General features: G+C 71.7%; 54 protein-coding genes and 1 tRNA gene (2 of these 55 cut by a window edge). 29 read left to right on the top strand and 26 right to left on the bottom strand.

The window, feature by feature from the left end:
* From ACFWJO_RS13145 to ACFWJO_RS13135, 3 genes are all read left to right on the top strand, one after another.
* Positions 1-228, top strand: partial view of an aspartate aminotransferase family protein gene (locus ACFWJO_RS13145; RefSeq protein ID WP_386864784.1) — the 3' end only. 1,149 nt of this gene lie to the left of the window's left edge; only the last 228 of its 1,377 coding nucleotides appear in the window; the start codon falls outside the window, past its left edge; the stop codon is at positions 226-228.
* Positions 229-378: 150 nt separating this feature from the next.
* Complete coding sequence (locus ACFWJO_RS13140) at positions 379-1,101, top strand: GntR family transcriptional regulator (RefSeq protein ID WP_386864783.1); 723 nt, start codon at positions 379-381, stop codon at positions 1,099-1,101.
* Positions 1,102-1,219: 118 nt separating this feature from the next.
* Positions 1,220-1,873, top strand: coding sequence for a hypothetical protein (locus ACFWJO_RS13135; protein WP_386864782.1), 654 nt, complete (start codon positions 1,220-1,222; stop codon positions 1,871-1,873).
* Positions 1,874-1,949: 76 nt separating this feature from the next.
* On the opposite strand, the gene ACFWJO_RS13130 is transcribed toward ACFWJO_RS13135, so the two are convergent.
* Positions 1,950-2,678 carry an SLATT domain-containing protein gene (locus tag ACFWJO_RS13130; RefSeq protein ID WP_384422324.1) on the bottom strand — a complete coding sequence of 243 codons (729 nt, stop codon included), beginning with the start codon at positions 2,676-2,678 and terminating at the stop codon, positions 1,950-1,952.
* A 334-nt stretch (positions 2,679-3,012) separates the two neighbouring features.
* Here ACFWJO_RS13130 and ACFWJO_RS13125 point away from each other — a divergent pair, with 334 nt between their 5' ends.
* From ACFWJO_RS13125 to ACFWJO_RS13095, 7 genes are all read left to right on the top strand, one after another.
* A complete protein-coding gene (locus ACFWJO_RS13125; protein ID WP_384422277.1) occupies positions 3,013-3,348 on the top strand; it encodes a YbaB/EbfC family nucleoid-associated protein in 336 nt (111 codons plus the stop codon).
* A gap of 71 nt (positions 3,349-3,419) precedes the next feature.
* Entirely contained in the window at positions 3,420-4,019 is a 600-nt protein-coding gene (recR, locus tag ACFWJO_RS13120; RefSeq protein WP_384422275.1) for a recombination mediator RecR, read from the top strand.
* A 47-nt stretch (positions 4,020-4,066) separates the two neighbouring features.
* Complete coding sequence (locus ACFWJO_RS13115; protein ID WP_386864781.1) at positions 4,067-4,732, top strand: DUF5063 domain-containing protein; 666 nt, start codon at positions 4,067-4,069, stop codon at positions 4,730-4,732.
* Positions 4,733-5,001: 269 nt separating this feature from the next.
* The gene (locus tag ACFWJO_RS13110) at positions 5,002-6,273 is read left to right on the top strand and encodes an aspartate kinase (RefSeq protein WP_384408867.1); all 1,272 of its coding nucleotides are present in this window, start codon (positions 5,002-5,004) and stop codon (positions 6,271-6,273) included.
* Positions 6,274-6,317: 44 nt separating this feature from the next.
* Complete coding sequence (locus ACFWJO_RS13105; protein ID WP_386864780.1) at positions 6,318-7,454, top strand: Asd/ArgC dimerization domain-containing protein; 1,137 nt, start codon at positions 6,318-6,320, stop codon at positions 7,452-7,454.
* A gap of 417 nt (positions 7,455-7,871) precedes the next feature.
* Positions 7,872-8,462: a SigE family RNA polymerase sigma factor gene (locus ACFWJO_RS13100; RefSeq protein ID WP_384408897.1), complete on the top strand. Its 591-nt coding sequence runs from the start codon at positions 7,872-7,874 to the stop codon at positions 8,460-8,462.
* Complete coding sequence (locus ACFWJO_RS13095; RefSeq protein ID WP_386864779.1) at positions 8,459-9,727, top strand: hypothetical protein; 1,269 nt, start codon at positions 8,459-8,461, stop codon at positions 9,725-9,727. Before ACFWJO_RS13100 ends, ACFWJO_RS13095 begins: the two co-directional genes overlap by 4 nt.
* A gap of 125 nt (positions 9,728-9,852) precedes the next feature.
* Here ACFWJO_RS13095 and ACFWJO_RS13090 read toward each other — a convergent pair whose 3' ends face one another.
* Positions 9,853-10,593: an SURF1 family protein gene (locus ACFWJO_RS13090; protein WP_384408861.1), complete on the bottom strand. Its 741-nt coding sequence runs from the start codon at positions 10,591-10,593 to the stop codon at positions 9,853-9,855.
* A 23-nt stretch (positions 10,594-10,616) separates the two neighbouring features.
* On the bottom strand, positions 10,617-12,500 hold the full coding sequence (locus ACFWJO_RS13085) for a prolyl oligopeptidase family serine peptidase (protein WP_386864778.1): 1,884 nt from the start codon (positions 12,498-12,500) through the stop codon (positions 10,617-10,619).
* Between the two features lie 70 nt (positions 12,501-12,570).
* On the opposite strand from ACFWJO_RS13085, the gene ACFWJO_RS13080 reads away from it, so the two are divergent.
* Positions 12,571-13,398 (top strand): class I SAM-dependent methyltransferase, encoded by an 828-nt coding sequence (locus ACFWJO_RS13080; protein WP_386864777.1) that lies wholly within the window; start codon positions 12,571-12,573, stop codon positions 13,396-13,398.
* An 8-nt stretch (positions 13,399-13,406) separates the two neighbouring features.
* Here ACFWJO_RS13080 and ACFWJO_RS13075 read toward each other — a convergent pair whose 3' ends face one another.
* Entirely contained in the window at positions 13,407-13,703 is a 297-nt protein-coding gene (locus tag ACFWJO_RS13075; RefSeq protein ID WP_386864776.1) for a DUF6191 domain-containing protein, read from the bottom strand.
* Positions 13,704-13,875: 172 nt separating this feature from the next.
* Between ACFWJO_RS13075 and ACFWJO_RS13070 the strand changes: the two genes are divergently transcribed.
* Positions 13,876-14,892 carry a YdcF family protein gene (locus ACFWJO_RS13070; protein ID WP_386864775.1) on the top strand — a complete coding sequence of 339 codons (1,017 nt, stop codon included), beginning with the start codon at positions 13,876-13,878 and terminating at the stop codon, positions 14,890-14,892.
* A 67-nt stretch (positions 14,893-14,959) separates the two neighbouring features.
* Entirely contained in the window at positions 14,960-15,241 is a 282-nt protein-coding gene (locus tag ACFWJO_RS13065; RefSeq protein WP_386864774.1) for a hypothetical protein, read from the top strand.
* A gap of 116 nt (positions 15,242-15,357) precedes the next feature.
* On the opposite strand, the gene ACFWJO_RS13060 is transcribed toward ACFWJO_RS13065, so the two are convergent.
* Both ACFWJO_RS13060 and ACFWJO_RS13055 read right to left on the bottom strand, forming a co-directional pair.
* A complete protein-coding gene (locus ACFWJO_RS13060) occupies positions 15,358-16,557 on the bottom strand; it encodes a serine/threonine-protein kinase (protein ID WP_386864806.1) in 1,200 nt (399 codons plus the stop codon).
* Positions 16,558-16,646: 89 nt separating this feature from the next.
* Positions 16,647-17,273 (bottom strand): LysE/ArgO family amino acid transporter, encoded by a 627-nt coding sequence (locus ACFWJO_RS13055; protein ID WP_386864773.1) that lies wholly within the window; start codon positions 17,271-17,273, stop codon positions 16,647-16,649.
* 70 nt (positions 17,274-17,343) lie between these two features.
* On the opposite strand from ACFWJO_RS13055, the gene ACFWJO_RS13050 reads away from it, so the two are divergent.
* Positions 17,344-18,249 (top strand): LysR family transcriptional regulator ArgP, encoded by a 906-nt coding sequence (locus tag ACFWJO_RS13050; RefSeq protein WP_386864772.1) that lies wholly within the window; start codon positions 17,344-17,346, stop codon positions 18,247-18,249.
* 25 nt (positions 18,250-18,274) lie between these two features.
* On the opposite strand, the gene ACFWJO_RS13045 is transcribed toward ACFWJO_RS13050, so the two are convergent.
* Positions 18,275-18,844: a hypothetical protein gene (locus tag ACFWJO_RS13045; RefSeq protein WP_386864771.1), complete on the bottom strand. Its 570-nt coding sequence runs from the start codon at positions 18,842-18,844 to the stop codon at positions 18,275-18,277.
* Between the two features lie 450 nt (positions 18,845-19,294).
* Here ACFWJO_RS13045 and ACFWJO_RS13040 point away from each other — a divergent pair, with 450 nt between their 5' ends.
* Positions 19,295-19,675 carry a hypothetical protein gene (locus ACFWJO_RS13040; protein ID WP_386864770.1) on the top strand — a complete coding sequence of 127 codons (381 nt, stop codon included), beginning with the start codon at positions 19,295-19,297 and terminating at the stop codon, positions 19,673-19,675.
* 16 nt (positions 19,676-19,691) lie between these two features.
* On the opposite strand, the gene ACFWJO_RS13035 is transcribed toward ACFWJO_RS13040, so the two are convergent.
* The gene (locus ACFWJO_RS13035) at positions 19,692-20,141 is read right to left on the bottom strand and encodes a DoxX family membrane protein (RefSeq protein WP_386864769.1); all 450 of its coding nucleotides are present in this window, start codon (positions 20,139-20,141) and stop codon (positions 19,692-19,694) included.
* Positions 20,142-20,346: 205 nt separating this feature from the next.
* On the opposite strand from ACFWJO_RS13035, the gene ACFWJO_RS13030 reads away from it, so the two are divergent.
* Positions 20,347-21,537 (top strand): amidohydrolase family protein, encoded by a 1,191-nt coding sequence (locus tag ACFWJO_RS13030; protein WP_386864805.1) that lies wholly within the window; start codon positions 20,347-20,349, stop codon positions 21,535-21,537.
* A gap of 115 nt (positions 21,538-21,652) precedes the next feature.
* Here ACFWJO_RS13030 and ACFWJO_RS13025 read toward each other — a convergent pair whose 3' ends face one another.
* A complete protein-coding gene (locus tag ACFWJO_RS13025; RefSeq protein ID WP_386864768.1) occupies positions 21,653-22,048 on the bottom strand; it encodes a hypothetical protein in 396 nt (131 codons plus the stop codon).
* A gap of 248 nt (positions 22,049-22,296) precedes the next feature.
* Here ACFWJO_RS13025 and ACFWJO_RS13020 point away from each other — a divergent pair, with 248 nt between their 5' ends.
* Both ACFWJO_RS13020 and ACFWJO_RS13015 read left to right on the top strand, forming a co-directional pair.
* A complete protein-coding gene (locus ACFWJO_RS13020; RefSeq protein WP_386864767.1) occupies positions 22,297-23,220 on the top strand; it encodes an FkbM family methyltransferase in 924 nt (307 codons plus the stop codon).
* Positions 23,221-23,464: 244 nt separating this feature from the next.
* Entirely contained in the window at positions 23,465-23,893 is a 429-nt protein-coding gene (locus ACFWJO_RS13015) for a DUF2690 domain-containing protein (RefSeq protein WP_386864766.1), read from the top strand.
* Between the two features lie 161 nt (positions 23,894-24,054).
* On the opposite strand, the gene ACFWJO_RS13010 is transcribed toward ACFWJO_RS13015, so the two are convergent.
* From ACFWJO_RS13010 to ACFWJO_RS12985, 6 genes are all read right to left on the bottom strand, one after another.
* Positions 24,055-24,810 carry a glycosyltransferase family 2 protein gene (locus tag ACFWJO_RS13010; protein ID WP_386864765.1) on the bottom strand — a complete coding sequence of 252 codons (756 nt, stop codon included), beginning with the start codon at positions 24,808-24,810 and terminating at the stop codon, positions 24,055-24,057.
* 8 nt (positions 24,811-24,818) lie between these two features.
* Positions 24,819-25,607, bottom strand: coding sequence for a GntR family transcriptional regulator (locus tag ACFWJO_RS13005; RefSeq protein ID WP_386864764.1), 789 nt, complete (start codon positions 25,605-25,607; stop codon positions 24,819-24,821).
* A gap of 341 nt (positions 25,608-25,948) precedes the next feature.
* Positions 25,949-29,959, bottom strand: coding sequence for an AAA family ATPase (locus tag ACFWJO_RS13000; protein WP_386864763.1), 4,011 nt, complete (start codon positions 29,957-29,959; stop codon positions 25,949-25,951).
* Positions 29,960-30,529: 570 nt separating this feature from the next.
* A tRNA-Pro gene (locus tag ACFWJO_RS12995) sits at positions 30,530-30,603 on the bottom strand.
* A gap of 38 nt (positions 30,604-30,641) precedes the next feature.
* A complete protein-coding gene (locus tag ACFWJO_RS12990) occupies positions 30,642-31,322 on the bottom strand; it encodes a Pr6Pr family membrane protein (RefSeq protein WP_386864762.1) in 681 nt (226 codons plus the stop codon).
* Positions 31,323-31,414: 92 nt separating this feature from the next.
* On the bottom strand, positions 31,415-32,353 hold the full coding sequence (locus tag ACFWJO_RS12985; protein ID WP_386864761.1) for a metallophosphoesterase: 939 nt from the start codon (positions 32,351-32,353) through the stop codon (positions 31,415-31,417).
* A 95-nt stretch (positions 32,354-32,448) separates the two neighbouring features.
* Between ACFWJO_RS12985 and ACFWJO_RS12980 the strand changes: the two genes are divergently transcribed.
* Positions 32,449-32,913: a GatB/YqeY domain-containing protein gene (locus ACFWJO_RS12980; RefSeq protein WP_386864760.1), complete on the top strand. Its 465-nt coding sequence runs from the start codon at positions 32,449-32,451 to the stop codon at positions 32,911-32,913.
* 196 nt (positions 32,914-33,109) lie between these two features.
* On the opposite strand, the gene ACFWJO_RS12975 is transcribed toward ACFWJO_RS12980, so the two are convergent.
* Complete coding sequence (locus ACFWJO_RS12975; protein WP_386864759.1) at positions 33,110-35,350, bottom strand: transglycosylase domain-containing protein; 2,241 nt, start codon at positions 35,348-35,350, stop codon at positions 33,110-33,112.
* 361 nt (positions 35,351-35,711) lie between these two features.
* Between ACFWJO_RS12975 and ACFWJO_RS12970 the strand changes: the two genes are divergently transcribed.
* On the top strand, positions 35,712-36,056 hold the full coding sequence (locus ACFWJO_RS12970) for a WhiB family transcriptional regulator (protein WP_046910200.1): 345 nt from the start codon (positions 35,712-35,714) through the stop codon (positions 36,054-36,056).
* 121 nt (positions 36,057-36,177) lie between these two features.
* Here the strand turns inward: ACFWJO_RS12970 and ACFWJO_RS12965 are convergent, their stop codons facing one another.
* The gene (locus ACFWJO_RS12965) at positions 36,178-37,635 is read right to left on the bottom strand and encodes an ArsA family ATPase (protein ID WP_386864804.1); all 1,458 of its coding nucleotides are present in this window, start codon (positions 37,633-37,635) and stop codon (positions 36,178-36,180) included.
* Between the two features lie 71 nt (positions 37,636-37,706).
* Positions 37,707-38,669, bottom strand: coding sequence for an ArsA family ATPase (locus tag ACFWJO_RS12960; protein WP_386864758.1), 963 nt, complete (start codon positions 38,667-38,669; stop codon positions 37,707-37,709).
* 115 nt (positions 38,670-38,784) lie between these two features.
* Between ACFWJO_RS12960 and ACFWJO_RS12955 the strand changes: the two genes are divergently transcribed.
* From ACFWJO_RS12955 to ACFWJO_RS12935, 5 genes are all read left to right on the top strand, one after another.
* Positions 38,785-38,946, top strand: a complete 162-nt coding sequence (locus tag ACFWJO_RS12955) for a DUF4177 domain-containing protein (protein ID WP_386864757.1) — start codon at positions 38,785-38,787, stop codon at positions 38,944-38,946.
* Positions 38,943-39,419, top strand: coding sequence for a RidA family protein (locus ACFWJO_RS12950; RefSeq protein WP_265865233.1), 477 nt, complete (start codon positions 38,943-38,945; stop codon positions 39,417-39,419). Before ACFWJO_RS12955 ends, ACFWJO_RS12950 begins: the two co-directional genes overlap by 4 nt.
* 211 nt (positions 39,420-39,630) lie before the next feature.
* Positions 39,631-40,521: an NUDIX hydrolase gene (locus tag ACFWJO_RS12945; protein ID WP_386864756.1), complete on the top strand. Its 891-nt coding sequence runs from the start codon at positions 39,631-39,633 to the stop codon at positions 40,519-40,521.
* The gene (locus ACFWJO_RS12940) at positions 40,518-41,348 is read left to right on the top strand and encodes an MBL fold metallo-hydrolase (protein ID WP_386864755.1); all 831 of its coding nucleotides are present in this window, start codon (positions 40,518-40,520) and stop codon (positions 41,346-41,348) included. Before ACFWJO_RS12945 ends, ACFWJO_RS12940 begins: the two co-directional genes overlap by 4 nt.
* 81 nt (positions 41,349-41,429) lie before the next feature.
* Entirely contained in the window at positions 41,430-42,314 is an 885-nt protein-coding gene (locus ACFWJO_RS12935) for a prohibitin family protein (RefSeq protein ID WP_386864754.1), read from the top strand.
* A 141-nt stretch (positions 42,315-42,455) separates the two neighbouring features.
* Here ACFWJO_RS12935 and ACFWJO_RS12930 read toward each other — a convergent pair whose 3' ends face one another.
* A complete protein-coding gene (locus ACFWJO_RS12930; protein WP_046910193.1) occupies positions 42,456-43,130 on the bottom strand; it encodes a Crp/Fnr family transcriptional regulator in 675 nt (224 codons plus the stop codon).
* A gap of 228 nt (positions 43,131-43,358) precedes the next feature.
* Between ACFWJO_RS12930 and nth the strand changes: the two genes are divergently transcribed.
* Genes nth through ACFWJO_RS12915 form a run of 3 tightly spaced genes read left to right on the top strand, consistent with a single transcriptional unit; the run spans position 43,359 to position 46,445 of the window.
* On the top strand, positions 43,359-44,438 hold the full coding sequence (gene nth, locus ACFWJO_RS12925) for an endonuclease III (RefSeq protein WP_386864753.1): 1,080 nt from the start codon (positions 43,359-43,361) through the stop codon (positions 44,436-44,438).
* A 60-nt stretch (positions 44,439-44,498) separates the two neighbouring features.
* Positions 44,499-45,197, top strand: a complete 699-nt coding sequence (locus ACFWJO_RS12920; RefSeq protein ID WP_386864752.1) for an NUDIX hydrolase — start codon at positions 44,499-44,501, stop codon at positions 45,195-45,197.
* Positions 45,198-45,245: 48 nt separating this feature from the next.
* Positions 45,246-46,445: a MarP family serine protease gene (locus tag ACFWJO_RS12915; protein WP_386864751.1), complete on the top strand. Its 1,200-nt coding sequence runs from the start codon at positions 45,246-45,248 to the stop codon at positions 46,443-46,445.
* Positions 46,446-46,522: 77 nt separating this feature from the next.
* Here the strand turns inward: ACFWJO_RS12915 and ACFWJO_RS12910 are convergent, their stop codons facing one another.
* The 6 genes from ACFWJO_RS12910 to ACFWJO_RS12885 all read right to left on the bottom strand — a co-directional run bounded on the left by ACFWJO_RS12910 (position 46,523) and on the right by ACFWJO_RS12885 (position 54,551).
* Positions 46,523-46,711: a hypothetical protein gene (locus ACFWJO_RS12910; RefSeq protein ID WP_384408810.1), complete on the bottom strand. Its 189-nt coding sequence runs from the start codon at positions 46,709-46,711 to the stop codon at positions 46,523-46,525.
* 130 nt (positions 46,712-46,841) lie between these two features.
* Complete coding sequence (locus tag ACFWJO_RS12905; RefSeq protein ID WP_384408808.1) at positions 46,842-47,789, bottom strand: alpha/beta fold hydrolase; 948 nt, start codon at positions 47,787-47,789, stop codon at positions 46,842-46,844.
* Entirely contained in the window at positions 47,786-48,280 is a 495-nt protein-coding gene (locus ACFWJO_RS12900) for a phage holin family protein (RefSeq protein ID WP_386864750.1), read from the bottom strand. Before ACFWJO_RS12900 ends, ACFWJO_RS12905 begins: the two co-directional genes overlap by 4 nt.
* Positions 48,281-48,317: 37 nt before the next feature.
* Positions 48,318-49,715: a Na+/H+ antiporter NhaA gene (nhaA, locus tag ACFWJO_RS12895; protein WP_386864749.1), complete on the bottom strand. Its 1,398-nt coding sequence runs from the start codon at positions 49,713-49,715 to the stop codon at positions 48,318-48,320.
* A gap of 261 nt (positions 49,716-49,976) precedes the next feature.
* Positions 49,977-51,932 (bottom strand): acetate--CoA ligase, encoded by a 1,956-nt coding sequence (gene acs / locus ACFWJO_RS12890; RefSeq protein ID WP_386864748.1) that lies wholly within the window; start codon positions 51,930-51,932, stop codon positions 49,977-49,979.
* A gap of 195 nt (positions 51,933-52,127) precedes the next feature.
* Entirely contained in the window at positions 52,128-54,551 is a 2,424-nt protein-coding gene (locus ACFWJO_RS12885; protein WP_386864747.1) for a bifunctional SulP family inorganic anion transporter/carbonic anhydrase, read from the bottom strand.
* Positions 54,552-54,921: 370 nt separating this feature from the next.
* Here ACFWJO_RS12885 and ACFWJO_RS12880 point away from each other — a divergent pair, with 370 nt between their 5' ends.
* On the top strand, positions 54,922-56,229 hold the full coding sequence (locus ACFWJO_RS12880) for a hypothetical protein (protein ID WP_386864746.1): 1,308 nt from the start codon (positions 54,922-54,924) through the stop codon (positions 56,227-56,229).
* Positions 56,230-56,245: 16 nt separating this feature from the next.
* Here the strand turns inward: ACFWJO_RS12880 and ACFWJO_RS12875 are convergent, their stop codons facing one another.
* Positions 56,246-56,319, bottom strand: the end of a protein-coding gene (locus tag ACFWJO_RS12875; protein ID WP_384408794.1) for an ATP-binding protein. It continues 913 nt past the right edge of the window; the window shows 74 of its 987 coding nt (coding positions 914-987); its start codon lies off the right edge, out of view; it ends in the stop codon at positions 56,246-56,248.

Genomic DNA, 56,319 nt, shown 5'->3' with positions numbered 1-56,319 from the left:
AGGAACAAGGAGACCCGCGAGCCGCTGGTGCCGTACAACGCGGCGGGCGAGGCCAACGCGCCCATGGCCGCCTTCGCCGCCGCGGCGAAGAAGAACGGCCTGTGGCCCTTCGTGAACATGAACCGCACCCACGCGGTCCCCGCCTGCAACATCACCGAGGCGGAGGCGAAGGAGGGCCTGGCGGCCCTGGACGCGGCCCTGTCGGTCGCCGACGAGCACACGGTCTGACGGCAGGCCCACCGCCCGACGGCAAGCGCACCGTCCGGCGGCGGGCGCGCGGTCCGAGAAGGGCCGTGCGCCTCACGCCGCGTGACGTGACCGGCCCCCTCCGTGGCCTGGACTAGGGTGTCCGGAAGTCATAGGAGGGGGCCGAGGATCATGCCCGCCAGTGGAGCAGTCACCCGCAACACCCTTCGTCGGCAGATCGCGGACGCGCTGCGTGACGAAGTCCTCGCGGGGCGTCTCCAGCCGGGCGAGGAGTTCACGGTCAAGCAGATCGCCGAGCAGTACGGCGTGTCCGCGACGCCCGTCCGCGAGGCCCTGGTCGACCTCTGCGCCCAGGGGCTCCTCGACTCCGACCAGCACCGCGGCTTCCGGGTGCACCAGTTCTCCGTCGACGACTACCGGGGCATGGTCGAGGCCCGGATGCTCGTCGTGGACGGCATCTTCCGACGCCACGCCCCGCAGACCACGCCCGCCGACCCCGAGGTCTCCGTCGGGGTCGCGCTCGTCTCGATACGGCGCCGCGGCGAGGCCGCCGCCCGCGCCGCCCGGGCCGGTGACCTGGACGTCCTCATCGGCTACGACATCCGCTACTGGCGCGAGCTGGGCCGTCTCGTCGCCGCCAACGACTACATCGCCGACTTCCTGCACCGGCTCCGCGTGCAGGCCTGGGTCTTCTCCGTGCCCTATCTGCGCTCCGACCGCGATCTGCTGGGCTGGCTGTGGAGCGGGCACGTCGACCTGGTCGACGCGATCACCCGAGGTGACGCGGAGGGCGCGGTCGCGGTCGTACGGGCTTACAACGCGCGGTCGCTGGAGTGGGCCGACCGGCTGGACGCGCGCGCCGGCGGCGCGGGCCGCCCGGACGCCACGGGTTGAGGCGGGTCTTCCGGGGGCAGGCACCCCCACAGGTGGCCGGCAGGTAGTCGTGGTCCGAGGCCCCGACTACCCTGGCGGTCCCTGAAATTGACGGCGACTGACGGAGAGCGAGCCTGTCTTGGCCTGTGACCTGTGGCTGGTCCCCCTCGTCGACGTGCTGTGCCACAGCGCCGACAACCCCTTCGCGGAAGAGATCGCGGCCTACGACCATGCCCTGACCGCGGCCGGCCTGCCGACCGTGCCCGTCTACGCGTACATGCCGGGCCTTTCCGGTGACGTCGCCCCCATCGCCGGGTTCGACTACGAGGCCCTGCACTTCCTGCGCCGCGCCTATCTGCTCCAGATGTGCGGGCTGCCCGTCGAACCGGTCGGCGAGCTGGGCGGGGACTACGAGCAGCTCCTGGAGATGTTCGAGGCGACGGCCCAGCAGTCCCACCTGGTGTGGCACTACGACCACGCCGGCGCGTACGTGCCGGTCGACTTCCCCGTGCCGCTGTCGAACGACGAGCTGCTGGCGGGCGGCGGACCGCTCGGCTCCTCGCAGGGGCTGCTGCGGGAGCTGGAGTTCGTGGCGCCCGCGATCGGCATCGACCCCGCCAACCCGCCGGCCGCACCGCGGCCCCCGGACCGGCCCACCGCCCTGGAGGAGCCCGCCGCCCCCGTCCCGTACCAGGACGACAGCCCCTTCGCCCGCGAGCGGCACGTGTGGCTGGGACTCCACGCGGCGGCGACCCGGAGCCTGGGCCAGGGCTCGATGATCATCCTGAGCTAGGGCGTCAGCCCCTTCCTGCACGGGTACGAGTACGGCCAGGGGGCCACCGCCCCCCTACGGGCCTCCCCCTACGGCTTCAGCGCGGCTCCGGCGGCCGCTGGCGCGGCATGTTCGGGCGGGTGCCCGGCGGCAGCGGGAAGCGGCCGGACGGGTGGCCGCTCTCGGGGCGGGCCGGGGTGGTGCCGACGGACTGCAGGGCCAGCGGCGCCGGGCCCGAGCGGAACTCGACCATCCAGTCGGCGGTCTCCGCCCGTACGAGTTCGGTGATGTCCTCCGAGAAGCGGCGCAGGATGCCCAGACAGCGCTCGGCGGCCTCGCTGGCGGTGCCCTCGGTGGGGCCGAGGACCTCGCGCACGCTCTCCGAGGCCCAGTCGAACTGGAGCGCCTGGAGGCGGCGCTGCACGGCCTGGGCCGTGGCCACGTTCCTTATCCAGCCCGAGGTCAGGCCGAAGTAGCGGTCGCAGGCCAGGCAGGCGGCGGCGAGCAGCAGCGACAGATAGCCCCAGCCGGCCGTTCCCTCGGCCACCCCGGTCAGGTCGAGCAGCGGCAGCGCGGCTCCCGCGATCACGCCGAGGGCCGTGCCGACGCGCAGCGCGCGGGCGCAGCGGCGCTTCCAGACGCGGTCGGAGAGGTACCACTCGGCGGTGCGCAGCGCGTTGGACTCGACCCAGCGGTAGAGCTCGTCGAGGCGTTCGGCGGGCTCGCCCCAGTCGCCCAGCGGGAAGGGCGATCCGGTCAGATCTCGGTCCGCGGCCGGACGTCCGGGCTTGCCCGGGCCTTCGGGGTTCCCCGGCTGTGGCTGCATGTCCGGCTGCTGGCTCACCGGGGAACTCCTCTGTTCAGCTCAGCGCTCGTGTCCTTCTGTGACGTGCGGTGCACGTGGTGCCTGCCCTTCCTACCGCCGAATGGTGGGCTGTGGGCCCGGAATCCCGGGATTTCCGCCCGCAAGAGGGTGTTGATCAGGTAGAGGAGCCCGCAGTTTCTCACTCGAAAGAGTTGCTTCGGCGTGGGGGTCGGAGACCACGTAGGCTCGGTTCACCGGGCTCGCAGAGCCCGCAGAGCTCACCGAGCTCGCAAGCTCGCAGAGCTCACCGAGCTCGCCAGTTCGGTTTACCGCGTTCCAGACCTGAGGAGTGACCGTGATCCCCGGTGGTGGCCAGCCCAATATGCAGCAGCTCCTCCAGCAGGCCCAGAAGATGCAGCAGGACCTCGCCCGCGCCCAGGCCGAGCTCGCCGCGACCGAGGTCGACGGCCAGGCCGGCGGCGGCCTCGTCAAGGCGACCGTGACCGGCTCCGGTGAGCTGCGCGGCCTGGTCATCGACCCCAAGGCGGTCGACCCGGAGGACACCGAGACCCTGGCCGACCTGATCGTGGCCGCGGTGCAGGCCGCCAACGAGAACGCGCAGCAGCTCCAGCAGACCAAGCTGGGCCCGCTGGCGCAGGGCCTGGGCGGGATGCCGGGCCTGGGCTTCTGAGCCGTACACCTTCTGTGGCCGGTTTCCAGCCACTACCGTAAGAATCAAGCACTCCCAAGAAGGGCGCTGAGTTGTACGAAGGCGTGGTTCAGGACCTCATCGACGAACTGGGCAGACTGCCCGGCGTCGGTCCCAAGAGCGCCCAGCGGATCGCCTTCCACATCCTCCAGGCCGAGCCGACCGACGTGCGGCGGCTCGCGCAGGCGCTCATGGAGGTCAAGGAGAAGGTCAGGTTCTGCGCGGTCTGCGGCAACGTGGCGCAGCAGGAGCAGTGCAACATCTGCCGTGACCCGCGCCGGGACCAGACCGTCATCTGTGTGGTCGAGGAGCCGAAGGACGTCGTCGCCATCGAGCGCACCCGCGAGTTCCGCGGGCGCTACCACGTGCTCGGCGGCGCGATCAGCCCCATCGAGGGCGTCGGACCGGACGACCTGCGGATCCGCGAGCTGCTGGCCCGCCTCGCGGACGGCACGGTCACCGAGCTGATCCTGGCCACCGACCCCAATCTGGAGGGCGAGGCCACCGCGACGTACCTGGCGCGGATGATCAAGCCCATGGGCCTCAAGGTGACCCGGCTGGCCAGCGGCCTGCCGGTCGGCGGCGACCTGGAGTACGCCGACGAGGTCACCCTGGGGCGTGCCTTCGAGGGGCGGCGGCTGCTAGATGTATGACGACAGGCCCGGTGCGCTCTCAGGGACCCGAGCAGGAAGGCTCCTCGATGTCTGACGCCACGCTGCACTCCGTCACGCAGGACCCGGACGACTTCGCCGTCCAGATCGCGGACTCGATCGAGAGCTTCATCGTCGCGACGACCGAGGTCGCGAAGGGCGACGAGCCGGACAGCGCCGTGCCCTTCCTGCTCCTGGAGGTCTCGCAGCTGCTGCTGGCCGGCGGCCGGCTCGGCGCGCACGAGGACATCGTTCCCGACGAGCGTTACGAGCCCGACGCGGGCCCGGACATGGACGTGGACGACCTGCGCGAGCGGTTCGCGACGATGCTCGACCCGGTGGACGTGTTCTCCGAGGTCTTCGATCCGTACGAGCCGCGCAAGGCGCCGGTCCCGGCCCGGATCTCCGACAACCTCGCCGACATCGTCACCGACCTGCGGCACGGCCTCGCCCACTACCGGGCCGGACGGACCAGCGAGGCGCTGTGGTGGTGGCAGTTCTCGTACTTCTCCAACTGGGGACCGACCGCCTCCGCGACCCTGCGCGCCCTGCAGTCCCTGGTCGCCCACGTGCGCCTCGACCAGCCGCTCGCCGAGCTGGACGGGCTCGACACGGACGAGGACATGACCGAGGACGACCTGGCGGAGGAGGCGGGCCGCGTGATGATCCAGGAGATCGCGGCCCCGCTGGGCCTCCGCGGCCGCCGCAAGGTCTGACGCAAGGCCCGACCAAGGCATGACGGGCAGGCGGCTCTGCCGCCCGGCCCCCGGCCCGCCGCCCCCGCTCCCGGTGAGACATCCGGAGGGGAAGCGGCGGGCCGTTCGCGTGTGGGCACGCGGGAGGCACCGCCCCCCATTCGTGGCGCGTGATCACTCTTCGAGCGCCGTATCTCACCATTCGGTATACCGGTGGCGTTTCGGCCTCGCTCGTTAGACTGAACCGACCGCAGTGCCAAGCTGTGGCAAGGACTGAGCGAGGAGCGCACGTGGGCCTTGTCGTGCAGAAGTACGGAGGCTCCTCCGTTGCCGATGCCGAAGGCATCAAGCGCGTCGCCAAGCGGATCGTGGAAGCCAAGAAGAACGGCCACCAGGTGGTCGTCGTGGTTTCCGCGATGGGCGACACGACGGACGAGTTGATCGATCTCGCCGAGCAGGTATCCCCGATGCCGGCCGGCCGTGAGTTCGACATGCTGCTGACCGCCGGAGAGCGGATCTCCATGGCCCTGCTGGCCATGGCGATCAAAAACCTGGGCCACGAGGCCCAGTCGTTCACGGGCAGCCAGGCCGGTGTCATCACCGACTCGGTCCACAACAAAGCGCGCATCATCGATGTCACGCCGGGCCGGATCCGCACGGCGCTCGACGAGGGCAACATCGCCATCGTGGCCGGCTTCCAGGGTGTGTCCGCCGACAAGAAGGACATCACCACGCTGGGCCGCGGCGGCTCGGACACGACCGCCGTCGCCCTGGCCGCCGCGCTCGACGCCGAGGTCTGCGAGATCTACACGGACGTCGACGGCGTCTTCACCGCCGATCCGCGCGTGGTGAAGAAGGCGAAGAAGATCGACTGGATCTCCTTCGAGGACATGCTGGAGCTCGCCGCCTCCGGCTCCAAGGTGCTGCTGCACCGGTGCGTCGAGTACGCACGTCGTTACAACATCCCGATCCACGTCCGCTCCTCCTTCTCGGGGCTGCAGGGCACGTGGGTCAGCAACGAACCGACAGGGGACTCCACGGTGGAGCAGGCCATCATCTCCGGTGTCGCCCACGACACCTCCGAGGCGAAGATCACCGTCGTCGGCGTGCCGGACAAGCCGGGCGAGGCCGCGGCCATCTTCCGGGCCGTCGCGGACGCCGAGATCAACATCGACATGATCGTCCAGAACGTGTCGGCGGCCTCCACCGGCCTGACGGACATCTCCTTCACCCTCCCCAAGGCCGAGGGCCGCAAGGCCATCGACGCCCTGGAGCGGACGAAGAGCGCGATCGGCTTCGACTCGCTGCGCTACGACGACCAGATCGGCAAGATCTCCCTGGTCGGCGCCGGCATGAAGACCAACCCGGGCGTCACCGCGGACTTCTTCCGGGCGCTGTCCGACGCGGGCGTCAACATCGAGCTGATCTCCACCTCCGAGATCCGCATCTCGGTCGTCACCCGCGCCGACGACGTCAACGAGGCGGTCCGCGCCGTCCACACCGCCTTCGGTCTGGACAGCGACTCCGACGAGGCCGTCGTCTACGGCGGCACGGGCCGCTGACCGCGGACCTCCGTCGACGAGCGGCGCACTTCGGTGAGTGACGCATGAGCGGCAAACCGGCGCTCGCGGTCGTGGGAGCGACCGGGGCCGTGGGCGCGGTGCTGCTCCAGGCGCTCTCGCACCACGAGGACGTCTGGGGCGAGATACGGCTGCTCGCCTCCCCCCGCTCCGCCGGCCGCAAGCTGGCGGTACGGGGGGTGGAGTGCGAGGTCCTCGCACTGAGCGAGGAGAACCTGACGGGCGTCGATCTCGCCCTCTTCCTCGTGCCCGACGCCATCGCGGCGCGCTGGGCGCCGATCGCCGTCGCCAAGGGCGCGGTGGTGGTCGACACCTCCGCGGCCTTCCGGGCCGACCCGGACGTGCCGCTCGTGGTCCCCGAGATCAATCCGTACGCCGTACGGGTACGGCCGCGCGGCATCGTCGCGAGCCCCGGCTGCTCGACCCTGGCGCTGATCGTCGCCGTGGGCGCGCTGCACGCCGAGTACGGCCTCGGTGAGCTGGTCGTCACGGTCCAGCAGGCCGCCAGCGCCGCCGGACGCGCGGGCACGGCGGCGCTGCGGCACCAGCTGGCCCTGGTCACCGGCAGCGAGCTCGGCGTCCATCCCGGCGACGTGCGGAGGGCCGTCGGCGACCACACCGGCCCCTTCCCCGGGCCGCTCGCGCTCAACGTGCTGCCCTGGTCGGGCGAACCCGTCACGGACGAACCCGTCACGGGCGAGTCCGCCCCGGGCGAGTCCGTCCCTGGCGTGCCGGAGGCGGACGGCCGGCCGGCGACGGACGGCTGGTCCACGGAAGAGCTGGCGGTCCGCGAGGAGACCCGGAAGATCCTGGGCCTGCCGGGGCTGCGGGTCTCGGCCACCTGCGTCCGGGTGCCCGTCGTGGCCGGGCACTCCGCTTCCGTGCACGCCCGCTTCGAGCGGCCGGTCACCGTGGCGCGCGCCCACGAGATCCTGGCGACCTCGCCGGGTGTGGTGCTGTACGACGACCCGGCGGCGGGCGACTACCCGACGCCGGCGGACGTGGTGGGCACCGACCCGACGTGGGTGGGGCGGGTGCGGCGGTCGCTGGACGACGAGCGGGCGCTGGAGTTCTTCGTGTGCGGGGACAACCTGCGCAAGGGGGCCGCGCTCAACGCCGTACAGATCGCTGAGCGGATCGCGGCCGACATCACTCCTCCGTAGCCCCCTCGGTTCTCCGGTTTGCGCGGGTGTCCGGAAATCGGCACCACCTCACCGTTCAACTTTGTAGGATCTGTGAACGCCTTGTGAGCAAATCGGCTTCAGATGCCTCTTGATCAGGTCAGATGTCCTGGACGACGATGCTGTTCCCTCCCTCTGCAACCAGTGGTCGGGCGGGAGCGTCTTCGCGTGCACCCGGAAGCATGTGACGCGGAGCACGCCGCACCAGCGGGGCATCGGGGGAGAACGGGTACGCATGAGGGCAAATGACGCACCGCCAAAAACGGTGGCGTACGCGTACAACCCTGACGGGGGGAAGCGTGTCCAACAGGCGTGGCAGAGGTACTCGACATCGCGGCGGTCATCCCGCTGCGCAGCACCGCGGTGCGCCCGCTCAGGCGGCCGCGCGCGGTCGGCGGCATGCCGGTGATCGCGCCCATGCCCATCAGGACCAGCCGTCCGGCCCCCGTCAGCGGCATTCCGGCGCCCCGCGAGGGCGCTGACGACACGATGGCAGCCGGCACCACCGTCGACCACCTCACCGAGACCTACCGGGCCCACTACCGCTCGCTGCTGGGTCTCGCCGCGCTGCTCCTCGACGACACCGCCTCGTGCGAGGACGTCGTCCAGGAGGCCTTCATCCGGGTCCACTCGGCGCGCGGGCGGGTGCGCGACCCCGAGAAGACCCTGGCCTATCTGCGGCAGACGGTCGTCAACCTCTCGCGCTCCGCGCTGCGTCGGCGCATCCTCGGCCTCAAGCTCCTCTCCAAGCCCATGCCCGACATGGCCAGCGCGGAGGAGGGGGCCTACGACCAGCTGGAGCGCGACGCGCTCATCAAGGCCATGCGCGGGCTCCAGCGGCGGCAGCGCGAGGTCCTCGTGCTGAGATACTTCGCGGACATGACGGAGGCACAGGTCGCCGAGACCCTCGGGATCTCCCTCGGCTCCGTCAAGGCCTACGGCTCCCGCGGCATCGCGGCGCTGCGGGTCGCCATGGAGGCCACGTCATGAGCGGGCCGCTGGACGGCGCCGGTGACGGCACCCGGGAGGGTGCCCGTGACGGCGTCGCGCAGAGCCGCGCCACGAGCCACGCGGCGAGCCGCGGGGCGAGTCCCGGGGCGAGCGGGGGGACGGGCCCTGGGGCGAGCCGCGGTGCGAACCGGGAAGCGAGCCGCGGCGCGGCGTGGAACGAGCAGCACGACCAGCACGGTGACCGGGACGACCTGAGTGGACGCGGGATGGTGAACGAAGCGCCGGAGAACGGCACGCCCGACGAACTGGCGCTGCGGCGCCTCCTCCAGGGCGCGGTGGCCGGTCTCGAACCCTCCGAGGGCGCGCTCGACCACCTGCGCCGCGCCGTGCCCGCCCGCCGGGTGCGCAAGCGGCAGGCGCTCGTCGGCGTCGCCGCCGCGGTGGTCCTCGTCGGTACGGCCGTTCCGGCACTCGTGCACGTCGCCTCCTCGGGCGGCGTCACCGCCGACAAGGCCGTCAACGCCGGGCACGGCGAGCAGGCCCAGGGCGGCACGGGCACCGAGACCGGCATCGAGGGCGGCCAGCAGAGCGACGCCCCGGCCCCCGGCACCGCGGCGCCCAGCCAGGGCGAGGCCGAGGGCGCCGGCGGCAAGCCCACCGCGTCGGCCGAGGGCCCCGGCGGAAGCTCCGGCGGCGAGACCGCGCCGTCCGGCGCCCCGGAGGCCAAGCCGGTCTGCGAGGCCGGCCAGCTGGGCATCAGCTCCGTGCAGACCGGTGCGCCGGACGCCTCCGGGAAGGTCTACGGGACCTTCCGCATCGCCAACGTCTCCACCCGCGACTGCGTGGTCGGCGGTTCCGGGCAGGTCGGCTTCGAGGCGCGCGGCGCCGCCGACGGCTCGCGGATCACCGTCGTCGAGCACACCTCGGGCGACGCGGCGAGCGCCCTGCCCGACCCCTCGCAGGAGGCGCCCAAGCTGCTGCTGACCCCGGACAACGCGTACGAGGTGCGGTTCGCCTGGGTGCCCAGCGAGACCTGCCCCACCACCGGCCCGGAGCCCACGCCGACCCCGAGCCCGTCGACGGCCGGAGGCTCGACCTCGGCCGGCACCGGAACCACCGGCTCCACCGGTTCGGACAGCACGGACAACGCCGCCACCACCCAGCTCGCCACCGACGGCGGCCCGGCGGACGGCAGCGTCGAGGTCACCCACACCGCGGACCCGGGCGGCCCCGTCGCCGCGGCCACCATCCCCAACGCCTGCGCGGGCACGATCTACCGGACCGGAGTCCTGGACGCTTCCTGAGCGACCCGGCTCGGCCTCCGGCGCCACCCAGCCGCGGGGAAGCCCGCCCGACCCAGCGCCTGGTCGGCCACAGGCCCGGCCCGGCGCCTGGTCGGCCCACAGGCCCGGCCCCGCGCCGGGTGCGGCTACAGGCCCAGCGCGGCGTCGCGGGAGGCCTCGGCCTCTCGGCGCAGCAGGCGGAACCACATGAAGAGCACGAAGCCGGCGAAGACGAACCACTCGGCCGTGTAGCCCAGGTTCTGGAAGGCCTTCATGTCCAGGGAGGTGCCCGCGGCGGCCGTCGCCGGCACCGGCGTCAGTCCGGCCGGGGAGTCGGTCAGGGTGATCCAGGCGTCGTAGACGTCGTCCGACACCACGTTCACCAGCGACGCGGCGCTGATCATGCCGAGCTGCCCCTCGGGCAGCCCGCCGGCCGCGCGGACGCCCTTGGTGCCCGGGTTCTCCGAGGCCTGGAGCGCGCCCGTCACCGTCACCTCGCCGGCCGGCGGCGCCGGCGCCTTCGCGCCGGGGGGCAGCCAGCCGCGGACCACCGGCAGCGCCTTGCCGCCGTCGGTCTTCAGGAGCGTGAGCACGTACGCGCCGGTGCGGCCGTCCAGCTCCCGGTCGGGCACCAGGAACTGCTCGCCGAACCGCCCGCTGGCGCGGGCGACCCGCCCGGAGGTCTCCTTGTCCACCGGCAGCAGCGTCTCCAGTGCCTCGGCGGACTGCGCCGCCGGGTCCGGCCGCCGCTCGTCCTCCTGGTGGGCCGCGACGCGGTCCTCGAACTTGCCCATCTGCCACGTGCCCATGAACAGGCAGAACGGGATCGCGAGGAGAACGAAGGCGTTGATCCCCCACCAGCGGGGCGTTCTCAGGAACCGGTACACACCCCCACGGTACGCAAGGCCCCTCAGTCCACCTCCTTCCGGGTCCCCAGGTGGCGGGCCGCGAAGGCGAGGTCCAGCGCGACCTGCTTGATCCGCTCGTCCACCACCAGCGAGCCGTGCCCCGCGTCGTACCGGTACACCTCGTGCACCGCGCCCCTGGCGGCCAGCCGGTCCACGTAGTTCTCGATCTGGCGGATCGGGCAGCGCGGGTCGTTGACCCCGGCCGAGATGTGCACCGGCGCCTTGACCGCGTCCACGTACGTCAGCGGCGAGGAGGCCGTGAACCGCTCGGGCACCTCCTCCGGCGACCCTCCGAGCAGCGTGCGGTCGAGCGCCTTCAGGGCCTCCATCTCGTCCTCGTACGCCGTCACGTAGTCGGCGACGGGCACCGCGGCGAGACCGACCGCCCAGGCGTCCGGCTGGGTGCCGAGGCCCAGCAGGGTGAGATAGCCGCCCCAGGAGCCGCCCGCGAGCACCAGCTTCTCCGGGTCGGCGAGGCCGCTCGCCACCGCCCACTCACGGACCGCCGCGATGTCCTCCAGCTCGATCAGACCGACCCGGTGCTTCAGCGCGTCCGTCCACTCCCGCCCGTAGCCGGTGGAGCCGCGGTAGTTCACCCGCACCACCGCGTAGCCGTGGTCGATCCAGGCGGCGGGGCCCGCGGCGAAGGAGTCGCTGTCGTGCCAGGTGGGACCGCCGTGCACCTCGAACACGGTCGGGAACGGGCCCTCGCCCTCGGCGGGGCGCTGCACCAGGGCGTGGATGCGACCACCCGGGCCCTCCACCCACACGTCCTCCACCGGCACCGACGGCGGCGCCTTCGGGCCCGGAGGGTCGAGGACGACCGAGCCGTCCGTGGACCGCACCACCGAGGGGTGGGCCGCCGAGGACCACAGGTACTCCACGGTGCCGTCCGGCCGGGCCGTCGCGCTCGACACCGTTCCCGCCGGGGTGTCCACCCGCACCAGGGCGCCGGTCGCGATCTCGTACCGCCACAGCTCGCTGCGTGCCTCGAAGCCGTGCACGATCAGCAGGCCCGAGCCGTCCGGATACCACTCGGCCGACACGTCGCCCGGCAGGTCGAGCCGCAGATCGGTCTCCGTGCCCGTGGCCACGTCCCACAGCATCGGCTCCCAGCGGCCGCGCCGCTGGTGACCGACGAGCAGCCGGGTGTCCCCGGCCAGCGGCGCGAAGCCGAGGACGGTCAGGCCCAGCTCCTCCGTACCGCCCTTGGTGTCGTCGAGCTCGGCCACCGCCGAGGCGTCGGCGGCGCGCAGCACCCGGATCGCCGAGTGCATCGCGTCGCCGTGCTCGGTGTGCTCGATCGCGATCAGGCTCCCGTCGTGGGACAGGTCGCCGACGCCGGCCGACTCGCGGTGCCGGTAGATCTCCACCGGCCCCTCGGCGCCCGGCCGCAGCAGATGGACGGTCGAGCCGTCCTCGTCCGTGGACCGGCCGACCACGACCGTGCCCTCCCGACCGATGGCGAGGCCCGCCGGATAGGAGGCGGCGAGCCCCGGCACGGCCGGCTCGTCCACGCCGCCGCCGAACGGCTGGCGCATCCACACGCCGAACTCGTCGCCGTCGGTGTCCGAGAACCACCAGATCCACCGGCCGTCCGGGCTGAGCGTGCCGTCCGTCGTCCCGTTCGGCCGGTCGGTCACCTGCCGCTGCACACCGGTCGCCCGGTCCCACGCGTACAGCTCGTACGTCCCCGTCGCGTTCGACACGAACAGCGAGCGGTCCGGGGCCTCCTCGGCCCACTCCGGCAGCGACACCCGCGGTGCGCGGAACCGCTGCTCCCAGGCGGGGGCCGCCGCGAAGTCCCCGCCGTCCGCGCCCGTGTCCGTGCCTTCGTTCACGTCCGCGCCCGCGCCCGCGTCTTCGTCCTTGATCTCCTCAGTCATGCAGCCATGATGCTCCGTCGGCCCGACAAATGGTTCGCCCCGTCCGCAGCCTGTGGATAACCTCCCGGACATGTACGCACCCACCCCCGAGGACTGGCACGCGGCCAACCGCGCCCGCTGGGACGAACGCGTCCCGCTCCACGTAGCCAGCGAGTTCTACGACCTCGACGCCTTCCGCGCCGGCAAGGACGCCCTGCGCGACTTCGAGCTCGAGGAGGTCGGGGACGTCACCGGACGCTCGCTGCTGCACCTCCAGTGCCACATCGGCCTGGACACCCTGTCCTGGGCCCGGCACGGCGCCGCCCGGGTCGTCGGCCTGGACTTCTCCGAGCCGGCCGTGGACGTCGCCCGCTCCCTCGCCTCCGACCTCGGCCTCACGCAGGACCGCGCCGCGTTCGTCGCGGCCGACGCGTACGACGCGGCCGAGGCGGTGCCGGACTCCTCGTACGACATCGTCTACACCGGCGGCGGGGCCCTGTGCTGGCTTCCCGACATCGACCGCTGGGCGGAGACGGCCGCCTCGCTGGTCGCGCCCGGTGGTTTCCTCTACGTCGCCGAGTTCCACCCGATCACCGACTCGTTCGACGACGAGACGGCGACCCGGATCGTGAACGACTACTTCGTGCGCGAGCCGTGGGTCGACACCTCGTCCGGCACGTACGCGGACCTCGACGCCGTCACCGTCCACAACCGCAGCGTGGAGTGGGTGCACCCGGTCGGCGAGGTCGTCACGGCGATCGCGAAGGCGGGGCTGCGGATCGAGTTCCTGCACGAGCACGACGTGACGCTGTTCCCCCGCTTCGAGGCGCTGGCGCGGCACGAGGACGGCTACTACCGCTTCTCGGCCGACCGGCCCCGCTTCCCGCTGATGTACTCGATCAGGGCCTCGAAGGCGTAGGCCGTGTCCTAGCGGGCGGGCGGAGTGAGCCTGATGACGGCGCGCCCGCCCGCCAGGTCCACCGTGGAGCGGTGGGGCGGGGCGCCGTCCTCCTCGTCGTCGCGCATCACGAGCGAACTCTGCCGCTCCTTCAGCTCGTTCTGCTTGCCCTGCGAGAAGGTCGCGTGGAGCTGCTCGAAACCGGTCGACGAGACCTGACCGCCGCGCCGGCCCCGCCCGGTGGGGCGCAGGATCTGGTCGCCGAAGGCGATCAGGGTCAGCAGGATGACCAGACCGGGCAGCGTCACGAACACGGCGAACTCCATGCCCGCCATTGTGTCCCGGCCGGGCGGACGGGGGAACGGGGGAACGGGCGGACGTGGGAACGGGGGAGCGGGGGAACGGCCGAAGCGCGCGGGTCGGTCGGCGAGTTCGGGCCGTCGTACGGGTCGCCGACGACGAAGGCCCGTTGTCGGAGGCGGGGCCTACGATGACGGCATGTTCGCCTACGCCGTGGCAGCCGTCTTCCTCGGGCTCTTCGGCGCCGGTGTGCTCCGCGACCGGCGCCGCTTCAGCAACGCCGTGTACCTGGGCCTCGCCGTGACCTTCCTCGGCCTCGGCCTGCTCGCCGGGATCGACGACGCGCCGCCCGGCGTCGCCGTCACGGTGATGGTCGTCGTGCTGCTCGTGCTGGCGCTCGGCCCGCTGGCGCTCGCCGGGATGCTGTGTGCCAACGGGGTCAAGATGGTCCGCAAGGAGGGCAGAAGGCCGGCCAATCTGCTCTCGCTGCTGGCCGGGCTCGGCATGTTCGGCGTCATGGGCCTGATGGCCGCCGCCGTCCTCACCCACTCCCCGACCCTCGGCATCGTCGTCGGCACCCTCCTGATGGTCCTCGGCTACGTCTCCTTCCTGTTCCTCAGCTTCATCGGCTACGCGTTCCTCTACGGCCGGATGCGCATCCGGCGCGACGCCGACTACGTCGTCGTCCTCGGCTCCGGCCTGGTCGGCGGCCGCCGCGTACCGCCGCTGCTCGCGAGCCGGCTGGAGCGGGGCCGCCAGGTGTACGAGACGCTGGCCGAGCGCCGCGAGGTGGACCGGACGCCGGTCCTGATCACCTCGGGCGGGCAGGGCCCCGACGAGGAGGTGCCGGAGTCGCACGCGATGGCCGACTACCTCGTGGAGCGCGGCTTCCCGGCGGACCGGATCGTGCGCGAGGACCGGTCGCGTACGACCGAGGAGAACATGCTGTTCAGCCACGCCCTGATGGAGGCGGAGCGCCCCGGTTCCGAGTGCGTGATCGTGACGAACAACTTCCACGCCTTCAGGGCCGCCCTGATGGCCCGGAAGGCGGGCGTCAACGGGCAGGTGGTCGGCTCGCCGACGGCCGCGTACTTCTGGCCCAGCGCGACCATCCGGGAGTTCGCGGCGGTCTTCCTCGAGTACAAGGCGGTGAACCTGGGCATCTGCTCGGTCCTGGTCCTGGCGGGCGCCGCCGCCCTCGCCGTCATACCGTGACGATGTCGGACGAACCGGGATGGCTCTACGCTGGAGGGAAGGCGGCCCGGCGCGCGGAGGCGACGTCATGAGAGCACGGCACCACTTCCACATCGACTACCGCGGCCACTCGGTCAGCGCCACCGTGCAGACCGGTCACCGTCCGGTGGTCGAGGTCCTCGTGGACGGCAAGGAGACGGGTTACGCCACCAGTCACGACGACCGCCCGGTCCTCATCCACGTGGAGCTGCCGACGGACCCGCCGACCCCGGTGACCGTCCGCGCGACGCCGGGCCCCGGGGTGCCGCGCTGCCTGCTGCTCGGACCGGAGGAGCAGGAGGGCCATGTGATGGCCCCGCGCATCTACTGACCGGCTCGCCCCCGGCTCGCCCCCGGCTCGCCCCCGGCGACCGGCCCCCGGCGACCGGCCCGCGGCGCCGAACGGGTCACGGCCACCGACCCGGCCCGCGCCCTCCGTTGACCGGCTCAGCTGAGCCAGGCCATTCCGATGAGCAGGAAGACGATGAACGCGACCGCGCCGGCGACGGCGGCGGTACGGCGCGGTCTGCGCCGGGATATCGCGGCCAGCGGGTTCTCGGCCGGCGGCTGGGCCCGCCGGGACCGCGGCTGAGGCGCGTGCGGGACCGGGGCGGGAGCGGGCCGTCCGGGAGCGGGCCGTACGGGTGCCTGTCGTACGGGTGCCTGCCGGCCGGGCGCGGGCCGGCCGGGGGCGGGGGCGCCGGCGGCGGCCGGATGCGGCGCCATCGGACGTACGGATCGCGGCCCGGCCTGCGGCGGCACGGCCTGAGGAGCGGGCCGGGGCGGCACGGCGTGCGGAGCGGGCTGCGGTACGGCCTGGGGCAGCGGCATCGGCTGGTCGCGCCACGATCCCGAGGTGAACCAGTCGGCGATGGCCTGCGCCGTGGGCCGCTGCTCAGGCTGCTTGGCGAGCAGCGACAGCAGATACGCCTCGAACGCGGCGGGCATCGGCACGCCGAGCTGCCGCGGCGGCGTCGGCGGCGTGTCGATGTGCTGGTACAGCAGCGCGGTCGCCGTGTCGGCGCGGAACGGCGTCTGCCCGGTGAGCAGTTGGTACAGCACGCAGCCCAGCGAGTAGACGTCCGAGGCGGGCGAGGCGGGCTGCCCGAGGGCCCGCTCGGGCGCGAGGTAGAGCCCGGTGCCCACGATCTGCCCCGTGGTGGTGAGACCGGCGGAGGGGTCGTCGACGAAGCGCGCGATGCCGAAGTCCGCGAGTTTCACCGTGCCGTCGGCGTCCATCAGCAGGTTCCCCGGCTTGATGTCCCGGTGCACCACGCCCTGCCGGTGCGCCGCGGCGAGCCCCGCGGCGGCGTGCGCGGCGACCGTGGCGACCTGCTCGGCACCGAGCACGACGGGCCGTGCCCGGTCACCGGCGAGGCTGTCGCCCGCCACCAGTTCCATGACGAGGTACAGCTTCCCGTCCCAGGTGCCGAAGTCGAACACCCCGACCACGTGCGGATGGCTCAGCCGTGCCGCGGTCTGCGCCTCCATGCGGAACCGGTCGGCCGCCGACGGGTCGTGCTCGTGACCCAGCATCAGTTTCACGGCCACGTCCCGCCCGAGCACCTCGTCGGTCGCCCGCCACACCTCGCCCATGCCGCCACGTCCGACACACACTTGGAGCCGATATCGGTCCGCGACCAGCACCTGAGAACCCACCCTTCTTCTGGACGCCTCATCGTAGAGCGGGTATTGAAGGGTGATTGCCCCGCGTCCACGTACGCCGCCCGCTCCCGCTAGGCGCCGGCCACCAGCATCCCTCCCATCGCGAGCATGGTGGCCGCGACCAGCCCGTCCAGGACCCGCCAGGCCCTCGGCCGGGACAGGACGCCGCTCAGCAGCCGGGCGCCGAACCCCAGGGCGGCGAACCAGCTCAGGCTGGCCAGGGCCGCGCCCGCGCCGAAGGCCCAGCGCAGGTCGCCGCGGTCGGAGGCGAGCGAGCCCAGCAGGAGCACGGTGTCGAGGTAGACGTGCGGGTTCAGCCAGGTCATCGCCAGGCAGGTCAGGACCGCCCGCCGCGCGGACCGCGCCCCGGGTCCGTCGCCGGCCGCGAGGGAGGCCTCCGGGTCGGGGCGCAGGACCCGCCGGGCCGCCAGGAAGCCGTAGCAGAGGAGGAACGCCCCGCCCGCCAGACCGACCGCGGTCAGCGCCGCCGGCCAGGCCGTGACGACCGCGCCGACGCCCGCCACCCCGAGCGCGATGAGCACCGCGTCCGAGACGGCGCAGATCGCGACGACCGCGAGGACGGCGTGCCCGCGGGCGCCCTGGCGCAGGACGAAGGCGTTCTGGGCCCCGATGGCCACGATGAGGGAGAGGCCGGTTCCGAAACCGGCGATTACGGCGGCGATGGTGCTGCTGGTCATGGGACCGACCGTACGAAGCACAGCCTCCCTGCGTACAGCTAAAGATTCTTAAGTATCCTTAGCCGTACTTATGAAAGAGCTTCCCCTGGACCAGGTCCGGACCCTGCTCGCGGTGGTCGACGAAGGCACCTTCGACGCCGCGGCCGCCGCCCTGCACGTGACTCCCTCCGCCGTCAGCCAGCGCGTCAAGGCGCTGGAGCAGCGCACCGGGCGGGTCCTGCTGCAGCGGACCAAGCCGGTACGGCTCACGGAGTCCGGCGAGGTGGTGGTCCGCTTCGCCCGCCAGCTCGCCCGGCTGGAACGGGACGCCCGCGCCGAGCTCGGCCTGGCGGCCGAGCAGGGCCCGGCGAGGGTTCCGATAGCGGTCAACGCCGATTCCCTCGCCACCTGGTTCCTGCCCGCGCTCACCCGGGTGCCGCAGGACCCGCCGATCTGCTTCGAGCTCTACCGGGAGGACGAGTCCCACACCACCGCCCTGCTGCGCGAGGGCCAGGTGATGGCGGCCGTCACCTCCTCGCCGGAGCCGGTGGCGGGCTGCACCGTACGGCAGCTCGGGTCGGCGCGCTATCTGGCCGCGGCCACGCCGGAGTTCGCGGCCCGCCATGTCACGGGTGACCTGGCCGCGGACCTGAGTGCGGCGCCCACGGTGGTCTTCGACCTGCGCGACGACCTCCAGGACGCGTTCGTCCGGTCCCTCACGGGGGGCCGCTCGGGCGCGGGACGGATCCGGCACATGGTGCCCGCCTCGGACGGCTTCCGGGACGCGGTGGTCGCGGGCCTCGGCTGGGGCCTCGTACCCGAACCGCAGGCCGTGCCGCTGCTGCGTGCCGGCCGCCTGGTGGAACTGGCACCGGGCCGGCCCCTGGACGTCCCGCTGTACTGGCAGCAGTGGAAGCTGGACTCACCTGCCCTGTCCACGGTCGCCGAGGTCGTGGCGGCAGCCGCCGCCGAGGCCCTGCTGCCCCACCACCCGTAGGACGGCGCCGCCCCGGCAGAACCGGTCACGCGTCGGCGGTGTCACCCTCGCGCCGCGTGGCGGGGAGCAGCAGGTCCCGCTCGGGGTGCTTCTCGCCGGAGACGCTGCCGTCCACGCCGAGGTCGACGCGGGCCGACTCGTGGAAGGCGTTGATCGCCCGGAACACGGCACGGTTCCGCTCCCGCCAGTCCTCGAGAGTGCCGCCGATCTTGCCGTTGGCCTGCCAGTCGACCTGGGCCGCGGCCACGTTGAGCTCGTGGGCGGCCTCCACGACGTCGTCCCCGGCGAGAAGCATGATCCGCTCGAAGGCCCGGCCGCGGGTCCGGCCGGCTTCCGACATCTCGGCCAGGAGCTCCTGGTCGGACTTGTCGCGCTCACGCAGCCCTTCACGGCATTCGTAGAGGTGCACCGCCAGGAATATGCAGGCGCGGACGCAGTCGATGTAGCCCTCGTACGCTTCGAGCTTCTTGCTGTCCCAGCGCGTCACCAACTCGTGCTTCTTGCGCAGCCGTTCCATGAAATACGTCGTGAGATGGGTGGTCAGCGCACCCAGCAACACGGCGGCGATCGTGACCCACTGCTCGGCACTTCCCATGCGTCCCCCTGACACGGCGTCATCTGGATGTCCAGAGGATCTTAGGAGTCGTCGCGGCATCTCACGGACCAGGGCCACCACATGCCCGAAAGGCCGTCGCTGCGGTGCGCCGCGACCACGCCGCCTCCCTCACCTCTTGTGCCCCCCTCACCTCCCTCACCTCCTCCGCCTCAGCACGTCCCGGCCGGCCCCATCAGCTGTCGCCTGAGTGGCTGCTCCTGGTTCGCGGGGCTTCTCCCGACTTCCTAGCGTGGCGATATCCGACACGGAGGAGGAGACATGCCGGCGAGTGAGTCACCTCAGGACGGGCCTCGATGGGGAACTCCGGGAGGCGGCCAGCCCCCTCCCGGGCAGTGGTCGTCCCCGCCCGGTCCGCCGCAGAAGCAGAAGCGGGGCCGTGGCTGCCTGTGGGGGTGCGCCGGCGCCGCGGCCGCGGTGATCGCCATTGGCGTGATCGTGGCAGTGATCGCCGCGGGAGACGGCGATGAGGGCACCACGCCCGCGCCGAGCAGGACGGCCGGCGAGGGGACCCAGCAGCCCGGGGGCGAGCGGGCGGACCTCGTCAGCTTCCAGCTGGACGACCGTTCGGCGGCCGGCATCACCAACATCTGGGTCGTCTGGACGATCAGGAACAGCAGCAGCAAGAAGTCCGACTACTCATGGGACTGGGAGGCCGTGGACGCCGGCGGCACCCGGCTCACGAGCGGGACCCAGCTGGAGACGAACGTGCTGCCCGGCCAGACGGCCCGGGGCGAGTACCCGACGACGCTCAAGACCGCGAAGGGCGTCAGACTCAACATCACCGACTTCGACCGGACCGCCAGCCCCTGAGCGCCTACGCCGAGCCCTACAGGAAGAACCCGAAGGCGCCGTCCAGCGACCACGTCTGCCAGCTCATGGCGAAGAACGCGACCGCCGATATCAGCGCCATCATCAGGTTCTGCCCCTGCTCGCCCCAGTCGTGGATCATCAGCACCAGGTAGATCAGGTTGAGGACCAGGCCCGCGATCAGCGCGATCGGCGTCAGGAAGCCGAAGACGAGTCCGAGGCCGAGGGCCAGTTCGGCGTATGCGACGAGGTAGGCCATGAGGCGGGGGCGGGGCCGTACGACGAGGTCGAAGCCCTGGCGGACGAAGGGCCAGCGGTGCCCTTCCGCCACGCCCGCCGCCCAGCGGATGCCGCCGCCGGCGAACCAGTCCTTCTTGTCCTTGTGGCGCCAGCTCTCCAGCCACCACAGGCCGAGGCCGATCCGGAGAACCGCCATCCACTCGGCTCCGTCGAGCCAGATCGTCCGCATCGGAGCGCTCCTTCCATCCAGCAGACCTGACGGATCGTCAGTTCAGCGGATCGCGGAGCGGCTGGCAAGAGGGGTGCGTCGCCGCGTCAGCCTTGCCGCTCACCGGCCCAGCCCATAACCTCGAACTGACGGTTCGTCAGATTCTCGTCGGGGCACCGGCGAGCGGCAGGGGGTAAGCGACGTGGCTACCGACGACAGCGGCACCATGGATCTCCCGAAGGTGATCAGCGTGGACGATCACGTGATCGAGCCCGCCCACCTCTTCGAGACCTGGCTCCCGAGCAAGTACCGCGACCGGGGGCCGAAGCCCTTCACCGCAGGCATCGGGGAGCTGGAGTACGTCGGCGGGAAGTACCGGTTCACGACCGACCCGGAGGGCCAGCTCACGGACTGGTGGCGGTACGAGGACGGGATCTTCCCGTACAAGCGGATCATCGCCGCCGTCGGCTTCTCGCGCGACGAGATGACCCTGGACGGCATCACGCGGGAGCAGATGCGCCGTGGCTGCTGGGACCCGAAGGCCCGGCTCGCCGACATGGACATGAACCACGTCGAGGCCTCGCTCTGCTTCCCGACCTTCCCGCGCTTCTGCGGCCAGACCTTCGCCGAGGCGAAGGACAAGGAGGTCGCCCTCGCCTGCGTCCGCGCCTACAACGACTGGATGGTCGAGGAGTGGTGCGGCGACAGTGGCGGCCGGCTGATCCCGCTGTGCCTGATCCCGCTCTGGGACATCGACCTGGCGGTGGCGGAGATCCACCGGAACGCCGCCCGCGGCGTACGGGCGGTGACGTTCTCGGAGATCCCGACCTACCTCGGCCTGCCGTCCATCCACTCGGGCTACTGGGACCCGTTCTTCGCGGCCTGCGAGGAGACCGGCACCGTGGTCAACATGCACATCGGCTCGTCGTCCCAGATGCCCGCCGCCTCCCCGGACGCCCCGCCGGCCGTCCAGGCCGCGCTGAGCTTCAACAACGCGATGGCGTCGATGATGGACTTCCTCTTCAGCGGTGTCCTGGTGAAGTTCCCGCGGCTCAAACTCGCCTACAGCGAGGGCCAGATGGGCTGGATCCCGTACGCCCTGGAGCGGGCGGACGACGTGTGGGAGGAGCACCGCGCCTGGGGCGGGGTGAAGGGCCTGATCCCGGAGCCGCCGTCCTCGTACTACTACCGGCAGATCTTCTGCTGCTTCTTCCGCGACAAGCACGGCATCGAGGCGATCGAAACGGTCGGCGTCGACAACGCCACCTTCGAGACCGACTACCCCCACGTCGACTCGACGTGGCCCCACACGAAGCAGGTGGCGGCCGACCACGTCGCGGGCCTCCCGGCCGACGTCGTCTACAAGCTCATGCGCGGCAACGCGATCCGCATGCTCGACCTGCCCTTCGACCGCTGACGCCGGAGCCGAGCCGTACGGGCCCGCCTCGACGGGCAGACCGGACGGGTCCTCCGCCCCTCGGTGGAGGACCCGTCCGGTGCGCGTCGCGCACAGTCGTGACGGCCGGCCGTCGCTACAACCAGCCCGCCGCCCTCACCGCCGCGACAGCCGCCGCCTCGGCGGCCTCCGCCCTGGCGTTCAGGTCCTCGTCCCGGCCGAGGGCGCTGCCGCCCGCCGCCGCCGCGGCCGCCAGTGACGCCTGGAGCGCGCTGCGATACGCGGCCTCGGCCGGCCCGCCACCGCCGGCGTGCGCCCTGGCCGCCTCGGCGGCGAGGGTCGCGGCAGCGGCGGCGTTCCGGGCGCAGCGTGCGTCGGCCGCCGGGTCGGGGCTGGTCTCGGCGAGGGAGGCGAGGTTCTGGTGGGTCAGGCGGACCGCCTGGGCCGCCCTCGACTCCGGGCTGTCGGGTACGAGCCTGGCCTGGCTGTCGTCGATGCCGGCGTGGCGGCACGCCGCGACGGCTCGCGCCACGGCGCTCCGCGCGCGGGCGCTGTGGCGGTCGCGAAGGGCTGTGTCAGCCGGGCCGGCGTCGGATTGAGCGGTGCCGTTCGGTGCGGTCATGGCCGTCTCCTCGTGTCCGGTGCGCTCGTCGGCGGCAGGGTGGCACGCCCTCCCCGAAGAGGCCAGAGCGGTGCAGGCATTAATTGACCGAGGCAACCAGGCGGTGGGCCGGAGCCGGGCGCTACGGTTCAGGTGACGCCCGACAGAGAGGCAAGCGGATGAACACCCCCGTCGCAGAGGCCCTGGTGACCCTCGGGCGCCGGTACGTACGTGACGCCCCGGTCCCGGCCGGCAAGGCCCTGCTCGCCGGCCGCTTCCTCAACCCTCACCTGCGGGAGCACCCTCGCCGCCGCGTCACCGAGACCCGTTTCGGCTCCCGCGTCGCCGTCGACACCCAGGACCTCATCCAGCGGTACCTCTACCTGTTCGGCGTCTGGGAGCCGCACATGACGGGGTGGCTCCAGCGGCGCCTGCGGCCGGGGGACACGTACATCGACGTCGGCGCGAACATCGGCTACTACAGCCTCCTCGCCGCCTCGCTCGTCGGCGCCGAGGGCCGGGTCGTCGCGGTCGAGGCCTCGCCGGTGTTCCACCGGCGCCTCCTGCGGAACGTCGCCCTCAACGAGTACGACAGCGTCCGCGCGGTCAACGGCGCCGTCTCGGACACCGAAGAGACCCTGAAGTTCGTGCTGGCCAGCTCCGCCAACATGGGCGCCAACAGCATCGTTCCGTACGAAGGGCCCGCCGAGTCCACCTTCGAGATCGCGGCGCGACCGCTGCCCGACCTCCTCACCGACGAGGAGATCGCCCGGGCACGCGTGATCAAGATCGACGTGGAGGGCGCGGAGGGCAGTGTCGTCCGGGGCATGACTCCCATGCTCCCCAAGCTGCGCCCCGACGCGGAGATCACCGTCGAGGTCACACCGGATCGGATGGCGCAGGTCGGTGACTCCGTGGACGAGTTGATGCAGACGATGCGGGACCACGGCTTCCACCCGTACCAGCTCGTCAACGACTACACGCCGGAGAGCTACGTGACCGCGCTGGGCGGCGCGACCCGTGAGCCGGTCCGGCTGACGGGGAAGGTCACGGGCGAGACCGACCTCGTCTTCTCGCGCGTGGACGCCGCACGACTTCCCTGACGAGGGCGGGAACGACACGGGCGGCGGTCCGGGCAGCGCACCCCTCACCGCCGCTCATTCCCGTGCGCCCCGCCCCTGCGCGGGGCGCACGCCTTCGCCGCCGGACAACCCTCGTATGCGCTCTTCAGCGTGGCGAGCGCGCGGCCGATCTCTGGATCGTCGGCATCGAAAGGTGGCGGCTGAGCTCTGGAGGATGAGCGTGTTGCGTGGACGACTCGGACGGGCCGTGAGGTTCCTGAAGCCCTTGAGGCCCCTGAAGCCCCTGCGGGCCGCCGTGTTGCTTGTCGTGGTCGGCGCCGCCTCGCTGCCGCTGGGTGCGGCCGAGGCCTCGCCCGCCGCAGCTCCGGCCGCGTCCTGCGTCGGAGCCGAGTGCACCGACAAGGACCCCGTCGCCATGGGATGCAACACCGGCGCCCGGACCGTGGCTTCCGCGTCGCTGCCCGGCGGCGGGCTCGTCGAGCTGCGGTGGAGCGCCGCCTGCCGGGCGAACTGGGCAAGAGTGAGCGGGGTCGCCCGAGGCACCTGGTTCGGCGTGGAGAACGACCTGTACCAAAGCATCGGCGACTACGCGGGAACGTCCGGGTACAGCTACACGGACATGGTCAACGGCACCGTCAGCGCTCATGCGGGAGCCGAAGTCAACGGGAGGGTGTACTGGACCCGATGGGTCTAGGCCGTCTCTTCCGGATCTTGGCCGGGTCCGCGACGCCTGGCACGGCACCTCGCCGCGTTGCCGAAACGCCCCGATAGCTCCGCTATCGCGACGCTCCGGCGCCTTGCGATGCACCGCGCCAGACGCCGCGGCCTTTCCGGCCCTGATCCGAAAGAAACGGCCTAGCCGGCCGGGTACCGCCAGCCCAGCTCCGCCAGTCGCTCCGCCCGCGCCTGTACGACCGCCATGCGTGCCTCCCGCTCCGCCGCCTCCGTGTGCGACGGCTGGCTCGTCGCCTGCCCGGGCCACTTGCGGTAGAGCAGACCCACCTCCGCCGAGAACCAGCCACGGCTCGTCGCGTCCAGGGCCATCAGCAGGCCGGTGTCCTCCGAAGCCGGCAGGGCCATCCAGCCGCCCAGGGCGAGGAGGAGGTCGCGGCGGACGAAGAGCGTCGCCGGGTGGACCTGGGCGCGGAAGTCGTTCGCCTTCCAGTGCTCCAGGACCTCGCCGCGCTCGATCGCGCCGGGCTCCGGGTCGCCGGGGAAGCCGACGGTCGAGCCGTCGGGCAGCAGGTCGAGCACGCGTGACGTCGCCCAGCCGATCGACGCGTCCGCTTCGAGGGCGGCCAGGTCGCGGGCGAGGACGCCGGGCGCCAACTGGTCATCGGCGTCGAGGACCTTGACGTAGTCGCCGTCCGCGTGCGCCATCGCCATCATGCGGGCGACTCCGGGGCCGCCCGGCCTGCCCTGACGGAAGGTCACCCGCTCGTCCTGGGGGACGTACGGGGCGACCCGGTCCGTCTGGCCGTCCTCCTGGACGAGCCAGTGCCACTCCCAGCCCTCGGGGAGTTCCTGCTCGCAGATCGACTTGTACGCGTCCGACAGGAAGGGGGCGGAAGGGGCGTGGACAGCGGTGACGATGATGATGCGCCGGCTCACGGCAGCATTCACCACCTTTCCAGGGGAGTGGTGAAGAGCATTTCCGTGCGGTCGCCGGGCAGCGTGACGTCGGAGATCTCCACAGCGCGGTTGTCGATGTCGTACGAGGTCTTCCGGAGGACGATGACCGAGGTCCCCGGCGGGAGTTCGAGCTCCTCGGCCTCTTCGGGCGTCGGCGGACGGGCGGTGATCCGCTCCTCGATGCGGTCCAGTTCGATGCCGATCGTCAGCAGCTGGTTCTGGGTGCCGCCGGGCCAGGGCTCGTTGGTCTCGTCCAGGAGGGCGGGGTTCACGGCGACCATGTCGCGCACGAGGTACGAGCTCACGAGGGCGAAGGGCGCGGTCTCGACCGCGTACCGCGTGCGGTAGATCCGTTCGACCAGGGCCGTGCCCTCGGGGACGGCGAAGGCCTCGGCGAGGGACTTGTCCGCCTTGGCCTCCCCGTAGGAGGCGTGGAAGACGAGGTCGTTCACCTGGAGGCCGGTGTCGTGCTCGGTGGCGCCGGTCCGCAGACGCTCCTGCTCCGTCTCCAGCGCCCGGGCCTTCTCCCACTGGTGGCGCAGGTTCGTGCGGAGCACGCGCGTACGGGGGCGACGGACGAAATTGCCGCGGCCGTGCTGCTTCTCGATCAGCCCCTCGTCCTGCAGGAGGCGGAGTGCTTCCCGGACCGTCGGGACGCTCTTCCGGTGCTGGTCCGCCAGGGCGGTCTCGGCCGGCAGTCGGTCTCCTGGAGCCAGCTGACCTGCGCGGATGGCCTCTCTCAGCTCATCGGCGATCTTCTCGTACGCCTTCGCCATCTGGTACTCACCGTTCCAGTTCGAGGTACGCCGCCAGCATACGACTCCTCAAGAGGTCTTGACGACCGGAGGCGCGTGAGCCGCAGGGCCGTAACGGAGTCACGCCGCAACAGCTTCTCAAGAAAGGGCCGTTCTCCCTCCCGAGGGCGGTCCCTCTGGCGTCGCCGGCGAATTGAACTCATTCATTTCGAGCTCTTCAAGCGACGGAAAGAGCCCGACCGCTGGCGACGGGGGATGCACCAGCGATCGGGCTGTTTCCCCACAGTAACAAGGCACTTGTACTGCCGGAACCGCATGGTCGAACCCGCCGGTAAGTTGTGAGCGGGATCACCCGGATCTGTTTACTGATCACATGGGGGCTCGTACGAGAGGCGGGGGAGATATTCGGCCCATTTCTCGCGGGTCAGAATGTTGCGAGTGGTCGAGCAGACGTGACGCACGGCCTCGTCGACGTCCAGGTTCCACAGGCGGACGGTATCGGTGCCGCTCGATACTCCGAGCATCGTGCTCTTGGGGCTGAAGGACAGGAAGTTGCCCGTCTTGGCGTTGGGACTCATCGACTGACCGATGGGGGCGGCCGCGGAGGGCACGGCGACGTTCCAGATCCGGACCGTGTTGTCGTTGCCGCCGCTCGCCAGCGTGCGTCCGCCCCGGCTGAACGTCAGGGACACGACCGCCTCGGTGTGACCGGTGAGGGTGGCGACCGGACGGGTCGCCTTGGAGGCGCCGGTGACGTCCCAGAGCCGGACCGTGTTGTCATCGCTTCCGCTCGCCAGCGTGTGGCCGTCCGGGCTGTACGCGAGCGCGTTGACGGGACCCAGGTGGCCCTTCAGGGGCGACCCCAGCGGGGTGATGTGCCCGGAATCGGCCACGTTCCAGAGCCGGATCGTGTCATCCGCGCTGCCGCTGGCGAGAGTTCGGCCGTCCGGACTGAAGGCGAGGGCGTTGACGTAGCCGCCGTGGCCCGTGAGCGGCCTGCCGAGCGGAACGAGCCGGGACGGATCGCCGGCGTCCCACAGCTGGATGGTGCGGTCGTCGTAGGCGGTGGCCAGCACGCGCCCGTCCGGGCTGAACGCCAGCGCACCGGGGCCCGCGAAGCGTGTCCGCAGCGTGACGGGCGGCCCGTAGCGCACCGGCCGGGTCGGGGCGGCGATGTTCCACAGCTGCACCGCGCGGTTTCCCGTGAACACCGCGAGCGTGTGGCCGTCGGGAGAGAGCACCAGCGCACGCGTGGCTCCCTCGCCGGGCACGAACGGCCTGCCCAGCAGCACCGGCGCGTGGGGAGTGTCCACGTTCCACAGCCGGACCCTCCCGTCGCGCGCGGCCGTGGCGAGCACCCGCCCGTCCGGGCGGAACGTCCCGATGCGTCCGATCATGTCCGAGGTCGGCAGCGACCACAGGCGGACCCTGTTGTCGCCGCTCCCCGTGGCGAGGGTCCGGCCGTCGGGGCTGAAGCCCACGGCGTACATCTCGCCGCTGCTCCCGGAGAGGGGTTCGCCGACCTGCGACGGGTACGCGGGATCGCTCACGTTCCACAGGCTCGCCCTGCTGTCCGCGCTGCCGGCGGCGAGCATGGCCCCGTTCGGGCTGAACGCAACGGACCACACGGGACCGGTGTGGCCGGTGAGCGGCGTGCCGATGGCGGTGGCATGGCGCGGGTCGGTCACGTTCCAGAGCCGGACGGTGTCGTCCGAGCTGCCGCTGGCGAGCGTCCGGCCGTCGGGGCTGAAGGCGACGGAGTGCACCGTGTCCGTGTGGCCGGTGAGCGGTGCGCCGACGGGCAGCGGGCGACGGGGATCGGCGACGTCCCACACCCTGATCGTGGCGTCGTCGCCACCCGCCGCCAGGGTCCTGCCGTCGGGGGCGAACGCCACGGACCGCACGGCGGCCGTGTGGCCGGACAGGGCACCGAGCGGCCCCGGCCGGCGCGGGTCGGCCAGGTTCCACAGGCGGACCCGGTGGTCGTCGTGGGCCGAGGCCAGCGTGCGTCCGTCCGGGCTGAAGGCGAGCAGGTAGATCGCGCCGCCCCGGCCCGCCAGGGGCGTGCCGACCGGCTGCGGGCGGCGGGGATCCCGTACGTCCCACAGGCGGATCGTGCCGTCGTCCGAAGCGCTGGCGAGGGTGCGGCCGTCCGGGCTGAAGACCGCGGTGCTCACCCAGCTGGTGTGGCCGGTCAGGGGCCTGCCCAGCGGTTCGGGGCGCGTCGGGTCCGTCACGTCCCACAGCCGGACGGTCCGGTCGTAGCTGGCGGTCGCCAGGGTCCGCCCGTCCGGGCTGAACGAGGTGAGGTAGACGGCGCCGGTGTGGCCGAGGAGAGGGGTGGCCAGCGGGGCGTTCACGATCGAGATCAACCGGTTGCGCGTGCCCTCGTCGTCCGGGCGCAGGCGGTGTGCCACGAGGTCGAGCTGCGCGGACAACGACGGATCCGTGTACTGGACGCGGTCGGCTTCCGCGAGCACCTGCTCGAACACGGCGTCGTTCCGCTGCTGCCACGCGACCACCGACGAACCGACGGCCAGGACCACCAGGGCGACCAGGGCCGCCACCGCACAACGCCCGATCCGGACCGTGCGCTTGCGCAGCCTGACCGAGGCCGCGAGGAATTCCACCGCGCCGCGGGTCAGGGCGAGGTCGCCGGCGGTCTCCGCCCAGGCGTGGGCGTGTTCGAGACGAGAACCCCGGTAGAGCAGTGACGTGTCGCGGTCCGAGCTCTCCCAGGCCCTGCTGTCGTCCTCCAGCTGCTGGCGCAGCAGGTTGCCGTTCCTGTCCTCGTCGATCCACTCGCGCAGCCGCGGCCAGGCGTGGAGCAGCGCTTCGTGGGTGATCTCCACCGTGTCCGCGTCGAGCGTCACCAGGCGGGCGCGCACCAGCGCTTCGAGCGACTCGTCCGTCTTGCCGGGGTCCGTCGACTCCTCCGCCAGCTGGCGGCGCGTCCCCCGCCGCCGCGTGGCCGGGGTGTCCTCGCCGAGCCGGACCAGTCGCAGGAGGAGCAGCCGTGCGGCCGAGCGTGCCGCCGGGTCGAGGCCGGACCACGCGCGCTCGGCGGTCGCCGCCACGGCGCCCTGGATTCCTCCGGACGCGCGGTAGCCGGCCAGGGTCAGCCTTCCCGCCTTCCGCCGCTGCCAGGTGGCGAGCAGGGCGTGGGAGAGCAGCGGCAGGACTCCCGCGTCGTGCGCCCCGCGGGGTCCGTCGGTGCTCACTTCGCGGACGATGAGCTCCGCCAGCCCGGGCTCGAGTTCCAGACCGACGGCCTTGGCCGGCCCGGTCACCGCCCCGCGCAGTTCCGCGGTGGTCAGCGGCCCGAGCACCATGTGCCGGTGCTGCAGCGCGTCGGCCAGCTCGGGATAGCCGAGGCAGTGCTCGTAGAAGTCGGCGCGTATGCCGAGGACGACGAGCGCGGGGGCCGGGGCGCCGGGGCCGTCGGGCGAGCACATGGCGTGGAGGAGCCGGATGAAGGCGCGCCTGTTCGTCTCGTCCGAGCAGAGGGTGAACGTTTCCTCGAACTGGTCCACGATGATGACCGGACGGCCGGGGGAGGACGTCTCCCGTCGCGCCCATGCCGTGACGGCCTCCCTCGCCTCCCGCGCGAAGGGCGTGGTGGCGCTCGGCTCCTCCTCCGCCGGGTCGTCCGCCGCGGGGACGACCCTCGCGAGGTCGGGGATCCCGCGGACCAGCTCGGCGAGGGGGTCGGCTCCCGGTACGAGGTGCAGGACCTCCCGCGGCTGGTGGTTCTCGTCTCCCGGCGCGCCGTTTCTGAGCGAGGGCACCAGGCCGGCGTTCAGCAGGGAGGACTTGCCCGCCCCTGAAGCACCCACGAGGACGACCAGGCCGCCCGTCTTCTCCGCCGCGCGGAGCTGGGCGACGAGGGCGTCCGTGCTCCGCTCGCGGCCGAAGAACCACTGGGCGTGCTGCGGACGGTACGCGGCGAGTCCCAGGTACGGGCAGACGCCACCGGGGACGGCCGGCGCGGCGGCCGGGGGCCGCTCCTCCTCCGCCGCGGACGAGGCGGTGCGGTCGCCGACGGGGTCGGTCACCGCGCGCTCCCAGAGGCGCTGCCACTGCGCGAGGTCGTACAGCCCGGCGGACACGGGCACGGGCCGCGATCGCCGGGCCTGGGGGATCAGGACGTGCAGCACGGCCGCGAGGGCGGCGAACTGGGCGGGCACGTTCCTGGCACGCCGCCAGTCGCTGATCCGCTGGGCGGACACCCGGACGAGCCGTCCGCGTTCGTCGACCCGCTGAAGCTGGGCGACCGCCTCGGCCACCCGCTTGAGGGGCGGGTTGCCGGCCTCCTTGTAGAGCAGCGCGAGGCGCTCCGCGAAGGCCGTGCGTGCCTCCGAGTCGGAACTCAAGGCCTCTACCCCTTACTTCCCCCGCCCCCGGACATCCGGACCGGAAAACTCACCCTATACGTCTGACCTGCGGTTATGGCCTTGCCGCGAGGCCGGAGCCTCCCCGGCGGGAGCCAGAACTGACAGGATCACGAGCAGCAGCGAACCAGCCGCGCGTCTCCCGAACAGGGCACCAGCTCAGCGCTCCCCGAGGCAACTCATGACGAGCGTGTTCTTGGTCGCTTCCGCGCCGCCAGTCTTCGGTCCGCGCGGTATCCGCACGGATCGACGCCGCACGCATCGTCCGGTACCGGTCCGCACGCGGGGAGGGACCGGTACCGGACGACGCGGTGGGGAGAGCGAGATCTCCACCGTGGGACCGTGCCGCGGAAACCGCCTCCTGAAAGGTCGCCGGGGAACCACCCTGGGAAGCCACTCCGAGCGATCACTCCCGGCAACCGCCCCGGCGAACCGCCCCCGCAACCCGCAGCACCTGGCCGCAAACCCGGCGAACCCCGCGGCACTCCCGGAAACCACTCAGGGGCCCGACCCGCTCTCGCGGATCAGGCCCCTGATCTGGTCTTACAGCTGTCGGGGTGGCGGGATTTGAACCCACGACCTCTTCGTCCCGAACGAAGCGCGCTGCCAAGCTGCGCTACACCCCGATGTCGCTGCTCTGTTCTTCACGTCGCGGCGACATCGATTACTTTAGCCCACCCGCGCCCAGAGACGAAATCCGGTTTTCGCGGCCCGCCACCGCAGGTCGGAAGCGGTCCACGGTGACCAGGGCGAGGGCCAGGGCGTAGAAGGCGAGGCCGAGGACCAGGGCGTTGGTGAGGACGCCCGGGTAGCCGTGGGCGGTGACGTCGAGGAAGGGGTACGTGTAGCGGGTCGGGGTGTCGGGGGAGACGAGCGCGCCGCGGACCAGGGCGAAGACCAGGTAGGCGCCCGGCGCCGCGAGCCACTGGGCGGCGTGGCGCCACCGGAGGGTGCCCGGGCGGGTGAGCAGGAGCCAGTCGAGGACCACGCCGAGCGGGGTCACGCTGTGGAGCAGCTGGTTGGCGACCGCCCTGGCGCCGCTGAGGCGGGCGATCTCGGCGGCCTGGTTGAACTCGCTCGCCGGGTTGTCCAGGACCAGGTGGAAGACCAGCCCGACCACGGAGATGCAGAGCAGCACCCCGCCCGTCCAGACCGGTGCCAGGGGTGGTTGCCGCCGCCAGGCCCGTACGGCGCCCAGGCCGAGGACGACGGCGACGGCGGTGTTCGACCAGATCGTGAAGAAGCTGAAGACGACGAGGGGGTTCCCCTCGACGCACTCGATCACGATGCCCGTCGCCGCGGCCAGGGCGATCAGTGCGCGGAAGAGAGAGGTGGCGTACGGCATGGGGGCACCGTACGCGACCACTCCGGCCCGGGCGCCGAGGCCCGAGCGGTCGGGCGCGGGCCCGAGCGGTCAGGCGCGGGCCCGAGCGGTGGTCAGGCGCGGGCCGTCAGGGTGAGGAGGGTCGCCTCCGGCGGGCAGGCGAAGCGGACCGGCGTGTACCGGTTGGTGCCGCAGCCGGCCGAGACGTGCAGGTACGAGGTGCGGTCGGCGACCGTGTGGGTGGACAGGCCCTTCACGCGGTCGGTGTCCAGGTCGCAGTTGGTGACCAGGGCGCCGTAGAAGGGGATGCACAGCTGCCCGCCGTGCGTGTGCCCGGCCAGGATCAGCTCGTAGCCGTCCGCCGTGAACGCGTCCAGGGACCGCAGGTACGGCGCGTGCACCACGCCCATCGAGAAGTCGGCGTCCTGGTCGGGGCCGCCGGCCACCCGCTCGTAACGGTCCCGCTTGATGTGCGGGTCGTCGACGCCGGTGAAGGCGAGGTCGAGGCCGGGCAGCTTCAGCCGGCCGCGGGTGTTGGTCAGGTTCACCCAGCCCGCCGCGTCGAAGGCGTCCCGCATGCCTTCCCACGGGTTGTGGACGGCGCCGACCACCGGCGGGTTGCCGTTGAGGCCGTGCCGGCCCTGCACCTTCTCCTTCAGATAGCGGGCGGGGTTGCGCAGCCGCGGCCCGTAGTAGTCGTTCGAGCCGAAGACGTACACGCCGGGGAACTCCATCAGCGGCCCCAGCGCGTCCAGGACCTCCGGCACCGCCTCCGTGTCGGAGAGGTTGTCACCGGTGTTCACGACGAAGTCCGGACGCAGTCCGGCGAGGGACTGCAGCCAGGCCCGCTTCTTGCGCTGGCCGCTGACCATGTGGATGTCGGAGACCTGGAGGACCCGCAGATCACGCATGCCCCGGGGGAGCACCGGGATGGTCACCCGGCGCAGTCGGAAGGAGCGGGCCTCGAAGCCCGCCGCGTAGACGATGCCGGCCGCTGCCGTCGCCGTGAGGCCTGCCGTGATCTTCAGGGGGATCCCGTACCGTGCGCGCATCCCCTTATCGTCGCAGACCCGTCGAGCGGCTTCGTGGACACGGCGGTCGGAAATGCGCGGGCGGTACGGCCCCGGCACCTGCCACACTTGTGCGCATGACCACGCTCAAGGCCAAGCTTCAGGACGACCTCAACGCCGCGATCAAGGAGCGCGACGAGCTGCGCTCCTCGACCCTGCGGCTGACCATCGCCGCCGTCACGAAGGAGGAGGTCGCGGGCAAGACCAAGCGCGAGCTCTCCGACGACGAGGTGCAGAAGGTGATCGCCAAGGAGGCGAAGAAGCGCCGCGAGGCCGCGGACGCCTTCGCCCAGGGCGGTCGCGCCGAGCAGGCCGAACGCGAGCGGGCCGAGGGCGAGATCCTGGACGCGTACCTGCCGAAGCAGCTGAGCGACGAGGAGCTGGAGGCCGTCGTGGCCGCCGCCGTCGAGGAGGCGAAGGCCGCCGGTGCGGAGGGCCCGCGTGCGATGGGCGCCGTCATGAAGATCGTCAACCCGAAGGTCGCCGGGCAGGCGGAGGGCGGCCGCGTCGCCGCCGTCGTGAAGAAGCTCCTCGCCGGCTGATCCGCCCGCGCACGGCACGCGCGCACAGCGACACACGACACACGAAGGCGCCCCTCCCGGTCATCGGGAGGGGCGCCTTCGCCGTACGAGCCGGAGTACGGGTACGACCGGAGTACGGGTACGAGCAGGAGTACAGGTACGAGCAGGCGTACGGGTACAGCAGGCGTACGGGTACTACCGCCTACCGGGCCACTGGCTAGCCGTCGCGGCCGCCGTTCCCGTTGCCGGGCCTGCCCGCCGTCCCGCCGATCAGGTCCGGCGGGAGGGTGATCCCGCCCGGGAGCGTGGTGCCCGGGTTCGGCCCGCCCGGCTTGTTGTCGTCGCCGGGGCGCTTGTCCTTGTCCTTGTCCTTGTCACCGGGCTGCGCGCCGCGCGGCACGTGGATCGGGACGAAGGACGGGGTCTCACCGGCGTCGAGCGCGCCGGTCATCGCGATCCGCCAGATCGGGCCGGGGAGGCAGCCACCGCAGACCTTGTCGTAGTACTGGCCGCCGATGGTGATGTCGTACATCGACTTCTTCTCGCCGACGTCGTCACCGACCCACACCGCCGTGGACAGGTTCGGCGTGTAGCCCACGAACCAGGCGTCCTTGCGGTCGTTGGTCGTACCCGTCTTGCCCGCGTTGTCACGGTCGCTCAGACCGGCCTTGGTACCGGTGCCGTCCTCGACGACGCCCTTCAGCATCTGGTTGACGGTGTCGGCGGTCCGCTCGCTCATCGCCTTGGAGCACTCGGTCTGCGGGACCTTCAGCTTCTCGCCGCCCGCCGTCGTGATCGACTCGATGGCGATGGGCGTGCAGTACGTGCCGCGGTTGGCGAAGGTCGCGTAGACCGAGGCCATGTCGAGCGGGGTGGCCTCCTGGCCGCCGAGGGTGATGGAGGGAAGCTCCTTCAGCTTCTTGCCGAGCTCCCGCTCGTACCCCATCTTCTGGGCCATGTTGACGGTCTCGCAGAGACCGGCCATCTGCTCGAGCTGCGCGAAGTAGGTGTTGATGGACTTTCCGAGCGCGCTGGTCATGTCCCAGGTGCCGGCCTCGGACTGCATCTCGTTCTGCAGGTCCCAGTTGCCGCCGCCGGACGGACCGCCGGCGCAGGTGGTGTACGAGTTCATCGGCACCGAGATCTTCCACGGCGTCGTGAACGACTGGGCCGGGCTCAGGCCCTTCTCCAGCGCCGCGGCGGCCGTGATCGGCTTGAAGGTCGAGCCGACCTGGAAGCCGTAGGTCGTGCCGCCCATCTTCTTGCCGACGGACAGGTTGAGCGTCGTCTGGTGGAGCTTCTGGTCGAGGCCGTATGGGCGGGACTGACCCATCGAGAGGATCTTGCCGCTGCCGGGCTGGACCTGGACCACCGCGGCGGCGACCGGGTCGTCCTTGTCGACCTTGGCGATGGCGGCCTCGTTGGCGGCGGCCTGGGCGCGCGGGTCGAGGGTGGTCCGGACGGTCAGGCCGCCCAGGTTCCACAGCTTCTGGCGCTCCTCGGCGGTCTTGCCGAAGACCGGGTCGTTGAGGATCGTCTTGCGGACGTAGTCGCAGAAGAAGCCGGCGCCGTCGACGGCGGTGATGCAGCCGTTCTTCGGCGACTTCACCTTCAGCTTGATCGGGGTGGCCTTCGCTCTGTCGGCCTCCGCCTGGCTGATGTCCTTCACGTCGGCCATGCGCTGGAGGACGGTGTTGCGGCGCTTGGTCGCCTCCTGGATGTCGTTCACCGGGTCGTAGCGGCTCGGCGACTGCACGAGGCCGGCCATCATGGCGGCCTCGGGGAGGTCGAGGTCGGCGGCGGGCTTGGAGAAGTAGCGCTGCGAGGCGGCCTCGATGCCGTAGGCCTGCTGCCCGAAGAACGTGATGTTGAGGTAGTTCTCCAGGATCTTCTTCTTGCCCAGCTCCTCCTCGACCTGGATGGCGAACTTCAGCTCGCGCACCTTGCGGCCCATGGTCTGCTGGGTGGCCTGGGCGACCTTCTCGGGGTCGTCGCCGGCCTCCTCGACGAAGACGTTCTTCACGTACTGCTGGGTGAGCGTGGACGCGCCCTGCGCGACCCCGCCCGACTGCGCGTTGCGGTTGATGGCGCGCAGCACGCCCTTGAGGTCGATCGCGCCGTGCTCGTAGAAGCGCGAGTCCTCGATCGCGACGATCGCCTTCTGCATGTACGGGGAGATCTTGTCCAGCGGCACGACCTTCCGGTCGCGCGAGTACACGGTGGCGATGTGGCCGCCCTCTGAGTCGAGGATCGTGGTGCGCTGACTCAGCGGCGGCGTCTTCAGGTTGGACGGGATCTCGTCGAACCCCTCGACCGTGCCCTTCGCCGCCAGCCCCACCACTCCGGCCGCGGGCAGGGCGATGCCCGCCAGCACGGCTCCGGCGAGCACACTGACCCCGAGGAACTTGGCGGCCTGCTGGGTCCCGGTCAGACCTCCGCCCGAGCGCTTCTTTGCCATGGGGGCAGCCTACGTTCTCATTCGCCGGACACACGTATATGCCTTGGCCTAAGCTGCTCCCAACTGTCACAGCAGTGTGGTCCGGCATCAAGACCCGTGCGTGACGTAGGTGTGAATTCCCGCGTCCCCGAAGCGCGGTGGCTTCATGCCTGAATCGGGCTCATGTCCGGTATGGCCGTGATGTCCTGGCGTCACTCCCCTGGGTGATCTGACGCGTACGCATAGTCCGTTCGGGCCATTCAAGATTGGGCCCGAAGGGGGTGTTGCGCTGTCCCCGCCTTCCGTAACGTCCCAACTGGCAGCGGTGAATATGCCGCTACCGCCGTGGGGGAGCCTCGATTCGGGAGAGGACGGCGCCGGTATGGGCTGGGTAGCTGACTGGAGTGCGCAGGCGGCCTGCCGCACTACCGATCCGGATGAACTTTTCGTGCAGGGCGCGGCGCAGAACAGGGCGAAGGCGGTGTGCACCGGGTGTCCGGTGCGGACCGAATGTCTTGCCGACGCCCTCGACAACCGCGTGGAATTCGGCGTGTGGGGCGGTATGACGGAGCGCGAGCGGCGCGCCCTGCTGCGTCGCCGGCCGACCGTCACCTCGTGGCGCCGGCTCCTGGAGACCGCGCGCACGGAGTACGAGCGGGGAGCGGGCCTGCTGCCCGTGGCGATGGACGACGACGCGACGTACGAGACGTACGCGGCGGTGGGCTAGCCCGCCGCCTGACCGCGCATCGCTTGCGCACCGCTCGCCCGCCGCGTGAGCACCACGTGAGCACCGTGTGCCTCCGCCGACAGGCGGGGCGACCCTGACGGCCGCCCGGCCGACGGGTCGGCTACGGCATGCGGCCGAGCGCGAGTCGGTCACCGATGGCCCGCAGCCCGTCGAGGTCGTGCACATCGCCGGGCAGGGCGGCCACCTCGGCGACCGCCACCTCGGGGTGGAGCGCGGTGAAGCGGTCGCGTGTGCGCTGCTCACGCGCGAGCACCTGCATCCGCTCGGCGTGGAGCCGGAGCAGACCGGCGGTGAGTTCCTTCACGTCGGCGTCGGGTGCGGCCGGGTCCTGTGCGTCATTGCTGGGCGCGTCGATGTCCGTTGCGTACGTGTCCGTTGCGTCGGTGTCCGGCATGTCCGGTGCGGACATGCCGGTGCTCGACTGATCCGTGTCCGACAGATCCGGGTTCGGCGGATCCGTGTCCGGCAGATCGGTCTCCGAATCCGTGCCGGCTGTGGGGGCAACCGGGGAGTCGGCTCGTGCGGTGGCGGCGCTGGCGGCGGTGGCGAGGTCTGACGGCTCGGGAGAGGTGGCACGGGAGCCACGCCCAGCAGTCTTCCCGCGCTCCTGATCCACAATGCGACCCTCGTCAAGATTTTCCGCGGCGGCCCGCGCCCGCTCGGCCGACAGCCGGGCGGCGCCGCTGCCGTGCACCCGGTTGAGGACGAGCCCCGCCAGCGGCATGTCCTCCGCGGCCAGCCGCTCCACGAAGTACGCCGCCTCGCGCAGCGCGTCCCGCTCCGGCGTCGCGACCACGAGGAAGGCCGTGCCCGGAGCCTGCAGCAGCTTGTACGTGGCGTCCGCGCGGGTCCGGAAACCGCCGAACATGGTGTCCATCGCCGCCACGAACGTCTGCACGTCCTTGAGGAACTGACCGCCGAGCAGCTTCCCCAGCGTCCCCGTCATCATCGACATGCCGACGTTGAGGAACTTCATCCCCGCCCGGCCGCCCACCTTGGCCGGTGCCATCAGCAGCTTGATGAACTTGCCGTCGAGGAACGAGCCGAGCCGCTTCGGCGCGTCCAGGAAGTCGAGCGCCGACCGGGACGGCGGCGTGTCGACCACGATCAGGTCCCACTCGTCCCTGGCCCGGAGCTGGCCCAGCTTCTCCATCGCCATGTACTCCTGCGTACCGGCGAAACCGGCCGACAGCGACTGGTAGAACGGGTTCTCCAGGATCGCCCGGGCCCGGTCGGCGTCCGCGTGCGCCTCGACGATCTCGTCGAAGGTCCGCTTCATGTCGAGCATCATCGCGTGCAGCTCGCCGCCGTCGCAGCCCTTGATGCCGTCCACCTTGCGCGGCACGTTGTCGAGCGAGTCGATGCCCATCGACTGCGCCAGCCGGCGCGCCGGATCGATCGTCAGGACCACGACCCGCCGGCCGCGCTCCGCCGCGCGCACGCCGAGGGCGGCCGCCGTCGTCGTCTTGCCGACGCCGCCCGCGCCGCAGCACACGATGATGCGGGTGGTCGGGTCGTCGATCAGCGGGTCGAGCTCCAGACCGGGCGCCGTGTCCAGACCGGGCGCCGTGTCGAGACCGGTCGAGGCCGCGGTCTCCTTCGCCGCGGCCTCCCTCGTCGCGTTCTCCGTCACGCGCCCACCCCTTGCCTCCGCAGCTCCTTGGCCAGCCGGTAGAGGCCGGCGATGTCCGCACCGTCCCCCAGGAAGGGGAGTTCGAACGTCGGGACCCCGATCCCGTTCAGCGCCTCGCGCTGGGCCCGCTCCAGCTCCACCCGCTGGGCGTGCTCCGCGGCCTGCTCCAGGAGCGGCTCGACCAGCTTCGTGCCGCCCTTGATCCCGACGGACGCCAGCGTCCCGGCGATGGCCTCCCGGTGGTCGCCGGAGGCGGCCCGTACCGCCGCCTCGTCGAGGACGTGCGGGCGGACCATGTTCACGATGGCGCGGCCCACCGGCAGTTCGGCGTCACGCAGCTCCGCGATGCCGTCGGCGGTCTCCTGGACGGGCATCTCCTCCAGGAGCGTCACCAGATGGACCGCGGTGTCCGGCGACTTCAGGAAGCGCATGATCGCCTGGGCCTGATTGTGTATCGGCCCGATCCTCGCCAGGCCCGCCACCTCGTCGTTGACGTTGAGGAAGCGGGTGATGCGGCCGGTCGGCGGCGCGTCCATCACCACGTAGTCATAGGTGAAGCCCCCGTGCTTCTCACGCCGGCGCACGGCCTCGCAGGCCTTCCCGGTCAGCAGGACGTCCCTGACGCCCGGGGCTATGGTCGTCGCGAAGTCGATCGCGCCGAGCTTCTTCAGGGCCCGGCCCGCGCTGCCCAGTTTGTAGAACATCTGGAGGTAGTCGAGGAGGGCGCGCTCGGCGTCGATCGCCAGGGCGAACACCTCGCCGCCGCCCGGTGCGACGGCGATCTTCCGCTCCTCGTACGGCAGCGCCTCCGTCTCGAAGAGCTGCGCGATGCCCTGCCGGCCCTCCACCTCGACGAGGAGGGTCCGCTTGCCCTCGGTCGCGAGGGCGAGCGCGAGTGCGGCGGCGACCGTCGTCTTACCGGTACCGCCCTTGCCGCTGACGACCTGGAGCCTGCTCACGTCTTCGAGCCTAACCACTGGCGGCCCGGACCAATCAGAGGGCCGCCCCGGACGCGTCCCTGAATGAGCCCCCTACGGGAACGGGGCGCCTCGCGACAGCGGCTACAGTCGCCTCATGACCAAGTGGGAGTACGCGACTGTGCCGCTGCTGGTGCACGCGACGAAGCAGATTCTTGACACCTGGGGCGAGGACGGCTGGGAGCTCGTCCAGGTCGTGCCCGGGCCGAACAACCCCGAGCAGCTCGTGGCCTACCTGAAGCGGGAGAGGTCCTCGTGAGCGGGGCCGGAGCCGTCGAGGCGAAGATCGCCGAGCTGGGCCTGACCCTGCCCGAGGTCGTCCCGCCGATCGCGGCCTACCAGCCGGCCGTGCAGTCCGGCGTGTACGTCTACACCTCGGGCCAGCTCCCGATGGTGGCGGGCAAGCTGCCGGTGACCGGCAAGGTCGGCGCCGAGGTGACGGCCGAGGAGGCCAAGGAGCTCGCCGCCACCTGCGCGCTCAACGCGCTCGCGGCCGTGAAGTCGGTCGCCGGTGACCTGGACCGGATCAAGCGGGTCGTGAAGGTCGTCGGCTTCGTCGCCTCCGCCCCCGACTTCACCGGCCAGCCGGGTGTCATCAACGGCGCCAGCGAGCTGCTCGGGGCCGTCCTCGGCGACAAGGGCGTGCACGCCCGCAGCGCCGTCGGCGTCACCGTCCTCCCGCTGGACGCGCCGGTCGAGGTCGAGGTCCAGGTGGAGCTCGAGTCCGCCTGAGCGCCGCGGGCCGGCAGGCCCTGATGCCGTAGAAGTGGTGTGGCCACGCTTCGGGCACGCCGCGGCAGCGCTGTTGCCGCGCCGCGGCCACGCTTCGGGCATGCCGCCGACGCGCCGCGGAAGCGCCGTACGACAGCCGACGAGCCGGTTTCCTCCCACCTGGAGGGAACCGGCTCTCGTGCATTTCGATGCTTGCGCATAGCATCCGGCCATGTCGAATGGTCAGTCGAACGGACAGTGGTACCCACCGGAGTGGCCCGACCGGATCCGCGCCCTCGCCGCCGGTGAGCTGGTCCCGGCGACACCCAAGCGGGCCGCCACCGTGCTCCTCCTGAAGGACGGCGCGGACGGCCCCCTCGTCCACATGCTGCGTCGCCGCGCCTCCATGGCCTTCGCCGGCGGCGCGTACGCCTACCCCGGCGGTGGCGTCGACCCGCGCGACGAACATCCCGTGCGCTGGGCGGGCCCCTCCCGGGAGGAGTGGGCCGACCGGCTCGGCCTGGCGGACCCGGCGCAGGCGCAGGCCGTCGTCTGCGCCGCCGTCCGCGAGACGTACGAGGAGGCGGGCGTCCTGCTCGCCGGGGAGACCGCGGACACGGTCGTCGGCGACACGACGGGCGACGACTGGGAGAAGGACCGTGCGGCGCTCGTCGCCCGCGAGCTGTCCTTCGCCGACTTCCTCGACCGCCGCGGGCTCGTGCTCCGCTCGGACCTGCTGGGCGCCTGGGCCCGCTGGATCACCCCCGAGTTCGAGCCCCGGCGCTACGACACCTGGTTCTTCGTCGCGGACCTCCCGGCCGGCCAGCGGACCCGCAACGCCTCCACCGAGGCCGACCGCACGGTCTGGATCCGCCCGGCGGACGCCGCGGCCGGGTACGACCGGGGCGAGCTGACGATGATGCCGCCCACCATCTCGACCCTGCGGGCGCTCGAGCGGTACGGCAGCGCGGAGGAGGCCCTGGCCGCGGCGCGGGAACAGGACATGACTCCCGTACTCGCGCAGGCGCGCCTGGACGGTGAAAGGCTGGTCCTGAGCTGGCCGGGCCACGACGAGTTCACGAAGCACATCCCGACGGCGGGGCCGGAAGGAGGGACGGCATGAGCGACGCCGCAGCCCTTCCGGGGCAGCCGCGCGGGTCGGTGAGCTCCGGACCGGGCACCACGCGCGCGTACAACGTGCTCGCGCCGAACCCGTCCGCGATGACCCTGGACGGCACCAACACCTGGATCGTCGCCGAACCGGACTCCGACCTCGCCGTCGTCGTCGATCCCGGGCCGCTCGACGAGGGGCACCTGCGCAACGTCGTGGCGACCGCCGAGAAGCTCGGCAAGCGGATCGGGCTCACCCTGCTCACCCACGGCCATCCCGACCACGCCGAGGGCGCGGCGCGGTTCGCCGAGCTGACCCGGACCGCGGTGCGGGCGCTCGACCCGGCGCTCCGGCTCGGCGACGAGGGGCTCGCGGCCGGCGACGTGATCACCACCGGCGGGCTCGAGCTGCGGGTGGTGCCCACGCCCGGTCACACCTCTGACTCGCTGTCGTTCCACCTGCCGGCCGACCGGGCGGTGCTGACCGGGGACACGATCCTCGGGCGCGGCACGACGATCGTGGCCCACCCCGACGGGCGGCTCGGCGAGTACCTGGACTCGCTGCGGCGGCTGCGTTCGCTCACCACCGACGACGGGGTCCACACCGTCCTGCCGGGGCACGGGCCGGTCCTCGAGGATGCCCAGGGCGCCGTCGAGTTCTACCTGGCGCACCGCGCGAACCGGCTCGCGCAGGTCGAGACGGCCGTCGAGAGCGGCTACCGGACCGCTCCCGAGGTCGTGGCCCACGTGTACGCGGACGTGGACCGCTCGCTCTGGCCGGCCGCGGAGCTCTCCGTACGGGCGCAGCTGGACTATTTGAAGGAACGCGGCCTGATCTGAGCGCGACCCCGGGAACCTTACGCCTCCCCCGTGTGTCTTACGCTCCGCTTACATCTGGCCGTAGCTCTCGGGGGGAATCCCGTGTTCGTCATAGCAATCCTGCTGGTCATCGCCGCAGCGGTGCTGTACTTCGTCGGCCGCGCGAACGACACCCGCGGCCTCAAGCTCGGCGCCCTCGGCGCCCTGCTCGCCGGCGTGTTCTCACTGATCGTGAGCATGACGTACGTGATCAGCGCGTACGAGGTCGGCGTCCCGGTCGCCTTCGGCAAGGTCGGCTCGCCGATGAACTCCGGCATGCACATCAAGTCGCCGTTCACCAACGTCACGACCTTCTCCACCCGCCCCGTCGACCTCAACCTCTCCGACAAGGACGTGGTCGAGGTCCGTTCCTCGCAGGGCGGCGTCATGTACGCCGAGGTCACCGTGAAGTGGGCGGTGCACCCGTCCAAGGCGGTCGAGCTCTACAAGCTCGCCGGCAGCGAGGACGCCATCCAGCAGCGGCTCGTCTACCCGGACAGCCGCGAGATCGTCCGCAACGTCTTCGCCCGCTACACGAGCGAGCAGGGCTACGCCTCCGACCGCGAGAAGATCAACGCCGAGATCGCCGGCCTCATCAAGGAGCGTCTCGCCCCGCGCGGCATCGACGTCACCACCGTCAACCTGCGCAACGTGAAGCCCTCGGACGCCCTCCAGGGCCAGATCGACCGCAAGATCCAGCAGCAGCAGGCCACCGAGCGGGCCCTGGAGGCCTCCCGCACGGCGAAGGCGGAGGCCGACCGGCGCCGCATCGAGGCGGAGGGCATCGCCCGCGCCAACAAGATCCTCAACGATTCGCTGACCGACAAGGTCCTCATGAACCAGTGCATCGAGGCGTACAAGGAGGCCGCGGCGAAGAACCCGGTCTACGCGGTGCCCTGCGGCAGCGGCGGCTCGAACCCGCTGATCGTGGACGGCTCGAAGCGCTGATCCGACGCTGACGCCGGGCTGGTCCCGGCCGAGAACGCGGAAGGGGGCCGCCCGGTCGAACCGGGCGGCCCCCTTCTCGTACGTGCGAGGTGCCGGCGTACGGGATGCCGGCGTACGGGATGCCGGCGTACGCGGTGATGCTCAGCGCGAGCGCTTCGCGAGGCGCTCCACGTCCAGCAGGATCACGGCGCGGGCCTCCAGGCGCAGCCAGCCGCGCTGGGCGAAGTCGGCGAGCGCCTTGTTGACCGTCTCGCGGGAGGCGCCGACCAGCTGGGCCAGCTCTTCCTGGGTGAGGTCGTGGACGACGTGGATGCCCTCCTCCGACTGCACGCCGAAGCGGCGGGACAGGTCGAGGAGCGCGCGGGCGACACGGCCCGGGACGTCGGAGAAGACCAGGTCGGACATCTGGTCGTTGGTCTTGCGCAGGCGGCGGGCGACGGCGCGGAGCAGGGCGCTGGCCACCTCCGGGCGGGCGTTCAGCCAGGGCTGGAGGTCGCCGTGGCCGAGGCCGAGCAGCTTGACCTCGGTCAGCGCGGTCGCGGTGGCGGTGCGCGGGCCCGGGTCGAAGAGGGACAGCTCACCGATCAGCTCGCCGGGGCCGAGGACCGCCAGCATGTTCTCGCGGCCGTCGGGCGAGGTGCGGTGCAGCTTCACCTTGCCCTCGGTGACCACGTAGAGCCGGTCGCCCGGATCGCCCTCGTGGAAGAGCGCGTCGCCTCGGGCAAGCGTCGCCTCACTCATCGAGGCGCGCAGCTCAGCGGCCTGCTCGTCGTCGAGCGCCGCGAACAGCGGGGCGCGCCGCAGAACGTCGTCCACGAGTTCTCTCCTATGTCGACCTCAGTGCGATCAATCACAACAAGTTTGACTCACCGGACGGCCTTTCCGTACGTCAGGGGCCCGATTGGGTCGTGATCGGGTCCGCACGGGGCGGATGTCGGCGGCGGCCCCTAGGCTGGCCGGGTGTCCAACTCGCCGGTGAGAGCACAGGCCAAGGGGGCTGGAAGAGTGCGGGACGAAGTGAATTCCGCTGTGGGCGAACACGGTGTGTCGAAACAGACGAAAGCGACGAAACGCCCCCTGACGGGGGAGATCGGGACGCAGAGCGCGAGCCCTGGCACGGCGACGCCGACGTCGGCCGGCGCGAAGAAGGCCGCGTCCAAGAAGACCGCCGCCAAGAGCGCAGCCAAGACCACAGCCAAGACCGCCTCCGAGCAGACCGGCTCCAAGAAGACCGCCGCCAAGAGCGCCGTCCCCGCGAAGGCCGCCCCCAAGAAGACCGCCAAGAGCGCCGTCCCCGCGAAGGCCGCCTCCAAGAAGGCCGTCTCCGCGAAGGCCGCCCCCAAGAAGGCCGCCAAGCCCGAGTCGCATCTCGCCATGGTCCGGCGGGCCCGCAAGATCAACCGGGAGCTCGCCGACGTCTATCCGTACGCCCATCCCGAGCTCGACTTCCGCAACCCCTTCGAGCTCCTGGTCGCCACGGTCCTCTCCGCCCAGACCACGGACCTCCGGGTCAACCAGACCACGCCCGCCCTCTTCGCGAAGTACCCGACCCCGGAGGACCTGGCCGCGGCCGTCCCCGAGGAGGTCGAGGAGCTGATCCGGCCGACCGGCTTCTTCCGCGCCAAGACCAAGTCGATCATGGGCCTGGCCACCGCCCTCCGGGACGAATTCGGCGGCGAGGTGCCCGGCCGCCTGGAGGACCTGGTCAAGCTGCCCGGCGTGGGCCGCAAGACGGCCTTCGTCGTCCTCGGCAACGCCTTCGGGGTGCCGGGCATCACCGTCGACACCCACTTCATGCGGCTGGCCCGCCGCTGGAAGTGGACCGAGTCCGACGACCCGGTGAAGATCGAGGCGGAGGTCGCCGAGATCTTCCCCAAGAGCGACTGGACGATGCTCTCGCACCGGGTGATCTTCCACGGCCGACGCATCTGCCACGCCCGTAAGCCCGCGTGCGGCGCCTGCCCGATCACGCACCTCTGCCCGGCGTACGGCGAAGGCGAGACCGACCCGGAGAAGGCGAAGAAGCTCCTGAAGTACGAGAAGGGCGGCTTCCCCGGACAGCGGCTCAACCCGCCGCCCGACTACCCCGGCCGTCCCGCGCCGCCGCTGGGCGCCACGCCTTGAGGGAACGATCCGAGACTCCGACCGCGTTGTGAAACACGGGTGTGAAAGACGGGGGTGCCGATGACGCGCACTGACGAAGAGGTCCACGGGTCGGGCGGCCTGCTCAGCCGTGAGGGGCTGCCCGACTGGCTGGCGCCGGTCGACCGAGCGGCCCGCACGGTCGAGCCGGAGCAGCTCAGCCGCTTCCTGCCGCCCGCGGACGGCGCGGGGCGGCAGTCCGCCGTCCTCATCCTCTTCGGCGAGGGCGCGCGCGGGCCCGAATTGCTGCTGATGGAGCGCTCCGGCAGCCTCCGCTCGCACGCGGGGCAGCCCTCCTTCCCCGGCGGCGCCCTCGACCCCGAGGACGGCGACCCGGCCGCCGGCGGGCTGCTGCGGACCGCGCTGCGCGAGTCCCGCGAGGAGACCGGCCTCGACCCGGCCGGCGTCCAGCTCTTCGGCGTCCTGCCCCGGCTCTACATCCCGGTGAGCGGCTTCGTCGTCACGCCCGTGCTCGGCTGGTGGCGCACGCCCAGCCCCGTCGGGGTCGTCGACCCCGCCGAGACCGCCCGGGTCTTCACCGTCCCCGTGGCGGATCTCACGGATCCCGAGAACCGTGCCACCGCGGTCCACCCCAGCGGTCACCGCGGCCCCGCGTTCCTCGTCGAATCGGCTCTGGTCTGGGGTTTTACGGCCGGAGTGATCGACCGCATCCTTCATTTCGCGGGCTGGGAGCGCCCCTGGGACCGGTCCAAGCGGGTCCCGCTGGACTGGAGGTCATGACAGGCTGGCCCCGGGGCGACCGATGACGAATCTGCGAGGCTATTGACGGTGAACGTGCTGGACATCCTGTTGCTGCTCGCCGCCGTGTGGTTCGCGATCATCGGTTACCGTCAGGGTTTCGTTGTCGGCATCCTCTCGGTGATCGGCTTCCTCGGGGGCGGCCTCGTCGCCGTCCTGCTGCTGCCGGTCATCTGGAACCAGCTGACCGACCACAGCGAGGTCACCACGACGGCGACGGTCGTCTTCGTGATGGTGGTCATCGTCAGCGCCTCCGTCGGCCAGGCCTTCACCACCCACCTCGGGAACAGGCTGCGCCGGCACATCACGTGGACTCCCGCGCGGGCCCTGGACGCCACCGGCGGCGCCCTGGTCAACGTGGTGGCCATGCTCCTGGTCGCGTGGCTGATCGGTTCTGCACTGGCCCGCACCGCGATGCCCACCGTGGGCAAGGAGGTCCGCAGCTCCAAGGTGCTGCTCGGCATCTCCCAGGTGATGCCGGATCAGGCGCCGAGCTGGTTCGACGACTTCACCTCAGCGCTCGCCCAGAACGGCTTCCCACAGGTCTTCAGCCCCTTCGCCAACGAGCCCATCACCGAGGTCCGGGCGCCCGACCCGGCGCTCGCCGGCAGCCCCGTCGCCGCCCGCGCCCAGCGCTCCATCGTCAAGGTCGTCGGCACCGCGCCCAGCTGCGGCAAGGTCCTGGAAGGCACCGGCTTCGTGTTCGCCGAGCGCCGGGTCATGACCAACGCCCATGTCGTCGGCGGCGTCGACGAGCCGACCGTGCAGATAGGCGGCGAGGGCAAGCTCTACGACGCCAAGGTCGTGCTCTACGACTGGAAGCGCGACATCGCCGTCCTCGACGTGCCCGGCCTGCACGCCACGCCGCTCCAGTTCACCGACCAGGACGCCCGCAGCGGCGACGACGCCATCGTGGCCGGCTTCCCGGAGAACGGCTCGTACGACGTCCGTTCGGCGCGCGTCCGCGGCCGGATCGCCGCCAAGGGCCCCGACATCTACCACCGCGGCGAGGTGCGCAGGGACGTGTACTCCCTGTACGCGACGGTCCGTCAGGGCAACTCCGGCGGCCCGCTGCTCACCGCGGACGGCAAGGTCTACGGCGTGATCTTCGCCCGCTCGCTCGACGACGCCAACACCGGCTACGCGCTGACGGTCGACGAGATCCAGGAGGACATCCTCCGCGGCCGCGCCGCCAACCAGCAGGTCGACAGCCAGGGCTGCGCCCTCTGACGGCAGCGCGCGGCTCTTACGGCAGCGCGCGGCTTTGGCGGCGTCCTCAGGACCGCCCGCGTACGGGCTGTGTACGGCTATGTACGGGTGTGCCGCAGCCGGGCCGACACCCAGCGGGCCCGGCGGCGGAGGATGCGGGAGATCCCCACGTCCCGCGCCGGGTGCGGGTAGCCCTGGTCCTGCGTGCCGCCCCGCTCCGGGGCGTCGGATCCGCCGATCGAGCGGCGGTCGCGTGCTGTGTCACCGTAGTCGTGCGTCCAGCCCATACCCGGACGTCTGCCCGGGGCCCAAGGTCGGTAACCGCCCCGGGGCCCGCCAATTGGCGTATGCGCGAGGCACATGGCAGTTCGAGGGACGCCTGTGCGCCGGTGGCCACCACGGCCGGGCGACGGGCCGTCAGCGGTCCGGCTCGGGGTCCTTCAGCCAGTTGACGAGCTCCGTGGTGAACGCCACCGGGTCCTCCTCGTGGGGGAAGTGCCCGAGCCCGTCGAACAGCCGCCAGCGGTAGGGAGCCTCCACGTACTCCCCGGAGCCGGCCGCGCTGCGCGTCCGCATCACCGGGTCGAGCGAGCCGTGCAGATGCAGCGTGGGCACCCGCACCGGCCGCTTCATGCGCCGGTTGAACTGGATGCCGTCCGGGCGCGCCAGGGAACGCACCATCCAGCGGTACGGCTCGATGGAGCAGTGCGCGGTCGACGGGATGCACATCGCCCGCCGGTAGACGGCCAGGGCCTCCTCGTCGGCGGCCGAGCGGGGATGCGGGCCCGACCAGTCCTGGATCAGCCTGCCCACGAGTGCCGCCTCGTCGGCCACGAGCTGACGCTCCGGGATCCACGGGCGCTGGAAGCCCCACACGAAGGAGCCTGCGCGGGTCTGGGCGAAGTCGGACAGCATCGCCGAGCGCCAGCGGCGCGGGTGCGGCATCGAGGAGACCACGAGCCTGCGCACGAGCTTGGGCCGCATCACCGCCGCCGTCCAGGCGAGGTAGCCGCCCAGGTCGTGGCCGACGAGCGCCGCGTCCGGCTCGCCGAGCGAGCGGATCACGCCGGTGATGTCGAGGGCCAGGTTGGCCGGGTCGTAACCGCGGGGTGTGCGGTCGCTCCCGCCGACCCCGCGCAGGTCCATGGCCACGGCCCGGAAGCCGGCGTCGGCGAGCGCGGGCAGCTGGTGGCGCCAGGTCCACCAGAACTGCGGGAAGCCGTGCAGCAGCAGCACCAGCGGGCCGTCGCCCATCTCGGCGATGTGGAAGCGGGCGCCGTTGGCCGCGACGTCGCGGTGGGTCCACGGCCCGTCGATGCGTACGGGGCTTCCGCCGTTGGCGCTGCTGCTCTCTGGGACGGTCATGCGGACGAGCGTGCCACAGTCTCGCCCTTGGCCAGGGCGACTCGGGCCGCGTCGGCCGCGGGGCGCGGGTGCGGCTTGACGTTCTGCATGATCGCCGCGGTCTGCTTGGCCGAGGCGATGGACTTCTCCGGCTTCTTGACCTTGCGGAACTTCGCGTAGGCGAGCAGGCCGAGCAGACCGGCGAGCAGCACGTTGGCCGCGAAGGACAGCAGGAAGCACCAGACCATGTTCCAGCCGCCGTTGCCGTTGTGCCCGCCGGTCCAGGTGTTGATGGCGTAGGCGAGCGCGAAGCTCAGCATCGGCAGGGAGAACAACAGCACCACGCCGGCGGCGATGCCGGCGGCGCTGCCGATCGCACCGCGCTTGACGTCCTGACGGATCTCCGCCTTGGCGAGGGCGATCTCGTCGTGCACCAGGGCGGACATCTCGGCTGTCGCCGAGGCGACCAGCTGGCCGAGGCTGCGCTCGGTTCCGTCGAACGGGTCGCTCATGGCTGCTCCCTCTTCTCCTGTGTCGTCTGCCCTCAGATCATGCCGGACGGTCGGCCTCCCCGCGCGATGCCCCCGCCAGTCGGGCGCGCTCTCTGTGCTCCGCGGCCTTCCGCTCGTAGATGTCGGCCATCCGCAGGTGGTACTCCGGCATGTGCTCCTCGTAGATGTCGGGAATGCCGTCCTGGTCCTCGTCACGCTCCTCCTCCGCGCACAGCGCCTGGTACTTGCGCACCCGCAGCTTCAGCAGCACGGAGGCGAGCACGGCGGCTATGAGCGAGCCGACCAGGACGGCGGCCTTGACCTCGTCCGTGAGGGCGGCGTCGCCGGCGAAGGCCAGTTCGCCGATGAGCAGCGAGACGGTGAAGCCGATGCCGGCGAGGGTCGCGACGGCGAAGACGTCCGCCCAGGCCAGGTCGGGGTTGAGCTCGGCCTTGGTGAAGCGGGCGGTGAGCCAGGTGCCGCCGAAGATGCCGATCGCCTTGCCGACGACGAGTCCGAGGACCACGCCGAGGGTGACGGGCTGGGTGAACACGTTGCCGATCGCCCCGCCGGAGATGGCGACCCCGGCCGAGAACAGCGCGAACAGCGGCACCGCGAGGCCTGCGGATATCGGGCGGACCAGGTGCTCGATGTGCTCGCCGGGGGAGTGCTCCTCGCCGTCCCGGGTGGTGCAGCGCAGCATCAGGCCCATGGCGACGCCGGCGATGGTGGCGTGGACGCCGCTGTTGTACATCAGACCCCAGATGACCAGGGCCAGCGGCACGTAGACGTACCAGCCACGGACGCCCTTGCGCAGCAGCAGCCAGAAGACCGCGAGGCCGGCCAAGGCGCCTCCGAGAGCGGCGAAGTTGAGGTCGCCGGTGAAGAAGATCGCGATGATGAGGATGGCGAACAGGTCGTCGACGACGGCGAGGGTGAGCAGGAAGGCCCGCAGCGCCGAGGGCAGCGAGGTGCCGATCACGGCCAGGACCGCGAGCGCGAAGGCGATGTCGGTGGCGGTGGGCACGGCCCAGCCGTCCATGCTGCCGTCGCCGAGGGTGTTGACCAGCGTGTAGACCAGGGCGGGCGCCGCCATGCCGCATATGGCCGCGGCGACGGGCAGGGCGGCGGCCTTGGGGTCGCGGAGCTCGCCCGCGACCAGCTCGCGCTTGAGCTCGATGCCGGCGACGAAGAAGAAGATCGCGAGCAGACCGTCGGCGGCCCAGTGCTGGATCGACAGGTCGAGGCCGAGGGCGGCCGGTCCGATGTGGAAGTCCCGTATCGTCGCGTAGCTGTCCTTGAGGGGCGTGTTGGCCCAGACGAGGGCGACGACGGCGGCGACCAGGAGGAGCACGCCGCCGACGGTCTCGGTGCGCAGGGCGTCGGCGACGAACCGGCGCTCGGGCAGGCTCAGACGTCCGAGGAACCTGCGGTCGGTGGGCGTGGGCGCGGTCACGGTGTGGACCTCCGGTCGGTGGGCAGCACAGAGCACATGCCGACCAGACTTCCCGGCGCACCTCGGTTTTCCTGACGCGTCGCTGACGCGATCCTTACTTTACCTAAAGATGCCCGGCGGTGCCTGGTGATCTTCACTTTAGGTGCATAGCCGGACACCGGCACCCCCTGTGGACAACCGCCTGTGGACAACTTTCCGGGCATGCGGAAGCGCCCGCCCCGGAGTCCGGGACGGGCGCTTTCACCTGCGCTTTTCGGCTGCTCAGTCCTCGCTGGACGCGGCCGGCAGCTTGGTCTGGATGAGGTCCATGACCGACGAGTCCGTCAGCGTCGTGACGTCGCCCAGCTCGCGGTTCTCGGCGACGTCGCGCAGCAGGCGACGCATGATCTTGCCGGAGCGGGTCTTGGGCAGCTCGGCCACCGGCAGGATCCGCTTCGGCTTGGCGATCGGGCCGAGGGTCGCGCCGACGTGGTTGCGCAGCTCGGCGACCAGTCCTTCGTCCTCGCTGGCCGTACCGCGCAGGATCACGAAGGCAACGATCGCCTGGCCGGTGGTCTCGTCGGCGGCGCCGACGACCGCCGCCTCGGCGACGGACGGGTGGGAGACCAGCGCGGACTCGACCTCGGTGGTGGAGATGTTGTGACCCGAGACGAGCATGACGTCGTCGACCCGGCCGAGCAGCCAGATGTCGCCGTCGTCGTCCTTCTTCGCGCCGTCGCCGGCGAAGTACTTGCCCTCGAAGCGGGACCAGTAGGTGTCGATGAAGCGCTGGTCGTCGCCCCAGATGGTGCGGAGCATCGACGGCCACGGCTCGGTCAGCACCAGGTAGCCGCCGCCCCCGTTCCGGACCTCGTTCGCCTCGTCGTCGACGACGGTGGCCGAGATGCCGGGCAGCGGGCGCTGCGCCGAGCCGGGCTTGGTCTCGGTGACACCGGGCAGCGGGGAGATCATCATCGCGCCGGTCTCGGTCTGCCACCAGGTGTCCACGATCGGGCACTTGTTGGCGCCGATGTGCTCCCGGTACCAGATCCAGGCCTCCGGGTTGATCGGCTCGCCGACGGAGCCGAGGACGCGCAGCGACGACAGGTCGAACTTGGCGGGGATGTCGTCGCCCCACTTCATGAACGTGCGGATCGCGGTCGGCGCCGTGTAGAGGATGGTGACGCCGTACTTCTGGACGATCTCCCAGAACCGGCCCTGGTGCGGGGTGTCCGGGGTGCCCTCGTACATGACCTGGGTCGCACCGTTGGCCAGCGGCCCGTACACGATGTACGAGTGGCCGGTGACCCAGCCGATGTCGGCGGTGCACCAGTAGACGTCGGTCTCCGGCTTGAGGTCGAAGACGGCCTGGTGGGTGTACGCGGCCTGGGTGAGGTAGCCGCCGGAGGTGTGCAGGATGCCCTTCGGCTTACCCGTGGTGCCGGAGGTGTAGAGGATGAAGAGCGGGTGCTCGGCCTCGAACGGCTCCGGGGTGTGCTCGGTGGACTGGCGGGCGACGATGTCGTCCCACCACACGTCGCGGCCCTCGGTGAAGGCGGTGTCCTGCCCGGTGCGGCGGACCACGAGGACGTGCTCGACCTGCGGGCAGCGGGCGACGGCCTCGTCGATGGCGGGCTTGAGCGCGGAGGGCTTGCCGCGGCGGTAGCCGCCGTCGGCGGTGACGACCAGCTTGGCGTCCGCGTCCTGGATGCGGGAGGCGACGGCGTCGGCCGAGAAGCCGCCGAAGACCACCGAGTGGGCGGCGCCGATGCGGGCGCAGGCCAGCATGGTGATCGCGGCCTCGGGGATCATCGGCAGGTAGACCGCCACCCGGTCGCCCTTGCGGACGCCCAGCTCGGTCAGGGCGTTGGCGGCCTTGGAGACCTCGTCCTTGAGCTCGGCGTAGGTGATCGCGCGGCTGTCGCCGGGCTCGCCCTCGAAGTGGATGGCGACCCGGTCGCCGTTGCCCGCCTCGACGTGGCGGTCCACGCAGTTGTACGCGACGTTCAGCTCACCGTCGGCGAACCACTTGGCGAAGGGCGGGTTCGACCAGTCGAGGGTCTCGGTCGGCTCGGTGGCCCAGGTGAGCCGCCTCGCCTGCTCGGCCCAGAAGCCCAGCCTGTCCGCCCTGGCCTGCTCGTACGCCTCCGCCGTCACATTGGCGTGCGCGGCCAGTTCGGCGGGCGGCGCGAAGCGGCGCTCTTCCTTGAGCAGATTGGCCAAGGATTCGTTGCTCACGACTTCTCCCTTTCCCAGGGCGTCTTATGTGCCTGTGTGTCCCGCGTCATAGCTCATCAGGCGGATGCCCGGGTGACAAGAGCCTCCGGGCAATTGGTTTAGACCTGTGGGATGACATGCGGAGGTGACCCCTCTCTCCCCGAGCGGGAGGGAGCGAGGGGTCACACACTGGCACGGACGAACGGAAGGAAAGGTTCAGGACGCGCGAGCGGCCTGCCGGACCCTCGGGTACGCCTCCGGTGCCACGGCCGCGGGTGCCACGGCGGGTGCCACGGCGGGTGACACGGCCGCGGGCGGCACGTGGTTGAAGACGTCGTCGTAGCTGTGCACCTCGTCCGTCCCGGCCAGCAGATAGGCCTGCGCCTCGCCCACTTGGAAGTACATCCCGTGCAGGGTCAGCGTCCCTTCCGCGAGCCGCCGCGCCACCGACTCGTACGCCCGCAGATGCTCCAACTGCTGCACCACGTTGGTCAGACAGAGCTGCTCGACCGCGTCGGCCGGCAGCCGCCCGGAGATCCTGGCCCAGGCGTGCCGGCGGCTCGCCATCCGCTCCAGGCTCGGCCGGCCGTGCCGCAGCCAGCGCCGCAGCGGGCTCGGCGGGTCGTCCGGGCCGCTGTTCAGCAGGGCCTGCATCGCGCCACAGCCGGAGTGTCCGCAGACCGTGATCGACTCGACCCGCAGCACCTCCACCGCGTACTCGATCGCCGCCGCCACCGAGTCGTCCCCGCTCTCCTCGCCCGGCAGGGGCACGAGATTGCCCACATTGCGCACGGTGAACAGGTCACCGGGGCCGCTCGACGTGATCATGCTGGTGACCAGGCGGGAGTCGGCACAGGTCAGGAAGAGCTGCGAGGGTCTCTGGCCTTCCCGGGCGAGCCGCGCCAGCTCGTCCCTGACCAGCGGCGCGGTATCCCGCTGGAACGCGCCGATGCCGCTCGCCAGCCGGTGACCGGTCGTGTGCCGGGTCTCGTCGGCCGGCTGCTCGCCGCACTGGTGGTTGCGCCACGGCGTCCAGGGCCTGCAGCAGGAGTGGGACCCGTGGTCCCGCGCGGACGCGGCCTCGGGCAGGGTGTCGGCGATCCGGCCGCCGGACGGCCCGGTCGTCTCCACCGTGCCGCCACGGGCCAGATGCGCGGCCTGCCAGTCGTGCAGCGCCTCGTACGCCGCGTGGTCCATGAAGGAGCCGTCCAGCTCCACCACCACGGCGGCGCCCGGCGGGATCTGGTGCAGGGCCCGGCTCAGCCGCGGCACGGCGAGGAAGGTCAACTGGCCGCGGATCCGGATCAGATGGCGCCCGTCCTCCTCCTCCCGGGTGATCCGGGTACGGGCGAGGCGGTGCAGAGCGACGGCGACCGCCACCGCGATCCCGAGACCGACCCCTTCCAGGAGGCCGACGAACACCACGCCCGCCAGCGTCACGACGTACACCAGCGCTTCACGGTGACGGGTGACCGTGCGGATGTGCGTGATGCTGACCATCTGGATGCCGACGACCATGACGAGGGCGGCGAGCGCGGGCAGCGGGATGAGGTCGAGGACCGGGACGAGGAACAGGGCCGCGAGCACGATCCACACGCCGTGCAGTATCGACGAGTTGCGGCTGACGGCTCCGGCCGAGACGTTCGCGACGCTGCGCACCGCGACCCCGGCCACCGGCAGGCCGCCGAGAGCCCCGGACACCACGTTCGCCGCGCCCTGGCCCGCGAGTTCGCGGTCGAGCCGCGAGCGGGGGACCGCGGCCGCGCCGGTGTCGGCGGCGCGCTTCGCCGCCAGTTTGTCGACGGCGACGGCGGACAGCAGTGACTGCACGCTGGTCACCAGCGTGATGGTGAGCACCCCGGCCGCGATCCCGAGGAAGGGCCCTTCGGGGAGGCCGGGCAGCGCGTGGCTGCTCCAGGAGGGCAGGTCGACCCGCGGCACGTCGAACCCGGCGAGTGTCGCGACGGCAGTGGCGGCGGCCACGGCGACGAGCGCGGCGGGAGCCGTGCGCAGCAGCCGGCCCGTACGGCCGGGCAGGCGCGGCCAGAGCAGGAGCAGGCCGACGGTGAGGGCGCTGACGACGAGCGCGGCGGGCGAGGTGTCCGCGAGCTGGGCGGGCAGGCCGAGCGCGTTGTCGACGGCGGAGCTCTGGGGGCTGCCGCCGAGCACGATGTGCAGCTGGGCGAGAGCGATGGTCACGCCGATGCCGGCCAGCATCCCGTGCACGATCGCGGGCGACACGGCGAGGGCGGAGCGGGCCACCTTGAGGGCGGCGAGGCCGAGCTGGGCGAGTCCGGCGAGCACCGTGATGGCGCAGGTCGTGCGCCAGCCGTAGAGCTGGATCAACTCGGCGGTGACCACGGTCAGTCCGGCGGCCGGGCCGCTGACCTGGAGCGGGGAGCCGCCGAGGCGTCCGGCGACGATGCCGCCGACGGCGGCGGCCACCAGGCCCGCCTGCAGCGGGGCGCCGGTGGCGAGCGCGATGCCGAGGGAGAGCGGCAGCGCGATCAGGAAGACGGCCACGGACGCTGAGAGGTCCGCGCCGTCCAGCCGGAAGCGGCGTCGGGGGCTTTCCGGCGGACTGTGGGGCCGCTGGACGCGGGGTCGGTTGGTCGTGCGGGCAGGGGTGGTGAGAGTCATGTCCCGTCTCCTCCGGGGGCAGCGCGGTCGCGGCTCATGCGGGGTGCAGCGGCGGGGCCATCGGGCGTTGTCGACCGTTGATCATCAACGCTCAGTAAATGAAGAGTAATGGAGAGTAAAGACTCCGGCATTATTTTCGGGGCAAACGGGGCAAGGATTCACCGGATCCGGTGACAGAACGTAGCCATGCCGCTTGTCGTTGCCGCTCTCCGGCCGCCGTGGTGCGACGTTGACGCCGCTTGTACGGAAATCCGAGGAACCGTGCGAAGGGGCAGGCGGGCGACCGCGCAACCCGGGACCCGCCGCACGGCGCAATCCGGGACGCACCGCACGAGGCAACCGAGGACGCAGACCGAGGAGAGGTGGGCGGATGTCAGCCGCCGGGAGAAGGACCACTGTCCAGAAGAGGGCGTTCGCCGTCGGCGCGCTCGCCGTCGCCCTCGCGGCCGGGCTCGCCGGCTGCTCGGGCTCCGGCGGTTCCGCCCCCGGCGGGGCGCCGGGCGCGGGGGCGAAGAAGGAACCGGCCGCGGCCCCGCAGGCCGCGGTACGGCTGATCGGCGACGGCTCCACCGCCTTCACCGGACGGCAGCCCCACCAGCCGACCTGGCAGCGCCTGAAGCCCGGTCAGGAACCGCCGCAGTTCGTGGTGTTCTCCTGGGACGGTGCCGGCGAGGACAGCCAGCGGCTGTTCTCGCACTTCCGCAAGGTGGGCCGGCAGTACGGCGCGACCATGACGTACTTCCTCAGCGGGGTGTACCTGCTGCCGGAGGACAAGCGCGAGCTGTACGACCCGCCGAAGCACTCCCCAGGCCGCTCGGACATCGGCTTCAACGACGTGGAGGGCATCCGCGACACCGTGCGCGAACTGCGTGGCGCGTGGGAGGAGGGCAACGAGATCGGCACCCACTTCAACGGCCACTTCTGCGGCAAGGAGGGCGGTGTCGGCACCTGGTCGGTCGAGGAGTGGAAGAGCGAGATCAACCAGGCCAAGTCCTTCGTCAAGAACTGGAAGACCAACGCCGGTCTGAAGGCGGAGAAGCCGCTGCCGTTCGACTACGACAAGGAGCTGGTCGGCGCCCGTACGCCGTGCCTGGAGGGCCGGAAGAACTTCGTCCGGGCGGCGGCGCAGATGGGCTTCCGCTACGACACCAGCGGCGTCAACGACCAGATCTGGCCCAAGAAGGACCAGGGCCTGTGGGACCTGTCGATGCAGCTCGTCCCGGTGCCCGGCCGTGCCTTCCAGACGCTGTCGATGGACTACAACTTCCTCGTCAACCAGTCCGGCACGACGAAGGGCGACCCGTCGATGCACGAGTTCTGGGGCAACCAGATGCGCGACGGACTGGTGCAGGCCTTCGAGCGCTCCTACCGGGGCAACCGGGCGCCGCTGATCATCGGCAACCACTTCGAGTCCTGGAACGGCGGCACCTACATGCGCGCCATCGAGCAGACCATCGCCACGGTCTGCGTGCAGAAGGACGTCAAGTGCGTCTCCTTCCGCCAGCTCGCCGACTGGCTCGACGCCCAGGACCCGGACGTCCTCGCCAGGCTCCGCACCCTGAAGGTCGGCGAGGCCCCGCCGGCCGGCTGGAAGTCCTTCCTCGCCCCGCAGCCCGCCCTTCCGGCCGGATCGGCGGCGGCCCCGGCGGCCGGGGCCAGGCCGACCGAACGGCGCTGAGCCCCGGCCCGTGCCGTCAGCTGGGCTGGGGGACGGCCAGGCGTTCGTCCAGGACGAAGCCGGGGTCGACCTGCGCCGCCAGGTCGGCCC

Source organism: Streptomyces sp. NPDC127092, from assembly GCF_042722475.1.
Lineage (GTDB): Bacteria > Actinomycetota > Actinomycetes > Streptomycetales > Streptomycetaceae > Streptomyces.
This window is presented reverse-complemented; position numbering and strand designations above follow the sequence as displayed.

Bases quoted from the DNA above. Each gene is read 5' to 3' on its own strand.
- ACFWJO_RS13140 (WP_386864783.1), top strand. From the start codon at position 379: ATGCCCGCCAGTGGAGCAGTCACCCGCAACACCCTTCGTCGGCAGATC.
- ACFWJO_RS13130 (WP_384422324.1), bottom strand. From the start codon at position 2,678: ATGCAGCCACAGCCGGGGAACCCCGAAGGCCCGGGCAAGCCCGGACGT.
- ACFWJO_RS13115 (WP_386864781.1), top strand. From the start codon at position 4,067: ATGTCTGACGCCACGCTGCACTCCGTCACGCAGGACCCGGACGACTTC.
- ACFWJO_RS13105 (WP_386864780.1), top strand. From the start codon at position 6,318: ATGAGCGGCAAACCGGCGCTCGCGGTCGTGGGAGCGACCGGGGCCGTG.
- ACFWJO_RS13100 (WP_384408897.1), top strand. From the start codon at position 7,872: ATGCCGGTGATCGCGCCCATGCCCATCAGGACCAGCCGTCCGGCCCCC.
- ACFWJO_RS13095 (WP_386864779.1), top strand. From the start codon at position 8,459: ATGAGCGGGCCGCTGGACGGCGCCGGTGACGGCACCCGGGAGGGTGCC.
- ACFWJO_RS13085 (WP_386864778.1), bottom strand. From the start codon at position 12,500: ATGACTGAGGAGATCAAGGACGAAGACGCGGGCGCGGGCGCGGACGTG.
- ACFWJO_RS13080 (WP_386864777.1), top strand. From the start codon at position 12,571: ATGTACGCACCCACCCCCGAGGACTGGCACGCGGCCAACCGCGCCCGC.
- ACFWJO_RS13075 (WP_386864776.1), bottom strand. From the start codon at position 13,703: ATGGAGTTCGCCGTGTTCGTGACGCTGCCCGGTCTGGTCATCCTGCTG.
- ACFWJO_RS13070 (WP_386864775.1), top strand. From the start codon at position 13,876: ATGTTCGCCTACGCCGTGGCAGCCGTCTTCCTCGGGCTCTTCGGCGCC.
- ACFWJO_RS13065 (WP_386864774.1), top strand. From the start codon at position 14,960: ATGAGAGCACGGCACCACTTCCACATCGACTACCGCGGCCACTCGGTC.
- ACFWJO_RS13055 (WP_386864773.1), bottom strand. From the start codon at position 17,273: ATGACCAGCAGCACCATCGCCGCCGTAATCGCCGGTTTCGGAACCGGC.
- ACFWJO_RS13050 (WP_386864772.1), top strand. From the start codon at position 17,344: ATGAAAGAGCTTCCCCTGGACCAGGTCCGGACCCTGCTCGCGGTGGTC.
- ACFWJO_RS13045 (WP_386864771.1), bottom strand. From the start codon at position 18,844: ATGGGAAGTGCCGAGCAGTGGGTCACGATCGCCGCCGTGTTGCTGGGT.
- ACFWJO_RS13035 (WP_386864769.1), bottom strand. From the start codon at position 20,141: ATGCGGACGATCTGGCTCGACGGAGCCGAGTGGATGGCGGTTCTCCGG.
- ACFWJO_RS13030 (WP_386864805.1), top strand. From the start codon at position 20,347: ATGGATCTCCCGAAGGTGATCAGCGTGGACGATCACGTGATCGAGCCC.
- ACFWJO_RS13020 (WP_386864767.1), top strand. From the start codon at position 22,297: ATGAACACCCCCGTCGCAGAGGCCCTGGTGACCCTCGGGCGCCGGTAC.
- ACFWJO_RS13005 (WP_386864764.1), bottom strand. From the start codon at position 25,607: ATGGCGAAGGCGTACGAGAAGATCGCCGATGAGCTGAGAGAGGCCATC.
- ACFWJO_RS12990 (WP_386864762.1), bottom strand. From the start codon at position 31,322: ATGCCGTACGCCACCTCTCTCTTCCGCGCACTGATCGCCCTGGCCGCG.
- ACFWJO_RS12985 (WP_386864761.1), bottom strand. From the start codon at position 32,353: ATGCGCGCACGGTACGGGATCCCCCTGAAGATCACGGCAGGCCTCACG.
- ACFWJO_RS12980 (WP_386864760.1), top strand. From the start codon at position 32,449: ATGACCACGCTCAAGGCCAAGCTTCAGGACGACCTCAACGCCGCGATC.
- ACFWJO_RS12975 (WP_386864759.1), bottom strand. From the start codon at position 35,350: ATGGCAAAGAAGCGCTCGGGCGGAGGTCTGACCGGGACCCAGCAGGCC.
- ACFWJO_RS12970 (WP_046910200.1), top strand. From the start codon at position 35,712: ATGGGCTGGGTAGCTGACTGGAGTGCGCAGGCGGCCTGCCGCACTACC.
- ACFWJO_RS12955 (WP_386864757.1), top strand. From the start codon at position 38,785: ATGACCAAGTGGGAGTACGCGACTGTGCCGCTGCTGGTGCACGCGACG.
- ACFWJO_RS12945 (WP_386864756.1), top strand. From the start codon at position 39,631: ATGTCGAATGGTCAGTCGAACGGACAGTGGTACCCACCGGAGTGGCCC.
- ACFWJO_RS12940 (WP_386864755.1), top strand. From the start codon at position 40,518: ATGAGCGACGCCGCAGCCCTTCCGGGGCAGCCGCGCGGGTCGGTGAGC.
- ACFWJO_RS12920 (WP_386864752.1), top strand. From the start codon at position 44,499: ATGACGCGCACTGACGAAGAGGTCCACGGGTCGGGCGGCCTGCTCAGC.
- ACFWJO_RS12910 (WP_384408810.1), bottom strand. From the start codon at position 46,711: ATGGGCTGGACGCACGACTACGGTGACACAGCACGCGACCGCCGCTCG.
- ACFWJO_RS12905 (WP_384408808.1), bottom strand. From the start codon at position 47,789: ATGACCGTCCCAGAGAGCAGCAGCGCCAACGGCGGAAGCCCCGTACGC.
- ACFWJO_RS12900 (WP_386864750.1), bottom strand. From the start codon at position 48,280: ATGAGCGACCCGTTCGACGGAACCGAGCGCAGCCTCGGCCAGCTGGTC.
- ACFWJO_RS12885 (WP_386864747.1), bottom strand. From the start codon at position 54,551: ATGACTCTCACCACCCCTGCCCGCACGACCAACCGACCCCGCGTCCAG.
- ACFWJO_RS12880 (WP_386864746.1), top strand. From the start codon at position 54,922: ATGTCAGCCGCCGGGAGAAGGACCACTGTCCAGAAGAGGGCGTTCGCC.